This is a genomic window from Paraburkholderia sp. DHOC27 (genome assembly GCF_003429005.1).
In the GTDB taxonomy this organism is placed as follows: Bacteria; Pseudomonadota; Gammaproteobacteria; order Burkholderiales; family Burkholderiaceae; genus Paraburkholderia.
In genome coordinates this window covers 1-57,671 of record NZ_QVQV01000006.1, presented here as the reverse complement: position 1 = coordinate 57,671, position 57,671 = coordinate 1, and the positions used below count along the sequence as shown (strand labels likewise).

At 62.5% G+C, this 57,671-nt stretch carries 50 protein-coding genes and 1 tRNA gene (1 of these 51 running past the window's edge); 16 read left to right on the top strand and 35 right to left on the bottom strand.

Annotation, left to right across the window (positions count from 1 at the left end; genetic code table 11):
• The 4 genes from D0B32_RS18950 to D0B32_RS18935 all read right to left on the bottom strand — a co-directional run.
• Positions 1-3,004 carry the 5' portion of a ribonucleoside-diphosphate reductase subunit alpha gene (locus D0B32_RS18950; protein ID WP_117335832.1) on the bottom strand. 8 nt of this gene lie to the left of the window's left edge, so the window shows 3,004 of its 3,012 coding nt (coding positions 1-3,004); it begins with the start codon at positions 3,002-3,004; its stop codon lies off the left edge, out of view.
• Between the two features lie 542 nt (positions 3,005-3,546).
• A complete protein-coding gene (gene ampD / locus D0B32_RS18945) occupies positions 3,547-4,143 on the bottom strand; it encodes a 1,6-anhydro-N-acetylmuramyl-L-alanine amidase AmpD (protein ID WP_117335830.1) in 597 nt (198 codons plus the stop codon).
• Positions 4,140-4,469, bottom strand: coding sequence for a PP0621 family protein (locus D0B32_RS18940; RefSeq protein WP_117335828.1), 330 nt, complete (start codon positions 4,467-4,469; stop codon positions 4,140-4,142). Before D0B32_RS18940 ends, ampD begins: the two co-directional genes overlap by 4 nt.
• A gap of 6 nt (positions 4,470-4,475) precedes the next feature.
• Positions 4,476-5,393 (bottom strand): inner membrane protein YpjD, encoded by a 918-nt coding sequence (locus tag D0B32_RS18935; RefSeq protein ID WP_117335826.1) that lies wholly within the window; start codon positions 5,391-5,393, stop codon positions 4,476-4,478.
• Positions 5,394-5,473: 80 nt separating this feature from the next.
• Here D0B32_RS18935 and ffh point away from each other — a divergent pair, with 80 nt between their 5' ends.
• A complete protein-coding gene (ffh, locus tag D0B32_RS18930; protein ID WP_117335824.1) occupies positions 5,474-6,841 on the top strand; it encodes a signal recognition particle protein in 1,368 nt (455 codons plus the stop codon).
• On the opposite strand, the gene D0B32_RS32965 is transcribed toward ffh, so the two are convergent.
• On the bottom strand, positions 6,838-6,969 hold the full coding sequence (locus D0B32_RS32965) for a hypothetical protein (RefSeq protein ID WP_259295049.1): 132 nt from the start codon (positions 6,967-6,969) through the stop codon (positions 6,838-6,840). The two genes, ffh and D0B32_RS32965, sit on opposite strands and share 4 nt — an antisense overlap.
• A gap of 50 nt (positions 6,970-7,019) precedes the next feature.
• Here D0B32_RS32965 and D0B32_RS18925 point away from each other — a divergent pair, with 50 nt between their 5' ends.
• Positions 7,020-7,571 carry a hypoxanthine-guanine phosphoribosyltransferase gene (locus D0B32_RS18925; protein WP_117335822.1) on the top strand — a complete coding sequence of 184 codons (552 nt, stop codon included), beginning with the start codon at positions 7,020-7,022 and terminating at the stop codon, positions 7,569-7,571.
• A gap of 118 nt (positions 7,572-7,689) precedes the next feature.
• Here the strand turns inward: D0B32_RS18925 and D0B32_RS18920 are convergent, their stop codons facing one another.
• Both D0B32_RS18920 and D0B32_RS18915 read right to left on the bottom strand, forming a co-directional pair.
• Positions 7,690-8,289 carry a MarC family protein gene (locus D0B32_RS18920; protein ID WP_117335820.1) on the bottom strand — a complete coding sequence of 200 codons (600 nt, stop codon included), beginning with the start codon at positions 8,287-8,289 and terminating at the stop codon, positions 7,690-7,692.
• 12 nt (positions 8,290-8,301) lie between these two features.
• On the bottom strand, positions 8,302-10,038 hold the full coding sequence (locus tag D0B32_RS18915; protein WP_117335817.1) for a proline--tRNA ligase: 1,737 nt from the start codon (positions 10,036-10,038) through the stop codon (positions 8,302-8,304).
• A 281-nt stretch (positions 10,039-10,319) separates the two neighbouring features.
• Here D0B32_RS18915 and D0B32_RS18910 point away from each other — a divergent pair, with 281 nt between their 5' ends.
• On the top strand, positions 10,320-10,985 hold the full coding sequence (locus tag D0B32_RS18910) for an RNA pyrophosphohydrolase (RefSeq protein WP_117335815.1): 666 nt from the start codon (positions 10,320-10,322) through the stop codon (positions 10,983-10,985).
• Between the two features lie 87 nt (positions 10,986-11,072).
• Entirely contained in the window at positions 11,073-11,630 is a 558-nt protein-coding gene (locus D0B32_RS18905; RefSeq protein WP_117336292.1) for a CNP1-like family protein, read from the top strand.
• Between the two features lie 151 nt (positions 11,631-11,781).
• Here the strand turns inward: D0B32_RS18905 and proB are convergent, their stop codons facing one another.
• From proB to rplU, 4 genes are all read right to left on the bottom strand, one after another.
• The gene (proB, locus tag D0B32_RS18900; protein WP_117335813.1) at positions 11,782-12,900 is read right to left on the bottom strand and encodes a glutamate 5-kinase; all 1,119 of its coding nucleotides are present in this window, start codon (positions 12,898-12,900) and stop codon (positions 11,782-11,784) included.
• A gap of 74 nt (positions 12,901-12,974) precedes the next feature.
• A complete protein-coding gene (gene cgtA, locus D0B32_RS18895; RefSeq protein ID WP_117335811.1) occupies positions 12,975-14,099 on the bottom strand; it encodes an Obg family GTPase CgtA in 1,125 nt (374 codons plus the stop codon).
• A gap of 180 nt (positions 14,100-14,279) precedes the next feature.
• On the bottom strand, positions 14,280-14,543 hold the full coding sequence (gene rpmA, locus D0B32_RS18890; protein WP_117335809.1) for a 50S ribosomal protein L27: 264 nt from the start codon (positions 14,541-14,543) through the stop codon (positions 14,280-14,282).
• A 24-nt stretch (positions 14,544-14,567) separates the two neighbouring features.
• Entirely contained in the window at positions 14,568-14,879 is a 312-nt protein-coding gene (gene rplU / locus D0B32_RS18885) for a 50S ribosomal protein L21 (RefSeq protein ID WP_007180329.1), read from the bottom strand.
• Between the two features lie 215 nt (positions 14,880-15,094).
• Between rplU and D0B32_RS18880 the strand changes: the two genes are divergently transcribed.
• The 9 genes from D0B32_RS18880 (at position 15,095) to yacG (ending at position 23,454) form a co-directional block, all read left to right on the top strand.
• Positions 15,095-16,087 (top strand): polyprenyl synthetase family protein, encoded by a 993-nt coding sequence (locus D0B32_RS18880; RefSeq protein WP_117335807.1) that lies wholly within the window; start codon positions 15,095-15,097, stop codon positions 16,085-16,087.
• A 48-nt stretch (positions 16,088-16,135) separates the two neighbouring features.
• Positions 16,136-16,212: transfer RNA gene (locus D0B32_RS18875), tRNA-Pro, on the top strand.
• 191 nt (positions 16,213-16,403) lie between these two features.
• The gene (locus D0B32_RS18870; RefSeq protein WP_117335805.1) at positions 16,404-17,696 is read left to right on the top strand and encodes an HlyC/CorC family transporter; all 1,293 of its coding nucleotides are present in this window, start codon (positions 16,404-16,406) and stop codon (positions 17,694-17,696) included.
• Between the two features lie 234 nt (positions 17,697-17,930).
• Positions 17,931-19,334, top strand: a complete 1,404-nt coding sequence (locus tag D0B32_RS18865; protein WP_259295048.1) for a GspE/PulE family protein — start codon at positions 17,931-17,933, stop codon at positions 19,332-19,334.
• Entirely contained in the window at positions 19,331-20,557 is a 1,227-nt protein-coding gene (locus D0B32_RS18860; protein WP_117335803.1) for a type II secretion system F family protein, read from the top strand. The genes D0B32_RS18865 and D0B32_RS18860 overlap by 4 nt, the downstream gene beginning before the upstream one ends.
• A gap of 132 nt (positions 20,558-20,689) precedes the next feature.
• The gene (locus D0B32_RS18855) at positions 20,690-21,550 is read left to right on the top strand and encodes a prepilin peptidase (RefSeq protein ID WP_404935575.1); all 861 of its coding nucleotides are present in this window, start codon (positions 20,690-20,692) and stop codon (positions 21,548-21,550) included.
• Positions 21,551-21,553: 3 nt separating this feature from the next.
• Positions 21,554-22,162, top strand: coding sequence for a dephospho-CoA kinase (gene coaE, locus D0B32_RS18850; protein ID WP_117335801.1), 609 nt, complete (start codon positions 21,554-21,556; stop codon positions 22,160-22,162).
• A gap of 247 nt (positions 22,163-22,409) precedes the next feature.
• Positions 22,410-23,165 (top strand): cell division protein ZapD, encoded by a 756-nt coding sequence (zapD, locus tag D0B32_RS18845; protein ID WP_117335800.1) that lies wholly within the window; start codon positions 22,410-22,412, stop codon positions 23,163-23,165.
• A 91-nt stretch (positions 23,166-23,256) separates the two neighbouring features.
• Positions 23,257-23,454 (top strand): DNA gyrase inhibitor YacG, encoded by a 198-nt coding sequence (gene yacG, locus D0B32_RS18840; protein WP_117335799.1) that lies wholly within the window; start codon positions 23,257-23,259, stop codon positions 23,452-23,454.
• 190 nt (positions 23,455-23,644) lie between these two features.
• On the opposite strand, the gene D0B32_RS18835 is transcribed toward yacG, so the two are convergent.
• The 4 genes from D0B32_RS18835 to secA all read right to left on the bottom strand — a co-directional run bounded on the left by D0B32_RS18835 (position 23,645) and on the right by secA (position 29,208).
• A complete protein-coding gene (locus D0B32_RS18835; RefSeq protein WP_117335798.1) occupies positions 23,645-24,088 on the bottom strand; it encodes an NUDIX domain-containing protein in 444 nt (147 codons plus the stop codon).
• Positions 24,085-24,954, bottom strand: a complete 870-nt coding sequence (locus D0B32_RS18830) for an ATP-binding protein (protein WP_117335797.1) — start codon at positions 24,952-24,954, stop codon at positions 24,085-24,087. Before D0B32_RS18830 ends, D0B32_RS18835 begins: the two co-directional genes overlap by 4 nt.
• Positions 24,955-24,983: 29 nt before the next feature.
• Positions 24,984-26,225, bottom strand: a complete 1,242-nt coding sequence (gene argJ, locus D0B32_RS18825) for a bifunctional glutamate N-acetyltransferase/amino-acid acetyltransferase ArgJ (RefSeq protein ID WP_117335796.1) — start codon at positions 26,223-26,225, stop codon at positions 24,984-24,986.
• Between the two features lie 181 nt (positions 26,226-26,406).
• Entirely contained in the window at positions 26,407-29,208 is a 2,802-nt protein-coding gene (secA, locus tag D0B32_RS18820; RefSeq protein ID WP_117335795.1) for a preprotein translocase subunit SecA, read from the bottom strand.
• A gap of 278 nt (positions 29,209-29,486) precedes the next feature.
• Here secA and D0B32_RS18815 point away from each other — a divergent pair, with 278 nt between their 5' ends.
• The gene (locus D0B32_RS18815) at positions 29,487-29,984 is read left to right on the top strand and encodes a DUF721 domain-containing protein (RefSeq protein ID WP_117335794.1); all 498 of its coding nucleotides are present in this window, start codon (positions 29,487-29,489) and stop codon (positions 29,982-29,984) included.
• Positions 29,985-30,059: 75 nt separating this feature from the next.
• On the opposite strand, the gene lpxC is transcribed toward D0B32_RS18815, so the two are convergent.
• The 18 genes from lpxC to coq7 form a co-directional block, all read right to left on the bottom strand.
• Positions 30,060-30,977, bottom strand: coding sequence for a UDP-3-O-acyl-N-acetylglucosamine deacetylase (lpxC, locus tag D0B32_RS18810; protein WP_117336290.1), 918 nt, complete (start codon positions 30,975-30,977; stop codon positions 30,060-30,062).
• A 266-nt stretch (positions 30,978-31,243) separates the two neighbouring features.
• Complete coding sequence (locus tag D0B32_RS18805) at positions 31,244-31,747, bottom strand: peroxiredoxin (protein ID WP_117335792.1); 504 nt, start codon at positions 31,745-31,747, stop codon at positions 31,244-31,246.
• Positions 31,748-32,019: 272 nt separating this feature from the next.
• Positions 32,020-33,219 carry a cell division protein FtsZ gene (gene ftsZ / locus D0B32_RS18795; RefSeq protein WP_117335788.1) on the bottom strand — a complete coding sequence of 400 codons (1,200 nt, stop codon included), beginning with the start codon at positions 33,217-33,219 and terminating at the stop codon, positions 32,020-32,022.
• Between the two features lie 182 nt (positions 33,220-33,401).
• On the bottom strand, positions 33,402-34,634 hold the full coding sequence (gene ftsA, locus D0B32_RS18790; protein ID WP_012434417.1) for a cell division protein FtsA: 1,233 nt from the start codon (positions 34,632-34,634) through the stop codon (positions 33,402-33,404).
• A 27-nt stretch (positions 34,635-34,661) separates the two neighbouring features.
• On the bottom strand, positions 34,662-35,414 hold the full coding sequence (locus D0B32_RS18785) for a cell division protein FtsQ/DivIB (protein ID WP_117335786.1): 753 nt from the start codon (positions 35,412-35,414) through the stop codon (positions 34,662-34,664).
• Between the two features lie 10 nt (positions 35,415-35,424).
• Entirely contained in the window at positions 35,425-36,378 is a 954-nt protein-coding gene (locus D0B32_RS18780; protein WP_117335784.1) for a D-alanine--D-alanine ligase, read from the bottom strand.
• 1 nt (position 36,379) lies between these two features.
• Complete coding sequence (murC, locus tag D0B32_RS18775) at positions 36,380-37,783, bottom strand: UDP-N-acetylmuramate--L-alanine ligase (protein WP_117335782.1); 1,404 nt, start codon at positions 37,781-37,783, stop codon at positions 36,380-36,382.
• Entirely contained in the window at positions 37,780-38,928 is a 1,149-nt protein-coding gene (gene murG, locus D0B32_RS18770; RefSeq protein ID WP_117335780.1) for an undecaprenyldiphospho-muramoylpentapeptide beta-N-acetylglucosaminyltransferase, read from the bottom strand. Before murG ends, murC begins: the two co-directional genes overlap by 4 nt.
• Entirely contained in the window at positions 38,925-40,190 is a 1,266-nt protein-coding gene (ftsW, locus tag D0B32_RS18765) for a putative lipid II flippase FtsW (RefSeq protein WP_117335778.1), read from the bottom strand. The genes murG and ftsW overlap by 4 nt, the downstream gene beginning before the upstream one ends.
• The gene (gene murD / locus D0B32_RS18760) at positions 40,187-41,701 is read right to left on the bottom strand and encodes a UDP-N-acetylmuramoyl-L-alanine--D-glutamate ligase (protein WP_117335776.1); all 1,515 of its coding nucleotides are present in this window, start codon (positions 41,699-41,701) and stop codon (positions 40,187-40,189) included. Before murD ends, ftsW begins: the two co-directional genes overlap by 4 nt.
• Positions 41,702-41,725: 24 nt before the next feature.
• Positions 41,726-42,895, bottom strand: coding sequence for a phospho-N-acetylmuramoyl-pentapeptide-transferase (gene mraY / locus D0B32_RS18755; protein ID WP_117335774.1), 1,170 nt, complete (start codon positions 42,893-42,895; stop codon positions 41,726-41,728).
• A 17-nt stretch (positions 42,896-42,912) separates the two neighbouring features.
• Positions 42,913-44,334 carry a UDP-N-acetylmuramoyl-tripeptide--D-alanyl-D-alanine ligase gene (murF, locus tag D0B32_RS18750; protein ID WP_117335772.1) on the bottom strand — a complete coding sequence of 474 codons (1,422 nt, stop codon included), beginning with the start codon at positions 44,332-44,334 and terminating at the stop codon, positions 42,913-42,915.
• On the bottom strand, positions 44,331-45,890 hold the full coding sequence (locus tag D0B32_RS18745; protein WP_117335770.1) for a UDP-N-acetylmuramoyl-L-alanyl-D-glutamate--2,6-diaminopimelate ligase: 1,560 nt from the start codon (positions 45,888-45,890) through the stop codon (positions 44,331-44,333). The genes murF and D0B32_RS18745 overlap by 4 nt, the downstream gene beginning before the upstream one ends.
• Complete coding sequence (locus D0B32_RS18740; protein ID WP_117335768.1) at positions 45,887-47,755, bottom strand: penicillin-binding protein 2; 1,869 nt, start codon at positions 47,753-47,755, stop codon at positions 45,887-45,889. The genes D0B32_RS18745 and D0B32_RS18740 overlap by 4 nt, the downstream gene beginning before the upstream one ends.
• Positions 47,752-48,111 carry a cell division protein FtsL gene (gene ftsL, locus D0B32_RS18735; protein ID WP_117335766.1) on the bottom strand — a complete coding sequence of 120 codons (360 nt, stop codon included), beginning with the start codon at positions 48,109-48,111 and terminating at the stop codon, positions 47,752-47,754. Before ftsL ends, D0B32_RS18740 begins: the two co-directional genes overlap by 4 nt.
• Positions 48,108-49,061, bottom strand: coding sequence for a 16S rRNA (cytosine(1402)-N(4))-methyltransferase RsmH (rsmH, locus tag D0B32_RS18730; protein WP_117335764.1), 954 nt, complete (start codon positions 49,059-49,061; stop codon positions 48,108-48,110). Before rsmH ends, ftsL begins: the two co-directional genes overlap by 4 nt.
• A 16-nt stretch (positions 49,062-49,077) precedes the next feature.
• Positions 49,078-49,506 carry a division/cell wall cluster transcriptional repressor MraZ gene (gene mraZ / locus D0B32_RS18725; RefSeq protein ID WP_117335762.1) on the bottom strand — a complete coding sequence of 143 codons (429 nt, stop codon included), beginning with the start codon at positions 49,504-49,506 and terminating at the stop codon, positions 49,078-49,080.
• Positions 49,507-49,894: 388 nt separating this feature from the next.
• The gene (gene coq7 / locus D0B32_RS18720; RefSeq protein WP_117335760.1) at positions 49,895-50,524 is read right to left on the bottom strand and encodes a 2-polyprenyl-3-methyl-6-methoxy-1,4-benzoquinone monooxygenase; all 630 of its coding nucleotides are present in this window, start codon (positions 50,522-50,524) and stop codon (positions 49,895-49,897) included.
• Between the two features lie 301 nt (positions 50,525-50,825).
• Between coq7 and D0B32_RS18715 the strand changes: the two genes are divergently transcribed.
• The gene (locus tag D0B32_RS18715) at positions 50,826-51,992 is read left to right on the top strand and encodes a porin (protein WP_117335758.1); all 1,167 of its coding nucleotides are present in this window, start codon (positions 50,826-50,828) and stop codon (positions 51,990-51,992) included.
• Positions 51,993-52,128: 136 nt separating this feature from the next.
• Here the strand turns inward: D0B32_RS18715 and D0B32_RS18710 are convergent, their stop codons facing one another.
• Both D0B32_RS18710 and D0B32_RS18705 read right to left on the bottom strand, forming a co-directional pair.
• On the bottom strand, positions 52,129-53,802 hold the full coding sequence (locus D0B32_RS18710; protein WP_117335756.1) for a long-chain fatty acid--CoA ligase: 1,674 nt from the start codon (positions 53,800-53,802) through the stop codon (positions 52,129-52,131).
• Positions 53,803-54,041: 239 nt separating this feature from the next.
• Entirely contained in the window at positions 54,042-56,120 is a 2,079-nt protein-coding gene (locus D0B32_RS18705; RefSeq protein ID WP_117335754.1) for a molybdopterin-dependent oxidoreductase, read from the bottom strand.
• 174 nt (positions 56,121-56,294) lie between these two features.
• On the opposite strand from D0B32_RS18705, the gene D0B32_RS18700 reads away from it, so the two are divergent.
• Positions 56,295-57,491: a M20 aminoacylase family protein gene (locus D0B32_RS18700; RefSeq protein WP_117336289.1), complete on the top strand. Its 1,197-nt coding sequence runs from the start codon at positions 56,295-56,297 to the stop codon at positions 57,489-57,491.
• The last annotated feature ends 180 nt before the right edge of the window (positions 57,492-57,671 follow it).

Genomic DNA, 57,671 nt, shown 5'->3' with positions numbered 1-57,671 from the left:
AAGCCTCGCACTCGTCGAAGCCGGGATCGCCAGGACGCATCATGCATACCGGACCATCCGCTTCAGGCGCGGCTTCGACAGCCGCGACGGGCGCCGCTGCGGTTGCTGCTGCCGCCTGCAGACCACCCGACGCAGCACCGCCTGCCACGCCGAAGCCACCTGCTGCGCCACCACCGATGCCACCCGCGCCACCTTCGCCGCCACCCGAGCTCACCGCGTTCAGCGCGCCGTGCGCCACCGTCGACTTCTCGACGTGCGTCGCCGCCATCGTGCGGAGGTAGTAGGTCGTCTTCAGGCCGCGCAACCAGGCGAGCTTATAGACCTCGTCCAGCTTCTTGCCCGACGCGCCACCCATATAGATGTTCAGCGACTGCGCCTGGTCGATCCACTTCTGACGACGCGAGGCTGCTTCGACGAGCCACTTCGGATCGACTTCGAACGCCGTGGCGTAGATCGCGCGCAGGTCGGCCGGGATGCGGTCGATGCGCGAGAGCGTGCCGTCGAAGTACTTCAGGTCGGCGACCATCACTTCGTCCCACAGACCGCGTGCCTTCAGGTCGCGCACCAGGTAGTCGTTGACCACCGTGAATTCGCCCGACAGATTCGACTTCACATACAGGTTCTGAAAGGTCGGTTCGATGCAGGCCGACACGCCGATGATGTTGGAGATCGTCGCCGTCGGCGCGATCGCCACGCAGTTCGAGTTACGCATGCCGTGCGTTGCGATGCGGGAGCGCAGTTCGGTCCAGTCCATCGACTGGCTCGAATCCACTTCCACATAACCGCCGCGTGCGTCGGCCAGCAGCTTCAGCGTGTCTTGCGGGAGGATGCCGCGATCCCACAGCGAGCCACGGTAGCTCGAGTAACGGCCACGTTCCTGCGCCAGTTCGGTCGATGCGTAGTACGCGTAATAACAGACTGCTTCCATCGACGTATCAGCAAACTTGACCGCTTCTTCCGACGCGTACGGCGTGCGCAGCAGGTGCAGGCAGTCCTGGAAGCCCATGATGCCCAGACCCACCGGACGGTGCTTCAGGTTCGAGTTACGTGCCTTGGCAACCGCGTAGTAGTTGATGTCGATCACGTTGTCGAGCATGCGCATGGCCACGCTGACCGTGCGCTTGAGCTTGTCGTGGTCGAGCACGAGCGTGCCGTCGGCTTGCGTCTTCAGGTGCGCGACGAGGTTGACCGAACCCAGGTTGCACACCGCGATTTCCGCGTCGCTCGTGTTCAGCGTGATTTCCGTGCACAGGTTCGACGAGTGGACGACGCCCACGTGTTGCTGCGGCGAACGGATGTTGCACGGATCCTTGAACGTGATCCACGGGTGACCCGTTTCGAACAGCATGCCCAGCATCTTGCGCCACAGTTGTGCCGCCGGAACCTTCTTGAACAGCTTGATCTCGCCGCGAGCGACCTTGTCTTCGTAAGCTGTGTAAGCTGCTTCGAACTCGGCACCGAACTTGTCGTGCAGATCCGGGCAGGTGGACGGCGAGAACAGCGTCCAGTCGGCGCCTTCGTGCACGCGCTTCATGAACAGGTCGGGAATCCAGTTCGCCGTGTTCATGTCGTGCGTACGGCGACGGTCGTCACCGGTGTTCTTGCGCAGCTCGAGGAATTCCTCGATGTCCAGGTGCCACGATTCCAGGTACGCGCACACCGCGCCCTTGCGCTTGCCGCCCTGGTTCACGGCCACGGCCGTGTCGTTCACCACCTTCAGGAACGGCACGACGCCTTGCGACTTGCCATTGGTGCCCTTGATGTGCGAACCGAGCGCACGCACACGCGTCCAGTCGTTGCCGAGGCCGCCGGCGAACTTTGACAGCAGCGCGTTTTCCTTCAGCGCTTCGTAGATACCGTCGAGGTCGTCGTCGACCGTGGTCAGGTAGCACGAGGACAACTGCGAGCGACGCGTGCCGGAGTTGAACAGCGTAGGCGTGGACGACATGAAGTCGAAGCTCGACAGCACGTTGTAAAACTCGATGGCGCGCGCTTCACGATCGATCTCGTTGAGCGACAGACCCATCGCGACACGCATAAAGAATGCCTGCGGCATTTCGATCCGCACGCCGTCGTGATGCAGGAAGTAGCGGTCGTACAGCGTTTGCAGGCCGAGGTAGCCGAACTGCAGGTCGCGGTTGTTGTCGAGCGCGGCGCCGAGGCGCTTCAGGTCGAACTGCAGCAGCTTGTCGTCGAGCAGCTCGGCTTGCACGCCGCGCTTGATGAACGTCGGGAAGTATTCGGCGTAGCGTTCGCCCATCTCCGTCTGCGTGACTTCCTCTTCGAGGATCTCGCGGCGGATCGTATGCAGCAGGATGCGCGCGGTGACCTGGCTGTATGCCGGGTCCTTTTCGATCATCGTGCGGGCCGCGAGAATCGCCGAGTCGTAGACCTGGCTCATCGGCACGCCGTCGTACAGGTTCTTGACCGTTTCCGCGACGATCGGCTCGGCGCTCACCGCGTCGCCGAGATTCGCACAGGCGGATTCGATGATGCCGCGCAGCGCTGCCATGTCGAGCGGACGCGTCACGCCGCCGTCCGTCACATTCAGACCCGGCGTGGTGCCCGACACTTCCGCGTCATGGCCACGCTCCTGGGTGCGCTTCTCGCGGTACAGCACGTAGGCACGCGCGACGTTGTGCTCGCCGCCGCGCATCAGCGCGAGTTCGACCTGATCTTGAATGTCTTCAATATGGAACGTGCCGCCGTTGGGACGGCTGCGCACCAGCGCGCGCACCACGTTCTGCGTGAGTTGCTCGACCAGTTCGCGCACCCGGGCGGATGCTGCGCCTTGACCACCGTTGACGGCCAGGAATGCCTTCGTCACGGCGATAGCGATCTTCGACGGCTCGAACGACACCACGCTGCCGTTGCGACGGATCACCTTGTAATCGGCGTAGGTCGTCTGCGGCGCGAGTGCCTGCGCGGCCTGTGCCTGGCCGCCGAAGTTCTGGCCACTAGGTGCGCCCTCGTACCGGGTCGTCACGTTATCGGTGGTTTGCATGTGCAAAGCTCCTGGTCCTGGAAGTGTGCGAAGAGAAATCGCGGATTAATACGACCGCTGCGCCGCCCCGAGCGCAAGCGTTGGTGTGCAGGAAAGAGACCGGCGTTGCCGGTTGGCGGGATGCGATGACGACGAAGCCTGATTCGAATCGTTGACGGTCTTCATCGTGCGTGTCGCGATCACTGGCTAAGCCCCTTTCCTCGATGCGTTGCAGTTACGGCCGGCCACTGCTGCCAACCTCCCCGCTGAATTATTTTTGGTGGTCTGTAATGCTTGCGGCGCCAATGCTGGAAGCGTGGGCGCCGCAGACTTATGCACTGACTTATACACTTGGTTATTCACACAGTTATGCACAGACACCACAAGATGTAGTGCGTAACTGGATTCGTGGCACCAAGTATAGTGGAGTTTCGGGACGCGTCAAATCGATTTATTTCACGCTGAAGGGTTGACATCCGGGTGACGCAGCGCAAACGCAACTCCCCGGAGAGCAAGGCAGCGCCTTGTTCTCCTCGCAGCACGCGAATCGCCGGGAGGGGTCGTTACAGCGTTTTGGAAAACTTTAGATAGGGGAAGTACTGATCCGAAAGTGACGTATCGCGTTGCAGACGCTGCCACTCGAAATGAGGACCTGGATCGGTCTTGCGACCCGGCGCGATGTCCGAATGACCCGCGAGTGCTTCGATCGGATAGTGCGCCATGAGCGCGGTCACCAGCGCGCCGAGTGTGCGGTATTGCGCCGCTTCGAATGCGCTGACGTCACTGCCTTCCAGTTCAATGCCGATCGAGAAGTCATTGCAGCGCTCGCGGCCGAAAAAATTCGACACGCCCGCATGCCACGCGCGCTCGTCGCACGAGACGAATTGCTCGAGCGCGCCATCACGATGGATGACGAAGTGAGCGGACACCCGCACGCCCCGCAGATGCGTGTCGTAATAAGGATGGGTGTCGCAATCGAGCCGGTTCTGGAACAGCTCGGCAATAGCGCTACCGCCGAACTCGCCTGGCGGCAGGCTGATGTTGTGCACGACGATCAGCGTCGGCACCGCGCCTTGCGGGCGCGCTTCGAAGTTCGGCGACGGCAGCTTGCGCGCGCCCGTCACCCAGCCTTCAGCGTCGAGGGTGAAGCCTACGCTCATCGAGCGTCGCGGCCTGTCGGCGGCGCGGCGTGACGCTGTGCGTGAGCGGCGCAGCAGAACGGCTGGCCAGCCACCACCACCGAGTCGCTCGCGGGCGCATGTACGCCGCACGCGACGCAACGGATCATCGGCTCGGCGAGGCGTGGAGGCTGGGCAGCGCCACGTTGCGCACCCGCACCTTGACGTGCGCCCTGAGCGCCCTGGCCGGCCGCAGCACCACCCGAAGCACCCGTGCGATTCGATTGATTGGCGTCAGCACGACGCAAAGCCTTCACCAGCCATTGGCCGACGATAAACAGAAGAATCAGCAGAAAGATTTGTCGCATGAACGGTCACACCACAGGACGGTGCAGCAGCACCTCGAAAACGAAACGGCTGCCGACGTACGCGAGCAGCAGCGCCACAAACGACGCGAGCACCCAGCGCAACGCCGCGCGACCGCGCCAGCCTGACACCTTGCGGGCGGTCAGCAGCGCGCCGAACATCACCCACGAGAGAATTGCGAAGACAGTCTTGTGATCGAGTTGCAGCGCCCGATCTATGAGTTCGACGCTAAACAGGATGCCGGAAAGCAAGGTCAGCGTCAGCAGGACAAAACCCGCGCCGATCAAACGGAACAGCAGCTTCTCCAGCGTCAGCAGCGGCGGCAGCGTGTCGAGCCAGCTTGAGAGCCAGCCATTGCCGGCGGCCGCGCCCTGCCGTTGCAGCGCGCCGCCGCGCATGGCGTGCAGACGCCGCTCCACCAGCAGCATCAGCACCGCGTGCAGCGCCGCGATGGCGAACAGACCGTAGGCCACGTTGGCAATCAGAAAGTGCAGCTTGAACATGGGATCTGCCGAGTACGGCAGCACGCGCACGCCGCCAAACGCGAGCGGCAGCAGCGAGGCCGCACAGGCGAGCGGCAGGACCAGCAGTTGCAGACCGTCGAGCGGGAAGAAAAAGCTCTCTATCCAGTAGATGCCCGCGCCCAGCCAGAACATCGCTGAGAGCGCGAAGGCAAAACCGAACACCATCTCGTGCTGCGGAAAGATCGTGGTGTGCAGCAGCAGCCCGTGCGCCAGCAGCGCGATCAGCAGCACGACACGGCCGGGCGTGCTGGAGGTGGCAACCGCCGGCGCGCTGGGCGCGGCAGGCATGGGCGGCACGCTCTCGAGCACCGGGCGCAAGGCGGTGTTCCGGTGCGAGCGCCAGCCTGCGACGGCGAGACCGCCGTACAGGAGTGCAGTGAGGGCATACAGTACAATATCCATATTGGAAGTTTACACTAGGCCCCTGCTCCGCGACGTCTCCTGCTTCGCCGCTGCTTCGGCCGCCTTGTTCATCGCTCCCCATGCTCGACAATCTGACTCAACGGATGGCGCGCGTCGTCAAGACGCTGCGCGGCGAGGCCCGGCTCACCGAGGCCAACACCCAGGAGATGCTGCGCGAAGTGCGCCTCGCGCTCCTCGAGGCCGACGTGGCGCTGCCCGTCGTGCGCGAGTTCATCGCCAAAGTAAAGGAAAAGGCGCTCGGCGAAGAAGTCATCAGCAGCCTGTCGCCGGGTCAGGCGCTGGTCGGCGTGGTGCAGCGCGAGCTGACCGCGGTGATCGGCGGTGACTACGAAGGCAAGGCCGTCGAACTCAATCTCGCCGTCACGCCGCCTGCTGTCATCCTGATGGCCGGTTTGCAGGGCGCGGGTAAAACGACCACGGTCGGCAAGCTCGCCAAGCTGCTGCGCGAGAAGTACAAGAAGAAAGTGCTGACCGTTTCGTGCGACGTCTACCGTCCCGCTGCTATCGCGCAGCTGAAGACGGTGACCGAGCAGGTCGGCGCGGATTTCTTCCCGTCGGAACCCGATCAGAAGCCGGTGGACATCGCGCGGGCTGCGGTGGACTGGGCCAAGCGTCACTATCACGATGTGCTGCTGGTCGACACGGCCGGCCGGCTGGGTATCGACGAAGCGATGATGCAGGAAATCGCCGCGCTGCACAGCACGCTGAATCCGGCGGAAACGCTGTTCGTGGTCGACGCCATGCTCGGCCAGGACGCGGTCAATACAGCCAAGGCATTCAGCGACGCGCTGCCGCTCACCGGCGTCGTGCTCACCAAACTGGACGGCGACTCGCGCGGTGGTGCGGCGCTCTCGGTGCGTCACGTGACGGGTAAGCCGATCAAGTTCGTCGGCGTCGCCGAAAAGCTGGATGGCCTCGAGATTTTCTATCCGGATCGGATGGCCAACCGGATTCTCGGCATGGGCGACATTCTCGCCCTCGTTGAGGAAGCACAACGCGGCGTCGACGTGCAGGCCGCGCAAAAGCTCGCCGACAAGGTCAAGAAGGGTGGCGACTTCGACCTGAACGACTTCCGCGCGCAACTGACCCAGATGAAGAGCATGGGCGGGCTGTCGTCGCTGATGGACAAACTGCCCGCGCAGTTTCAGCAAGCCGCGGCAGGCGCCAACATGGGCATGGCCGAATCGCAGATGCGCCGCATGGAAGGCATCATCAATTCGATGACGCCCGCCGAGCGCGCCAAGCCCGAGTTGATCAAGGCTACTCGCAAGCGCCGCATCGCCGCGGGCGCGGGCGTGCAGGTGCAGGAAGTCAACCGCATGCTGAACCAGTACGAGCAGATGCGCACGATGATGAAGAAGCTCAAAGGCGGCAATCTGCAAAAGATGATGCGCGGCATGAAAGGCATGCTGCCGGGCATGCGCTAGGCGTTCACGGCGAGACGATCAGGCGACGGCTGCTCGGGAATGGGTTGCATGATCGCCATACCGAACGTCTCGCCTGATTGACGCCAGCGCACGCGCTCAGGGACGACCGGGTATATGCTGTAGCGCACGCCGTCGTTCTTTCTCACACTATGTATACAGACACCTCCCGCCAGACGCCATGAATCGCCAAGAAGCTCTCCATATTTTCGAACACTCCGAAGAGATCGTTTCGGCTGCTGACGTCAATGCGTCGATCAGCGGAATGGCCGCAGCCATTGCTGCCGAAATGAGCGAGGAGTTCCCGCTCGTGCTGTCGGTGATGGGCGGTGCGGCGGTATTCACCGGCATGCTGTTGCCGCACCTCGACTTCCCGCTCGAGTTCGACTACATCCACCTCACCCGCTATCGCAACAGCACCAAGGGCGGCAGCGAGATGCAATGGCGCGTGGCGCCGGCGGAGTCGGTGAAGGATCGGGTGGTGCTGGTGCTCGACGACATTCTCGATGAAGGCGAGACGATGGCCGCGATTCGCGACCGCATTCTCGCGATGGGCGCCAGGCGCTTTATGAGCGCGGTGCTGTGCGAGAAGATCATTCCGAAGGCCAAGCCGCTCCATCCGGATTTCTGCGGCTTCGAAGTGCCGGACCGTTATGTGTTCGGCTGCGGCATGGATGCGAAAGGATATTGGCGCAATCTGCCGACCATCCGTGCATTGACCGAGGGCGCCTGACGGCTTCGATCTTCGCGGCGCCCGACCGGCGTAAAAAAAGCGGCCCGCGGGCCGCTTTTTGTTTGCTGCTTGTCGTACGTGGGTTCGTCTCTGAGCCTGCCGGCGTAGACGCCTGCGTTCACAACTGATGCACGAACGAGCGGATTCCACCCAGCATCATCTCCACCGAAATCGCCACCAGCACGAGTCCCATCAGCCGTTCGAAGGCCATCATCACACGCTCGCCAAGCCACGCCTGGATGCGCTCCGCGAGCACCAGCGCGATGGCGCAGACGATCATCGTGACGGTCAACGCCGCGATCCATTCGAACATCTTGCCGGGCGCCTGCGAGGTCAGCAGCATCACCGTAGCCAGCGCCGACGGTCCGGCCAGGGCGGGAATGGCGAGCGGCACGATGAGCGGTTCGCCGCCGCGTGTGTCGCCGCCAAACGGGCCGTCCGGATGCGGAAAGACCATGCGGATCGCGATCAGGAACAGCACGATCCCGCCACCAATCCGCAACGACTGGTCGGTCAGGCTCATCATGCGCAGGAAGCGATCGCCGACGACCATGAAGATCAGCAGGATCACGAACGCGATCGCCACCTCACGCAGAATGACGACCGCGCGCCGCTTGGGCGCCACCCCGCGCAGGCAACTAATGAAAAGCGGGATGTTGCCTAGCGGGTCGGTGATCAGCAGCAGCAGGACGGTCGCAGACAGGAAGGTGTACTCCACCGCCTGCCCCGCTCAATGCGCCAGCGCAGCGCGAATCTTCTGCGTGACGGTTTGCGCAGCTTCTTCGACCGGCAGCAGCGTTGCTTCGGTATCGCGGCGACCTTGATACTCGATCTTGCCTTCCTTCAGGCCACGATCGCCGATCACCAGACGGTGCGGCACGCCAATCAATTCCCAGTCGGCGAACATCACGCCAGGGCGCTCGCCGCGATCATCCAGAATCACGTCGACGCCCGCTGCGACCAGTTCCGCGTACAGCTTGTCAGCCTGCTCACGCACGGCTTCGCTGCGGTCGTAACCCATCGGGCACAGCACCACTTCGAACGGCGCAATGGCTTCCGGCCAGATGATGCCCTTGTCGTCGAAGTTCTGTTCGATGGCTGCGCCGAGAATACGCGTGACGCCGATGCCGTAGCAACCCATTTCCATAGGCTGCGGCTTGCCGTTTTCATCCAGGCAAGTCGCGTTCATGGCTTGCGAGTACTTCTTGCCAAGCTGGAACACGTGGCCCACTTCGATGCCGCGGCAGATGTCGATCACGCCCTTGCCATCCGGCGAAGGATCGCCCTTCCTGACGTTGCGGATGTCGGCAATGACCGGCTCCGGCAGATCGCGGCCCCAGTTCACACCGGTGATGTGGTAGTCCACCTCGTTCGCGCCCACCACGAAGTCGCTCATGTTCGCGACCGTACGGTCCGCGATCACCTTGACGGGCTTCTTCGTGTTGAGCGGGCCGAGATAACCCGGCGGCGTGCCGAACGTCTCGATGATTTCCGCTTCCGTTGCCATGCGGAAATCGCCGAGTCCCGGCAGCTTGTTGGCCTTGATCTCGTTCAGATCGTGGTCGCCGCGCAGCATCAGCAGCCAGATGGTCGGCTCGGCGCCTTCGTTTTCCGTGGCCAGCACGATGGACTTGATGGTGCGTTCGAGCGGAATGCTCAGCAGTTCGGCCACGGCCTCGCACTTCGCCTTCCCCGGTGTGGCAGTCTTCTTCATCTCTTCAGCGGGGGCCGCGCGCTCGGCGTGCAGCGGCAGCGCTTCCGCCGCCTCGACGTTGGCCGCGAAGTCCGAGGTCGGGCAATAGGCGATCGCATCTTCGCCGGTGTCTGCGATCACGTGGAACTCGTGCGAACCGCTGCCGCCGATCGAACCGTTATCCGCCGCCACTGCGCGGAAGTCGAGACCGAGGCGCGTGAAGATGCGCACGTAGGCGTCATACATCTTGCGGTACGACTCCTTCAGGCCGTCCACGTCCTTGTCGAACGAGTACGCGTCTTTCATGATGAACTCGCGGCCGCGCATCACGCCGAAACGCGGACGGATCTCGTCGCGAAACTTCGTCTGGATCTGGTAGAAGTTCAGCGGCAACTGGCGGTAGCTCTTGATCTGGTTACGCGCGATGTCCGTGACCACTTCTTCGTGCGTCGGTCCGATCACAAAGTCGTTTTGCTTGCGGTCCTTGAAGCGCAGCAGTTCCGGACCGTACTTTTCCCAACGCCCCGACTCCTGCCACAACTCGGCCGGCTGCACCGCGGGCATCAGCAGTTCGATCGCACCGGCCCGGTTCATTTCCTCACGCACGATGGCTTCCACCTTACGGATGGAACGCAGGCCAACGGGCAGGTAGTTATAGATCCCGCCGGCCACGCGGCGGATCATGCCGGCGCGCACCATCAACTGGTGACTGACGATTTCGGCGTCGGCAGGAGCCTCTTTCAGGGTGCCAATAAAGAAACGAGTGGCTTTCATTCAGAATTTTTCCAAAAGCGGCGGCGCCGGAGCAACCGCCCGAAAGATGAAAACGGTGGGAAATTCGACAAAGGCGCGGCAAAGCTGCCGCAGCGACGCGGGAAACCTGGCCTCGACCCCGGCGCGCTCATCGCGGCAGATGCCACTGCGCCGGATGACGGACAGGCTAACCCATTCGCGCCCTTTTTGCGGCGAATCGTTCCATTCTGGTGCGATCCGGTGCGTCAGGCCCGTTATCTGTTTATAATCAAAGCAATTTTAAAGGATTCGAAGGTGGTTGTATGCTGGATCGTGAAGGCTTTCGCCCGAACGTCGGCATCATCCTCTTGAACGCGCACAACGAGGTGTTTTGGGGCAAACGGCTCCGTGAACATTCCTGGCAGTTTCCGCAAGGGGGCATCAAGTACGGTGAGACCCCCGTGCAAGCGATGTATCGGGAGTTACACGAAGAAACCGGCCTGCTTCCGGAGCATGTCAAGATCATCGGTCGCACGCGCGACTGGTTGCGCTATGAGGTGCCGGACAAGTTCATCAAGCGTGAAGTACGCGGTCATTACCGCGGCCAGAAACAGATCTGGTTCCTGCTTCGGATGGTTGGACGCGACTGCGATATTTGTCTGCGCGCGTGCGATCATCCTGAGTTCGATGCGTGGCGCTGGAACGAGTACTGGGTGCCGCTCGACTGTGTGATCGAGTTCAAGCGGGATGTGTATCAGTTGGCGCTGACGGAGTTGTCCCGTTTTCTGCGCCGAGCTGTGCCGCGTACGGATAAACCCGGCGGCCATCACGGGCCACGCTATCCGCGGATAGTGTCTACCGTGACGGAGATGCGGGAGGTGTCGGTGACGGGCTCGTCCGTCACAGTCGAGACGTCGGTTCGCACTACGGTCGAATCCGACTGCGAACCTGCCGACAGCCCCGTCACCCAACCGGGTCTGCGCGACTAAACCCCATGCGGCTTCCTGAGCCGTATTTGCCGGCGTGACATGGACACCTTGGTGCCCGTGTCACGCCGTTGTTTCGAGGAATTCATATTGAAAGCATTTGCTCTCGCCGTGGCATGCGTTGCCACGGGCGTCCTGCTGGCTGGCTGTTCGAGCGCCAGCAAACCCACCAACAAGGATGACAGCGCATTTACGTATCTGTTCGACCGCAAGTCCAACTGGGCCGAAAACAAGGTCGACACCCTGCCGCCGCTGCCGCAGCAAGCCAATCTGATCCCCTTCGATGTTTCCGGCAACACGCCGCTCACATTCGCGGTGGATTCGAACTCGCTCACCGTGGGCGACGATGGCGTGGTCCGCGTGACGGTGGTGGTGAAGAGCCCGAGCGGCGCTTCCAACGTGATCTACGAAGGAATTCGCTGCGATACGTATGAATGGCGGCAATACGCCGGCCTCAACGCCGACCACGATGGCTGGGACGACAGTGTGGCGACCCCGTTCGCCCGGATCGAAAACGGCACGCTGAATGCGTATCAGGCGTCGCTCTATCAGGACTACTTCTGCACGAGCCGGATGCCCACCGGCAGCGCCAAGGTGATCCTGCAGAACATGCGCTATAAGCGGACGGCGGCCTCGCAGATTCGTTGAGCTGCGCGGCGCGGTTCCCGGGCCGCATTTCGGCTGGTAGCCTGGGCCAAGGCCCGCCCAGAGTAAAAAAGCCGTTCCAGACGGGTGTCTGGGACGGCTTTTTAGTTTGCTGCGCGGCGCGCTGTGCTGTCTGGCGTTCAAGCGGCTCGTTTCACACCAAAACCAGATTGTCGCGGTGGATCAACTCAGGTTCGAGCATGTAGCCCAGCACCGTCTCGATCTCGCCACTCGGACGCCGCTGAATCAGTTTGGTTTCCGAACTGCTGTAGTTCGTCAGACCGCGGGCAATCTCCCGACCTTCCGCGCTCAGGCAGGCAATCACCTCGCCGCGCGCAAACGCGCCCTGAACGCCGACCACGCCAATTGGCAGCAAGCTCTTGCCGCCGCCGGTGAGCTTTTCGACCGCGCCGTCGTCGATCACGACATGCCCGCGAACCTGCAGGTGATCGGCCATCCACTGCTTGCGTGCAGCCATTCGCGCGGTGCGCGCGATCAACTGCGTGCCGATGGCCTCACCAGCCGCGAGCCGCACCAACACGTCGGCTTCCCGGCCGCTCGCAATCACGGTATTCGCGCCACTATGCGCTGCGCGTTTGGCGGCAAGAATCTTGGTCAGCATCCCGCCACGACCGAGGCTCGAACCCGCACCGCCCGCCATCGCTTCCAGATCCGGCGCCCCGGCATCGGCCTGCTGCACGAGCGTGGCTGCGGGATCTTTACGCGGATCGGCGGTGAAGAGACCTTTCTGATCGGTGAGGATGATCAGTGCGTCGCCCTCGATCAGATTTGCGACCAGGGCGCCGAGCGTGTCGTTGTCGCCGAACTTGATTTCGTCCGTGATGACCGTGTCGTTCTCGTTGATGATTGGCACGACGCCGAGACGCAGCAACGTCAGTAGCGTGGAACGGGCGTTCAGGTAGCGTTCGCGGTCTGCGAGGTCGGCGTGCGTGAGCAGAATCTGCGCGGTACGGATGGCGTGCTCAGCGAAGCGGCTCTCGTACACCTGGGCGAGCCCCATCTGCCCCACCGCAGCGGCCGCCTGCAACTCGTCGATTTCGCGCGGCCGTTTGGTCCAGCCGAGGCGCTGCATACCTTCCGCGATGGCCCCCGAACTCACCAGCACCACCTCTTTGCCCTGCGCGCGCAACGCTGCGATCTGCGAGGCCCAGCGGCCGATCGCGGCATGATCGAGGCCACGCCCGTCGTTGGTGACGAGGCTCGACCCGACTTTCACTACCAATCGCCTCGAATCTGCGATGACGGAACGCATTGTGCGCGGTCTCCAGGATTTGCGTGATGCCGGCTGGCAGCCTGGTGCGGACTGCCAGCGCCCAACTCTGCTTGTTACTCTTGCGGCTGAACCGGCTCGCCCGATTCACCCGACGCGGCGCCTGCCTGCTTCTCGCGGAAGCGGACATCTGCGGCGAGATCTTCCGCTTCAGCCTGGCGCTGTGCGTCCGAATGCGCGCTGATATGGTCATAGACCGCGTAGCAAAGCGCTTCGCAGCCTTGCCCCGTCAGCGCGGAAATCTCGAACACCGGGCCGTGCCAGTCGAACGCTTCAAGGAACGCCGCGACGCGCGACTCGCGCTCGTCCTCGGGCACCATATCGAGCTTGTTCAGCACCAGCCAGCGCGTCTTCTCGTAGAGCAGTTCGTCATACTTGCGCAGCTCGTTGACGATTGCCTTGGCCTCCGCGACCGGATCGACTGCTTCGTCGAACGGTGCGATATCCACGATATGCAGCAGCAAGCCCGTGCGCTGCAAATGGCGCAGGAATTGATGACCCAAACCCGCGCCTTCAGCCGCACCCTCGATCAGTCCCGGAATGTCCGCGATCACGAAGCTGCGGCTCGGGCCGACGCGCACCACGCCCAGATTCGGCGCGAGCGTGGTGAACGGGTAGTCTGCGATCTTCGGCTTCGCGTTCGACACCGACGCAATGAAGGTGGACTTGCCGGCATTCGGCATGCCGAGCAGACCGACGTCGGCCAGCACCTTCAACTCCAGCCGCACCATACGGCGCTCGCCCGGCTTGCCGTCGGTTTTTTGCCGCGGCGCACGGTTAGTACTGGACTTGAAATGCAGGTTGCCGAGACCGCCCGCGCCGCCTTCGGCGATCAGCACGCTCTGGTTATGCTCGGTCAGGTCGGCGATCAGTTCGCCGGTTTCCATGTCCGAGATGATCGTGCCGACGGGCATGCGCAGCGTAATGTCGTCGCCACCCTTGCCATAGCAATCCGACCCGCGACCGTTCTCACCGTTGCGCGCCTGATGCTTCTTCGCATAGCGGTAGTCGATCAAGGTGTTGATATTGCGGTCTGCGACTGCGTAGACGCTGCCGCCCCGCCCGCCATCGCCGCCATCCGGCCCACCGAACGGGACGAACTTCTCGCGGCGCATCGACGCGCTGCCATCCCCTCCGTCGCCGGCGATGACTTCGATCCTCGCTTCGTCAATGAACTTCATGCGTAACTCCGTCCCGTGTTTGTTGCTATTTTGCCGTGCCTGCGCTGCGTTGACCAATCAGCCGATCGGCTAACCCCGCGCGCTCACGACAATCCATTCGAATATGGACCTGCAATGAAAAAGGCCCCGCTAACTTCGCGGGGCCTTTGTTCCGGTCCTGAAGTCCGTGTCTTGTCAGACTCAGACAGCTGCCGGGACTACGACAACCGTGTGCTTCTTCGCGGCGCCTTTCGTCGTGAACTTGACGTGGCCGTCCGTCAGCGCGAACAAGGTGTGATCCTTGCCGATGCCGACGTTTTCGCCCGGATGCATACGCGTGCCGCGCTGACGCACGATGATGCCGCCAGCATTGATGGCTTGACCGCCGTAAACCTTCACGCCGAGACGCTTCGACTCGGAGTCGCGGCCGTTACGTGACGATCCGCCTGCCTTTTTGTGTGCCATTTGATAGCTCCTTGACCGTTGCGCTTACGCGTTGATCGCGTCGATGCGCAGTTCGGTGTAGTTCTGGCGGTGGCCGCCATGCTTCTGGTAGTGCTTCCGGCGACGCATCTTGAAGATAGTCACTTTTGCGTGACGACCTTGCGACACGACGGTAGCCTTGACGGAAGCCCCACTGACCAGCGGCGTACCGAACTTAATCGATTCGCCTTCGCCCACTGCGAGAACCTGGTCGAGCGTGATTTCAGCGTCAATGTCTGCCGGTATCTGTTCTACTTTAAGTTTTTCGCCGACGGCAACTTTATACTGCTTGCCACCGGTTTTTATGACCGCGTACATTGAGAACCTCACTCTGTGTTCATTTTTCCCACGCACCACGCGCGGAAACCCGTGATTATACATAGAGTTAGCTCTCCGGTCAAAACTCGTTGACAGCCGCCGCGATGCTACGCCTGGCCCCGTCAACCGAGCCGCCGTGTGTCGATCAAGCAGGCTGCGGCCCGGAACTACCGCGATTCGCCTTATAATTCGCGGCACTACCCAATTCAGCCATCATGTCGTCGACTGCCACCCCCTCCCCCAACGCCGCCAGCCTGCTCGCTCCCATCGCCGAAGACATGGAGCAGGTGAATCGCGTCATCCGGCACCGTTTGGCCTCGGATGTGATGCTGATCAACCAGATTTCCGAGTACATCATCAGTGCCGGCGGCAAACGGCTGCGCCCCGCGCTGCTCTTGCTGGTGGCGGGTGCGCTGGGCGAAACGACCGGGCACCGGCACGAACTGGCTGCGGTGGTCGAATTCATCCATACCGCCACCCTGCTGCACGACGACGTGGTGGACGAATCCGACCTGCGGCGCGGTCGCCAGACGGCCAATGCCCTGTTCGGCAACGCTGCCAGCGTGCTGGTGGGCGACTTCCTGTACTCGCGCTCATTCCAGATGATGGTGGGCGTCGGCAAGATGCGCGTGATGGAAATCCTGTCGGAAGCCACGAACATCATTTCCGAAGGCGAAGTCCTGCAGTTGCTCAACATGCACGACGCCGACGTGGACGAAGCCCGCTACATGCAGGTGATCCGCTACAAGACGGCCAAGCTGTTCGAGGCGGCGGCGCAGCTCGGCGCGGTGCTGGCCGGCGCTGACGCCCCGACGGAAGCGGCCGCAGCGGAGTTTGGCCGGCGCATTGGCACGGCCTTTCAGATCATGGACGACTGGCTCGACTACACGGGCACGGCGGAATCAATGGGCAAGAACGCCGGTGACGACCTGCGCGAAGGCAAGCCCACCTTGCCGCTCATCTATCTGATCGAACGTGGCACGCCGGAACAGTCGGCGCTCGCGCGCGAGGCGATCGAGCAGGGCGGCACGGATCGCTTCGAGACCATCTTCGAGGCGATTACGCGTTCCGGCGCGCTAGACCACACGCTGGAGTGCGCGAAGCAGGAAGCGCAAGCAGCAGCGGCAGCAATTTCTTCGTTTCCTGATTCCATTTACAAAGAAAGCCTGCTAGAATTATGTTCTTACTCGACGGCGAGGCAGTCTTAATTAAGACCTAAGCGCCAAATTAGTCTCAATCGAGTCTGCAGTACAAATCGGGGTGTAGCTTAGCCTGGTAGAGCGCTACGTTCGGGACGTAGAGGCCGGAGGTTCGAATCCTCTCACCCCGACCAGATTTTTCCTTGTTCAATCAAGGCCAGAACCGCCCACTTCGCTGGGCGGTTTTTTGTTTTTGGGCGCCATAATCCGCGCACTTCGGCCTGCCCAGAACCCCGGCGCGCCGCGAGCATGACCCGTCGCCAGGCGGCCGCGCTGTCCCCTCTGCTATATTCTTCCCATCCCGCCCCTTACCAGTTCGCGACACGTGGAACAACTACCCTTATGGGCGCAGATAGGCGCCGTCGTCCTGCTGCTTATCTGCTCCAGTTTCTTTTCTATCTCCGAAACCGCGATGATGGCGCTCAACCGTCACCGCCTGAAGCATCTCTCCAATCAAGGCGTTCTCGGCGCAAAGACAACCCAAGGCCTGCTCGCGCGCACCGACGAACTGCTGAGCGTGATCCTGATCGGCAACAACCTGTTCAACACGATCATCCCGGTGCTCACCACCTCGGTCGCGTTGCATACCTTTGGTCGCAACAACCTGGTGCTGTCCATCGCAACCGGCATCGTCGCGTTTCTGATCATCGTGTTCGCGGAGATCACGCCAAAAATCGTCGGCGCGACGTTCCCTGAGAAAATCGCGCTACCGGCAAGCCTGCTGATCGCTCCGCTGATGCGCGCCACCAGACCCATCGTCTGGTTCGTCAATCTGTTCGCCAACGGCATCCTGCGTGTTCTGCATATCAACACGAAGGGCGCGCATGACCAGCGTCTCTCCACTGAAGAACTGCGCACCATCGTGCTCGAATCCGGCAGCTTCATGCCGACCAAACACCGCAGCATCCTGCTCAACCTGTTCGATCTGGAAAACATCTCCGTCGACGACGTGATGATTCCCCGCCGTCGCATCGAGGCGCTTGATTTCGACGCGCCCTTCGAGCAAATCCTGCATCAGCTCGAAACCTGCTATCACAACAAGCTCATCGTCTATCAAGGCGACATTGACCGCGTGCTCGGTGTGCTCCACGTGCGCAAGACGCTCTCAGCGCTGCACAACCAGGAACTGGAACGCGAGACGCTGCGTGAACTGCTCGCCGAACCGTATTTCGTGCCGAGCGGCACGCCGGTGTTTCAGCAGTTGCAATACTTTCAGGAAAGCCGTCACAGGACAGCGCTGGTGGTGAACGAATACGGCGAGCTACAGGGACTCGTGACGCCGGAAGACATCATCGAAGAGTTGATCGGCGAATTCACCACGTCCATTCCACGCGGCGCAAATTCGCGCGGCGGCTGGAACGAGAACGGCGAATGCATCGTTGCGGGCAGCATGCCGCTGCGTGAGCTGAATCGCTGGCTGCAACTCACGCTTCCTACAGACGGGCCGAAAACGTTGAACGGTCTGATTCTGGAAATCCTCGAAGAGATTCCTGATGGCGACGTGTGCGTGCAGATTGCAGGCATCAGACTCGAGGTAATGCGCAGCGACGATCAGGCGGTACGTACCGTGAAAATTTTCAAGCCGGGGGCGAAAGGCGGCAAGAAGCAGCGCGCGTGAAGTAACGTGACCTGGCGCGGCCGCGCTGCACTTGCGAATGAACGGCTGAATGATTGATTGAGTGTTTCGTTCCCGGCACCTGAGAGCATCCGAGCCTGAGGTCGCCGCCGCGAGCACACGGCTTGCGATCGAACGTCTGTGACCCACCTGGCCATTCGGCCGAATGGCGGCAACGGGCAACCTGCCGGATGATGGAGTCGTCGTGTTCTTCAGGCGGCTCCAAGCCGGTTTCAGATGTCGTTTTCGCCCCGTTCCACCCCGCCAGCATTCATCTCTACGCCTGCGTCGCGCCTTCCTGTCCAGAGGGCGGCCGGTGCTTCCACGCACACTACGCGCTCCACGCTGAGCGAGAACGACTCCACGCCTGCAGACGCTGCGCCCGACCCGACAACCGCCCGTCCGTTCGGCGGCGCCGCGATCCGCGAGGACATATCCAATCGCGACCTTGCGCCCGCGCTCGCCGAGGCCGACAACACTCCCGCCGTCCGGCTGTTGAGCGAGACGCTGCGGGAAGCCACTCGCCGCAACGCCTCTGACCTGCACATCGAACCGGCGGAGCACGGCTGGCGCATGCGACTACGCATCGACGGTGTGCTGCATGCCATCGCGCCGCCGCCGGCTCATCTGCGCGATGCTTTCATCACCCGCGTGAAGGTGCTCGCGCGCATGGACATCGCCGAGCGGCGTGTGCCACAGGACGGCCGTCTGCGCATCTCGACCGCGCCGGGCAAGTTCGAAGACTACCGCGTGAACTCGCTGCCCACGCTGTTCGGCGAAAAGCTCGTCCTGCGGCGGCTGGATGCGTTGCCAACCACGCTGTCGCTCGACTCGCTCGGCCTCGATTCCACTCAGCGTAAAACGCTGGAGGCGGCTATCACCGCCCCGCACGGCCTGGTGCTGGTCACGGGTCCAACGGGCAGCGGCAAGACGTTGTCGCTGTACTGCTTCCTGCAAATGCTCAACGCCGAATCGCGCAACCTCTGTTCGGTCGAAGATCCGTCTGAGATCCAGCTCGCCGGCATCAATCAGGTCAGCGTGCGCGAAAAGGCTGGCCTGACGTTCGCTGTCGCGTTGCGCGCGTTCCTGCGTCAGGATCCAGACGTGATCATGGTTGGCGAGATTCGTGACGAAGAGACCGCTGACGTCGCGGTGAAAGCGGCGCAAACCGGTCACCTCGTGCTCTCCACGCTCCACACCAACGACGCGCCGGCTGCTATCGCGCGCCTCATCGACATCGGCATCGAGCCGTATAACCTTGCTGCCGCCTTGCGCATGGTGACGGCGCAACGGCTGGTGCGCCGTCTGTGTCTGGCGTGCCGAAAGCCTGTGTCGCAGTCCGCCGCGGCGCTGCGCGCGGCGGGTTTTACCAACCATCAACTGGATGACTGGCATCCCTACGAAGCGGTGGGGTGCAATGCGTGCCACGGCATCGGCTATCGTGGACGCATCGGCATTCACCAGGTCATGCCGGTGTCGGAGGCGATGCGCGAATTGATTGTCGCGAACGCGGGTACGCACGCCCTCACGCGACTCGCCGAGTCCGAACACGTGAGCACGTTGCGCGATGCAGCTCTCGCGCGTGTGCGCGACGGCACGACCAGTCTCACCGAAGCGCTGAGCGCGACCGAGGTCGCATGAACACCCGGCTCCCCGAAACCGCAGCGCATGACATGCGCTTTGCATGGCGTGGCGTCGATGCAGCGGGTACGCCGCGTCGCGGCACACTCATCGCAACCGATGCGGCCGCCGTGCAAGCCATGCTCAAACGCGACCACTTGTTCGTCGTCGAACTCACGGCACGTGGACCCGCGCCGCGGCCACAAGCACGGGCCGCCGAAGTCACGCGCTTCACCCGTCAGCTCGCCAGTCTGCTGCGCGCCGGGCTGCCGCTCGCACCCTCGCTGGAATTGCTGGCGCAAGCTTCAGCGCCACGCCAGCGTGGGATGTCGCGCATCGTCGGCACACTGGCGCGAGATATCACGAGTGGGTTGAGCTTTTCAGCGGCACTGGCGCGGCACCCGTCGCAGTTCAACGCGCTTTACTGTCAGTTGGTCGGGGTGGGCGAAGCGGCGGGTGCGCTGCCGGAGGTGCTGGCGCGCATTGCCGACGATCGCGAACGAGGCGCCGCCCAGCGCGCCAAGGTGAGAGCCGCACTCACCTATCCAGTCGCCATCCTGCTGCTCGCAGTCGCCATCACGGCGGCCCTGCTCATCTGGGTAGTGCCGACCTTCAAACAGATCTTCGACGGCTTCGGCGCGCGCCTGCCGGCGCCCACGCAACTGGTGCTGGCGTTGTCTGCGGGCGCGGCGCGCTGGAGCCTGCCGGCGCTCGCGGTTGCCACTGCGCTCGGCTTCGCCCTGTCCTATCTACTGCGACAGTCGGACGCGGCGCGGGTCACCGTTGCCCGCCTGTCGCTCAGGCTGCCTATAGCGGGATCGCTGCTGGCTACGCTCTGCGCGGCTCGCTGGAGTCGCGCGCTCGGCACCTTGTTGTCGGCAGGCACGCCGCTCGCGGACGCCTTCGACTCGTTGACCCACGCCACCGGCAATGCCTTCTTCGACCGCGCCACCGTCGACATCGCCGCCCGGCTGCGGCGTGGCGAACGACTTGCCGCGGCCATGCGCGCCGCACGCTGCTTTCCGCCTGAGGTCGTGCAACCGGTCGCGGTTGCAGAGGAGTCCGGTGCACTCGACAGCATGTTGATCGACGTCGCCTCGTTCAGCGATCGTCAGGTCGACGAAAAGATCGGCACGCTGGCAAGCCTGTGCGAGCCCCTGGTGATCATCGTGCTCGGCACGCTCGTCGGCGGACTGGTTATTGCGATGTATCTTCCCATTATTCAACTCGGCAACGTGGTGTAGCATCGCAGCCGAATCCAATCTTTTTCTATGCCGGCGATCCAAGCAACCGTGTCCGTCTCTCCTTTTTCCACACTGCCCGACCATTCGGGGGCCGGCTTTGGCGCATCGTTCGGTACGTCATTCGGTGCACCGATGATGAACTCGTTCGCCCTGTTGCCGGCTGGCGTCCAGGTCGCGTTCGCCATCGTCTTCGGCCTCGTGATTGGCAGCTTCCTCAGCGTGGTGGTGCATCGCCTGCCCATCATGCTCGAACGGGCCTGGCGGGAAGAAGTCAGCGAAGCCATCGAGCAACCGCTCGAAGACGACGGACTGCCGCCGCGCTACAACCTGTGGCTGCCGCGCAGCGCCTGCCCGCACTGCGGACACGTGCTGCGTGCATGGGAGAACCTTCCCGTGCTGAGTTATCTCATGCTGCGCGGCCGTTGCTCCGCATGCCACGCACGCGTGAGCGTGCGTTATCCGCTGCTCGAAATCGCGAGTGCAGCTTGCGCGGTCGGCACGCTACTACTGTTCGGCCCGAGCCTCACCGCGCTTGCCGCGTTCGGTCTATGTGCGGCTCTGCTGGCAATGAGCGCCATCGACATCGACACGCATCTGCTGCCCGACTCTCTCACTTTGCCGCTCTTGTGGGCGGGGCTGATCGTCAATTTCGGCGGCATGTTCACCAGCCTGCATAACGCGGTGGCGGGCGCGATCGCGGGCTACCTGGTCTTGTGGGTAGTCCATTGGATCTTCAAGCTGGTGCGCGGCGTCGAGGGCATGGGCTATGGAGACTTCAAGCTGCTCGCCGCGCTGGGCGCCTGGCTCGGCTGGGCTGCGTTGCCGCAGATCATTCTGATTGCGGCGGTGGCCGGCGCCGTGGTCGGCCTCGCCGCGACGTGGGTTGGCCGCATGCGTTTTGAAGAGCCGCTACCGTTTGGACCGTTCCTCGCGGCAGGCGGTGCGCTCACGCTGTTTCTCGGCACTCCGCTCTATCTCGCTCTGGGAGGCTGACGCATGTTTGCTGTGGGATTGACGGGCGGCATCGGCAGCGGCAAGTCGACCGTCGCAGACCTGTTTGCTGCTCGCGGCGTAACGATCGTCGACACGGACGTAATCGCGCATCGCATCACCGCGCCGCAGGGCGTCGCGATGCCGAAGATCGCCACGGAATTCGGCGCTGCGTTCGTTGCGCCCGATGGCTCACTCGATCGCGCCCGCATGCGTTCGCTCGTGTTCACCGACGAAGGCGCGCGCCGTCGTCTCGAAGCCATCACCCATCCGCTGATCCGCGCTGAGACCGAGCGCGCACGGCAGGACGCTACGGGGCCCTACGTAATGCTGGTGGTGCCGTTGCTGGTGGAATCGGGCACCTGGAAAACCCGCGTGGAACGCGTATTGACCGTGGATTGCAGCGTCGAAACGCAGATCGAGCGGGTCATGCGTCGCAACGGTTTCACGCGCGAGCAGGTGCTCGCCATCATGGCGCGCCAGGCCACCCGCGAAGCACGCCTCGCCGCTGCCGACAACGTGGTCGTCAACGAAGATGTGTCCGTCGAAGAGTTGAGCACGCGGGTCGAGGCGCTGCATCAGCTTTATCTGTCCGCGGCGGCGTCTGGCCATTGAAGCATGAGGGTCACGAGGGGCGCCCACCTCTGCCAGACTAGACCACAATGAAGCGCAGCAGGCCCAAGTGTCCATCGCACGTTACCCATCACGTCAAATCCAAAGCACGAGACCTGCACAAAGTCGCAGCAAAACACGTCAAAAAAGCCGCGAAAGAATGGAGAAAAAGTGTGTGATTGCTAGGGTAGTCGCACGGCATTAGAATGTTCTGCATTCCCGTCACCGACCACGCCCGAGGCGAGCCCGCTTGATCCTTTACGAGTATCCCTTCAACGAGCGAATCCGGACGCTATTGCGCCTCGAAGACCTGTTCGAGCGCTTCACGTTCTTTCTGACTCAGGAAGATGCCAGGGAACATCACGTCGCGCTGACTACCTTGTTCGAGATCTCGGAAGTTGCGGGCCGCGCGGATCTGAAATCCGATCTGATGAAGGAACTGGAACGTCAACGCCAGACCCTGGCGCCGTTCCGGGGCAATCCCGGCATTGAGCAGAACGCGCTCGAGGCCGTGCTGGGTGAGATCGAGCAAACCCTTGCGGGGCTCTCGCAGATGCAGGGCAAGACTGGCCAGCATCTTGCAGAGAATGAATGGCTGGCGAGCATTCGCAGCCGCGCCATCATTCCGGGCGGCACCTGCAAATTTGACCTGCCTTCTTACTACGCGTGGCAACAAACGCATCCTGACATGCGCCGTCAGGACATCGCGAAGTGGGTCACGCCGCTGCTGCCGTTGCGCGACGCCGCCACGATCGTCCTGCGCCTCGCGCGTGAATCCGGCCAGGCGTCGAAGGTCATGGCCATGCAGGGCAGTTATCAGCAAATGCTGTCGGGCCGCTCATATCAGCTGATGCAGGTGCGGGTGTCGCCGGAATTGCGCGTCATCCCCGAGGCGAGCGCGAACAAATACATGCTGTGGGTGCGCTTCACGGTTCAGGACGGCGACCTGCGCCCGCGCGCCGTGGACGTCGACGTGCCGTTCCACCTCACGCTCTGTAGCCTGTAGCAACCGGACGACGTGGGGCCATGCCTGTGAAACGGCGAAAATGCCTCTATATTAGAAACTCGTCCCGTTTTTCGATTGATTGCCTGCCCGAATGATCACTGTCGTTAAATGCCCAACGTGCGCGAAGGAAGTCCGCTGGACACCCGAAAGTCGCTTTCGCCCCTTCTGTTCCGATCGATGCAAGCAGATCGACCTCGGTGCATGGGCCGCTGAGAAGTACAAGATCGGCGGTACCGACGAGGAAGCGCCTTCCGACGATACGCCGAGCGGCGATTACAGCGCGCATTGAGCGCGGTTTGACAGGCGCGTGGTTGCGCCCGTCACGAGAGAGCGCAGCGCGCGCGATTCGACGCGTCTGCTGCGGCGGCTTGCGCGGAGCGCACCGCCGGGTTGTGCGTTGATTCCGCGCTGTACGTGCGTTAAAGAACCTCACCCGATCCCGCCCCCGGTTGCGCCAAGGCACGATTACTCCCCGTTGATCACTCCGCTGCGAGCCATTCCAGCACCGGAATCGTCGCCGGCAACAGAGGCGCTACCGTAGCCGGCAGCGACTGCCACACGAACGCCTGCCCCTCGCGACCATGCGGCTCGCCCGTCCACTGCGTCACCTTGCAGAAATAGAGCCGGACGTACGCGTGCGGGTAATCGTGCTCCAGCGTGTGCCAGCGGTGACTCGCGAGAACCTCGATACCGAGTTCTTCGTGCAGTTCACGAGCCAGCGCATGCTCCACCGTTTCACCCGCTTCCAGCTTGCCGCCCGGGAACTCCCAGTAGCCCTCGTAAGGCTTGCCGGCAGGACGCTGAGCCAGCAAGTAGCGGCCGTCCGGTTGCACCAGCACACCCACAGCCACTTCCGTGACCGGGCGGCCAGCCGCGTTGGCCGCGCCCGCAGCGTCCGTGGTCCTGTCAGCGTTCGTCGTCATGCGTGTGACTTCCGGCCGGACCAGTCACGCGCAAACTGCCACGCCACACGCCCGGAGCGCGAGCCGCGCTCCAGCGCCCAGACGAGCGCATCGCCCCGCGCCGATTCGATTTCTGCCGCGCCGACGCCGAAATGCTGCAACCAGTGACCGACAATCGCCAGGTAATCGTCCTGCTTGAACGGGTAGAAGCTGACCCACAAGCCGAAGCGTTCCGACAGAGAGATCTTTTCTTCCACCACTTCGCCGGGATGAATCTCGCCGTCTGACGTGTGCTTGTACGTCTCGTTGTCGCTCATGTACTCGGGCAGCAGATGGCGGCGGTTCGACGTCGCGTAGATCAGCACGTTGTCGGATTGCGCGGCCACGGAGCCGTCCAGCGCCACTTTGAGCGCTTTGTAACCGGACTCGCCCTCTTCGAACGAGAGGTCGTCGCAGAACACCACGAAGCGCTCCGGGCGCTGCGAGATCAGATCGACGATGTCGCCGAGATCGTGCAAGTCGTCCTTGTCCACTTCGATCAGGCGCAGGCCGTCCTTCGCGTACGCATTCAGACAAGCCTTGATCAGCGACGACTTGCCCGTGCCGCGGGCGCCTGTCAGCAGCACGTTGTTGGACGGCTGCTTGTTCACGAACTGACGCGTGTTCTGCTCGATCAGCCCTTTCTGGCGATCGATGTTCTGCAAGTCGTCCAGCGTGATGTCGGAGATGGCTTTTACCGGCTGCAGATAGCCGCGACCCTGACGCTTGCGCCAGCGGAAGGCGACCGCCGTGTCCCACTCCACGTCGGGCATGGCGGGCGGAAGCACGGCCTCCAGGCGGCCGAGCAAGGCTTCGGCGCGGGTCAGAAACTGTTCGAGTTTGTCCATGGTTACAAAGAAAGCGAAGCGGCTGCGGGTCAGGAACGGTAGTCGGCGTTGATGCTCACGTAGTCGTGCGACAGATCGCACGTCCAGATCGTGGCTTGCGCGTCGCCGCGTCCCAGTACGACACGAATCGCAATCTCGGCCTTCTTCATGACGCGCTGACCGTCTTCCTCACGGTAATCCGGATTGCGGCCGCCCGCTTTCGCGACCAGCACGTCGTCCAGATACAGGTCTATCTTGCCCACGTCGAGATCTGTCACGCCCGCGTAGCCGATTGCCGCGAGAATCCGGCCGAGGTTCGGGTCCGATGCGTAGAACGCCGTTTTGACGAGCGGCGAATGGCCAATCGCGTAGGCGATCTGGCGGCACTCCGCCACGTTCGCACCGCCTTCCACCTGCACGGTCATGAACTTGGTCGCGCCCTCGCCGTCGCGCACGATCAGTTGCGCCAGCGTCTGCGCCACTTCCGTCACTGCGTCGCGCAACGCCGCGTAAGTGGCGGAGTCCGTCGACGTGACTGCCGGCAGGCTCGACTTGCCCGTGGCAATGAGGATGAACGAATCGTTGGTCGAGGTATCGCCGTCGATCGTGATGCAGTTGAACGAACGATCCGCGACGTACTTGACCAGTTCGTCGAGCACGGGCTGCGCCACGCCGGCGTCGAACGCCAGGAAACCGAGCATGGTGGCCATGTTCGGCTTGATCATGCCAGCGCCTTTGCTGATGCCGGTCAGCGTCACCGTGTGGCCATCAATCGTCACCTGGCGGGACACGGCCTTCGGCAGCGTGTCCGTGGTCATGATGGCTTGCGCGGCGTCATACCAATGTGCCGGTTGACGATTGGCGAGCGCGGCGGGCAAGCCAGCCTTCAGGCGATCCACCGGCAGCGGTTCGAGAATCACGCCGGTCGAAAACGGCAGCACCTGCTGCGGCGAAATCTCCGCGAGACGCGCGAGTTCGTCACAGGTCTCGCGAGCCGCGGCCAAGCCCGGCTCGCCCGTTCCCGCGTTGGCGTTTCCCGTGTTCACCACCAGCGCGCGAATGCCCTTACCACCTGAACGCACCGCTTCGAGGTGCTCGCGGCACACCGTAACCGGCGCCGCGCAAAAGCGGTTCGAGGTGAACACGCCCGCTACCGTCGCGCCTTCGTCGACGGAGATAACCAGTACGTCCTTGCGGTTCGGTTTGCGAATGTTCGCTTCCGCCCAGCCCAACGTGACGCCGGGGACGGGATGAAGTTGGGCGGGATCGATCGAGGGGAAATTGACAGCCATGGTCGCGACCTGTCGAAGTTGAAAATGCCGGCATGAAGCCGGCATCGGACAATCAAAGAGGCAGTTCCGGCGCGTGCCGTACTACCGCGAAATCAACCAGCAAAATCAATACAGCGGGATCAACACAGCAGAAGCACCGCATGAAACAACACGGCGCGCCTGACGCGCGCCGCATTCACTATCACACGATCTTGCCGTGGCACTGCTTGTACTTCTTGCCGCTGCCGCAAGGACACGGGTCGTTGCGTCCGACCTTCGGCACGTTGTCGCCAAGCGGCTGCTCTGCGGGCGCATGCGTGCCGTGGCTCATCGCGTCGCCGATCATGGCGGCCGTGGCCGCCTCTGCGGCAACCGGCGCGGCCGCCTCAGCGAATTCAGCATGGCGGAACTCGACGTTCTCGAGATGGCTGCCCTGCTCTTCGTATTCGTCGGCCGCGATTTCCAGTTGCTCTGGCGACTGGATCTGCACGTTCATCACCACCCGCGTCACTTCGAGCTTTACTGCGTCCAGCATGGCCGCGAACAGTTCGAACGCTTCGCGCTTGTATTCCTGTTTCGGATTCTTCTGGGCGTAACCGCGCAGGTGAATGCCCTGGCGCAGGTGATCGAGGGCAGCCAGATGCTCGCGCCAGCTACGATCCAGCGTTTGCAGCATGATCGAGCGTTCGAACGAGCTGAACGAATCGCGGCCCACCTGCTCGACCTTCGCTTCGTACGTTTCGTCGGCGGCGGCGATCACTGCTTCCAGAATTTCGTCCACGCTGATCGACGACGACTCGTTGATCATCTCCTGGATGGCCAGATCGAGTTGCCACTCGTTGCGCAGCACTTCTTCCAGCTCAGGCACGCTCCACTGCTCTTCAATGCTGCCTGCCGGCACGAACTGATGCACGATGTCCGTGATCACGCCGTGACGCATGGCGCCGATGGTCTCGGTGATGTCGTGCGCTTCGAGCAATTCGTTGCGCTGCTGGTAGATGACCTTGCGCTGATCGTTCGAGACGTCGTCGTATTCGAGCAGCTGCTTACGAATGTCGAAGTTGCGTGCCTCGACCTTGCGTTGTGCCGATTCGATGGAGCGCGTGACGATGCCCGCTTCGATCGCCTCGCCTTCCGGCATCTTCAGGCGGTCCATGATGGCGCGCACGCGGTCGCCCGCAAAAATGCGCAGCAACGGGTCTTCCAGCGACAGATAGAAGCGCGACGAGCCCGGATCGCCCTGACGGCCGGCACGGCCGCGCAACTGATTGTCGATCCGGCGCGATTCGTGACGCTCGGTGCCGATGATGTGCAGACCGCCTGCGGCCTTCACCCGGTCGTGCAGCTCCTGCCATTCGTCGTGCAGCTTCTGGATGCGGCGCTGCTTCTCGTCCTCGGGGATAGCCGGATCGGCCTCGATGAACGCAGCCTGCTTCTCGGCGTTGCCGCCCAGCACGATGTCGGTACCGCGACCAGCCATATTGGTAGCGATCGTCACGCGTTGCGGGCGACCCGCTTCCGCCACGATTTCGGCTTCACGCGCGTGCTGCTTTGCGTTCAGCACTTCGTGTGGCAAACCCGCCTGCTTCAGAAGATGCGACAGCAGTTCCGAATTCTCGATCGACGTCGTACCCACCAGCACCGGCTGGCCACGCTCGTGACAATCGCGGATGTCGCGAATGACCGCGTCGTAACGCTCCTTCGCGGTCTTGTAGATCTGGTCCTGCTTGTCGATCCGCTTGGGCGGACGGTTCGTCGGGATCACGACCGTTTCCAGCCCGTAAATCTCGTTGAATTCGTACGCTTCGGTGTCCGCCGTGCCGGTCATGCCCGACAGCTTGGCGTACATACGGAAGTAGTTCTGGAACGTGATCGACGCGAGCGTCTGGTTCTCGCTCTGGATCTTGACGTGTTCCTTGGCCTCGACCGCCTGGTGCAGGCCATCGGACCAGCGGCGGCCCGACATGAGACGACCGGTGAATTCGTCGACGATCACGACTTCGCCGTTCTGCACCACGTAGTGCTGATCTTTATAGAACAGCGTGTGCGCGCGCAGTGCGGCGTACACGTGGTGCATCAGCGTGATGTTCTGCGGCGCGTACAGGCTTTCGCCCTCGCCAATCAGGCCCCACTCGGAGAGCAGACGCTCCGCCTTTTCGTGACCCGATTCCGTCAGGAATACCTGACGGCCCTTTTCGTCCAGCGTGTAATCGCCCGGCTTTTCGACGCCCGTGCCGTCGGCCTTCTCTTCGCCAATCTGGCGCTCGAGCAGCGGCGGCAGCGCGTTCATGCGCACATACAGCTCGGTGTGATCTTCGGCCTGACCGGAAATGATGAGCGGCGTACGCGCTTCGTCGATCAAGATCGAGTCCACTTCGTCGACCACCGCGAAATTCAGCGAGCGCTGCACGCGTGCATCGGTCTCGTAGACCATGTTGTCGCGCAGATAGTCGAAGCCGAACTCGTTATTCGTGCCGTAGGTGATGTCCGAAGCGTAGGCCTGCTGCTTCATGGCATGATCCATCTGCGACAGGTTGATGCCGACCGACAAACCCAGGAAGTTGTACAGACGCGCCATCCATTCGGCGTCGCGCTGGGCCAGATAGTCGTTCACCGTGACGACGTGCACGCCACGTCCCGACAGCGCATTCAGATACACCGGCAGCGTAGCGACCAGCGTTTTGCCTTCGCCGGTGCGCATTTCGGCGATCTTGCCGTAATGCAGCACCATGCCGCCAATCAGCTGCACGTCGAAGTGGCGCATCTTCAGGACGCGCTTGCTCGCCTCGCGGCAAACCGCAAAGGCCTCCGGCAACAGCTTGTCGAGCGACTCGCCGCTCCCGACGCGTTGGCGGAACTCACCCGTTTTGGCGCGCAACTGATCATCCGTCAATTGCTCGATCTGCGGCTCGAGCGCATTGATCGCCGTGACGGTCTTTTGATATTGCTTGACTAGCCGCTGGTTGCGGCTGCCAAAAATCTTTTGTAGAAAACCGGTGGTCATCGGATCGGTGTCTGCGTCGCGGCTTCGGCTGGTTCACAGCGTGTGGTGGTCCACATACTGGTCCGGGGTCGGAAGTGCCTCGGCGGCTTAGTCCAAGAGTGAATTCGAATCGGGCATTTTAGCACGCGCCCCAGCGCGCGCCTGTGTCACAGGCGCGACGTCGGGACGCCGTGCACTGCTTCCGGCAACCCCTTGAGGGAGCGGCCGGGAGCGGGTCCCGCACGGTACAATCCGGGCGTGAGTGCGCGCTGGACGCACCCACGCCGCTACTATCCTACATGAGCCGCTCACCGTCGTTTTCAAGGCCGCCGCCCAAGCAGTTCAACACGCGCCGCCCGCAGCCGCTTGCCGAGGTACTCAAGCGCACGGACGCGTTCGCGGCCCTGCGCGCGGGCGTCGAACAGATTGCCGCACTGGAGAGCGATCTGCGGCATCTCCTGCCCGACTATCTGGCATCGAGCGTCGAGCCCGGATTTATCAAAGATGGCGTTTTGGCACTATTTGCCGCGCATAACGCGCTGGCCGCGCGCCTGCGCCATCTCGAGCCGCGGCTGTTGTCGGATCTACAGCAACGGGGCTGGGCGGTGAATGCGCTAAGAATCCGCGTACGCCCGCAAGCGGTGAAAGAGCCGCCGCCGGTCAAGCAGGCGCGCATGACGCCGGCCGGCGCAGACGCGTTGCATGCCCTCAGTGAATCGCTGGCGCCCTCGCCCTTGCAGGCGGCGCTCGCCAAAATGGCCGCCCGGCATCTCAAGAATCGCGAGCCAAAAAAATAAGCAGCCCGAGGGCTGCTTATTTTTCGTCCATCTAACGTTCCAGATCAGGACGCGCTCAATGCGCGTCGCATTCGCTTAGGCAAATGCTGTCTGAGTATCGAAAGCGAAACCGCGCGGCGCTTTCTTGATGTCCTCGAAGGTCACGATCTCGTATGCGTCTTCGTGCTTCAGCAATTCGCGCAGCAAGGCGTTATTCAGACCGTGGCCCGACTTGTACGCCGTGTACGACGCCAGCAACGGATGGCCGACCACGTACAGATCGCCGATCGCGTCGAGCATCTTGTGCTTCACGAACTCATCGTCATAGCGCAGGCCGTCGTTGTTCAGAATGCGGTATTCGTCCAGCGCGATGGCGTTGTCGAGGCTCGCGCCACGAGCCAGACCCAGTTCACGCAACGTTTCCACTTCGTGTGCATAACCAAACGTCCGTGCCCTCGCGATGTCGCGCACGTACGACGTGTGGGCAAAGTCCACTTCCAGCGCCTGGCCGGTCTTGTCGACAGCCGGGTGACGGAAGTCGATGGTGAACTTCAGCTTGAAACCGAAAAACGGATCCAGACGGGCAAACTTGTCGCCGTCGATGATCTCGACCGGCTTCGTGACCTTGATGAACTTCTTCGCGGCGTTCTGCTCTTCGATGCCCACCGATTGAATCAGGAACACGAAGGTGGCCGCGCTGCCGTCCATGATCGGAATTTCTTCAGCGGTCACGTCGACGTAGAGGTTGTCGATGCCGAGCCCGGCGCAGGCGGACATCAAATGCTCGATAGTCGACACGCGCACGCCGTCCTTCTGCAGCACCGACGCGAGGCGTGTATCGCCAATGGACATGGTGTGTGCAGGGATATCCACCGGCGTGGCCAAATCCACGCGGGTGAACACGATGCCGGTGTCAGGACCAGCGGGACGGAGTGTCAACTCGACCTTGCGGCCCGAGTGCACGCCGATGCCAACTGTCTTGACGATCGATTTGATAGTGCGCTGCTTCAACATGGTGATCTTCTGTTCGATTGAAAATCCCAATCGGGACTTTTTATTCCATAGCTCGAAGTATACTCCAATACCCTAAGGAGCGTCGTTGCCGGGAACGTATCAATCTGTTTCGCTACATTACCTGATGGCGAAAGCGTGACGGGCCGATGCCCGGAACGGAGGCGTTTCCGGTCATCAGCCCGCGTTACGGCTTGTCACATGCGTGCCATCCTGCCGTTGCCCCGAAACAACGAGGGGCTCGGAAACGGCCTGATTGCACCCACGAACTAGCTCAACGTGGCGAGGATACTCCCTGCATCGCTGACCTCGAACTTGCCGGGTGCCTCGACGTTCAGCGTCTTGACCACGCCGTCGTCGACCACCATGGCGTAGCGTTGGGAACGGATTCCCATGCCGCGCGCCGACAGGTCCTGCTCCAGACCGAGCGCCCGCGTGAAAGCCGCACTACCGTCCGCCATCATGCGCACCTTGCCCGAGGTGTGCTGATCGCGTCCCCACGCGCCCATCACAAACGCGTCGTTGACGGACACGCACCAGATTTCGTCGATGCCGGCAGCCAATAGCTGCTCAGCGTGCTCGACATAACCCGGCACATGTTTGGCCGAACAGGTCGGGGTAAAGGCGCCTGGCAATCCGAAGATCACCACGCGTTTGCCCGCGGTCTGTTCTCGCACGTCGAAGCTGTTCGGCCCGATCGTGCAGCCCGCACGCTCGTCTTCAATCAATTCGAAGACGATTGCGTCGGGTAGCTTTTCACCTACCTTGATCATGCTCAGTCCTTCGCGTCGATGCGGAGCATGCCCGCACGCCGTCGTGTCGCAGTGAATCGTGCAGTCCGCGCACCTGCTGCATCTGCCTCGATGCCCGCGCTTCCTGCCGCCGACAGCCACCCCTTCCGCTTCGCGAATCCGAAGAGGGCACCTGTCCTTGCCGCGTATCCGTACTCATACGCGGCCTGCTTTGTCGTTCCACCCGCCACGCTCGTGCATTTCCCTGCTGACACGTTACCTGCAACGTGCCGCAGTGAAAGGCTGCCCGCGGATCAGTCCGCCTGCTTGCGCAGGAATGCCGGAATATCGTACGTGTCGACGCCCTTTTCCTGCAGCGCCTGCACGTGCGATGCCGCCGTGTCACGCGAGGTGCGCCACACTGCCGGCGTATCCAGCGAGCCGTAGTCTGCTGCACTCGTGTGATGCTGTTGCGGAGCGTACGCGTGCTGGTGACCGCCGATCGGCTGGTTGTCCGTGCCCGTGCGCAGCAGCGTCATCGGAGCCGATTGCTGCTTCTTCGCCGCACGGCCCAGACCCGTTGCCACCACCGTCACGCGCAACGCGTCGCCCATTGCATCATCGTATACCGCGCCGAAGATGACCGTTGCGTCTTCTGCTGCATAGCTCTTGATGGTGTTCATCACTTCGCGCGTTTCCGACAGACGCAGCGAACGGCTCGACGTGATATTCACCAGCACGCCACGCGCACCCGACAGATCCACCCCTTCCAGCAGCGGGCTGGCCACAGCCTGCTCAGCGGCCAGACGCGCGCGATCGACACCAGCTACCGTCGCCGTGCCCATCATCGCCTTGCCCTGCTCGCCCATCACCGTTTTCACGTCTTCGAAGTCGACGTTCACCAGACCGTCGACGTTGATGATTTCCGCGATCCCTGCGACTGCGTTATTCAGAACATCGTCTGCGCACTGGAAGCATTTATCCATCTCGGCGTCATCGCCCATCACCTCGAACAGCTTGTCGTTCAGAACGACGATCAGCGAGTCGACGTGATCCTCCAGTTGCTGCGAACCTGCTTCTGCCACGCGCATGCGCTTGCCGCCTTCGAATTCGAACGGCTTGCTGACCACGCCAACAGTCAAGATACCCATTTCCTTGGCGATCTGTGCGACCACCGGTGCTGCGCCCGTACCCGTGCCACCACCCATGCCGGCCGTGATGAACACCATGTGCGCGCCGCGCAGTGCGTCGGCGATGCGTTCACGTGCTTCTTCTGCTGCGGCGCGGCCCATTTCCGGCTTGGCACCTGCGCCCAGACCGGTGTTGCCGAGCTGGATCACCGCGGTCGCGCGCGAACGCGACAGAGCCTGTGCGTCCGTGTTCATCACGATGAAGTCGACGCCTTGCACGCCCTTGTTGATCATGTGCTGAACGGCATTGCCGCCAGCGCCACCGACTCCGACCACCTTGATGATGGTGCCGTTGGTTTCGGTTTCCAGCATCTGGAATTCCATTATTGCCTCCGTCAAGATAAAAAATTGATGCCACTCGGCCGTTATTCGGCAGGAGATCGGGCAACCCCCTGTCGCGCGCCAGCCGCCGGCACCAGCGCGAATTGCGTAACCCTGTTGCGTAACCGTGCTGCTTGAACCTGCCGCTGAATCTGCGGAACTGCGAATGCTTTAAAACGAATGCTTTAGAAGTTGCCGAGGAACCAGTCCTTCATCCGCGTGAACACCTGGCCCATCGATCCCGACTGCACCGCCACCTTGCGGCCCCGCATGCGTTGCGAACGGCCTTCGACGAGCAGACCCATCGCCGTCGAATAGCGCGGATTGCGCACCACGTCCGCCAGACCGCCGGCATATTCCGGCACGCCGATCCGCACCGGCTTCAGGAAGATGTCTTCACCGAGTTCGACCATGCCGAGCATCATCGAAGCACCGCCCGTCAGCACGACGCCCGAGCTGAGCAACTCTTCGTAACCCGACTCGCGCACCACCTGCTGCACCAGCGAAAACAGTTCTTCGACGCGCGGCTCGACCACCGCCGCCAGCGCCTGGCGCGACAGCGTGCGCGGACCGCGCTCGCCGAGCCCCGGCACTTCGATCATTTCGTCCGGATCGGCCAGCGCCTGCTTGGCGATGCCGTAATCCACCTTGATGTCTTCCGCGTCCGGCGTCGGCGTGCGCAGCGCCATCGCGATGTCGCTCGTGATCTGGTCGCCGGCAATCGGAATCACCGCGGTATGACGGATCGCGCCTTCGCTGAAAATCGCGATGTCCGTCGTGCCGCCGCCGATATCCACCAGCACCACGCCCAACTCTTTTTCGTCTTCCGTCAGCACCGCCAGCGACGACGCCAGCGGCTGCAGGATCAGATCGTTCACTTCGAGGCCGCAGCGGCGCACGCACTTGACGATGTTCTGCGCCGCGCTCACCGCACCGGTGACGATATGCACCTTCACTTCGAGGCGAATGCCGCTCATGCCGATCGGCTCGCGCACGTCTTCCTGCCCGTCGATGATGAATTCCTGCGTCAGGATATGCAGCACCTGCTGATCGGTCGGAATGTTGATGGCTTTCGCCGTCTCGATCACGCGCGCCACATCGGCCTGCGTCACTTCCTTTTCCTTGATCGCCACCATGCCGCTCGAATTGAACGAACGGATATGGCTACCGGCGATCCCGGTGAATACGTTGGTGATCTTGCAGTCGGCCATCAGCTCCGCTTCTTCGAGCGCGCGCTGGATGGACTGCACGGTGGCCTCGATGTTCACCACCACGCCTTTCTTGAGCCCCTTCGATTCGCTCTGGCCGAGGCCGATCACCTCGTAGTGACCTTCGCCTTTCAGCTCGGCGACGATGGCCACGACCTTCGACGTCCCAATGTCGAGGGCGACCAGCAGATCTTTGTAGTCTTTACTCATAGCGTGCTCATTGCGTGTGATGTTCCGTTACTTCTTGCCTTTGTCGGGCTCGCTGATAAAGCGCATGCCTGCTGCGCGAATCGCAAAACCGTTCGGATAGCGCAAGTCCGCATACTCGATATCCTTCCCCCAGCGTTGCGTCACTGCGGCCCACGCCGATGTCAGGCGCCGGCTACGATCGAGCAGCGTTTGCTGATTGCGCTCGCGTCCCAGTTCCACTTGCATTCCGTTCGACAGCTTCACCGTCCATGCATAACGCGGCGAGAGCGTCACTTCTTCCGGCTTCGCGCCCAGCGGCGCAAACCACTTCGAAAAGTCGCGATACCGTGCGACCACTTCCTGCGCCGTGCCGTCCGGTCCATCGAAAGCCGGCAAGTGCGCCTCGAGTTCGCCCTGATTCGCCGTGAACAGTTCGCCGTCCACGCTCACCAGTTGATCGCTACCCCACGTCCCCAGCGGTTTGTACTCTTCGAGCGTGACAGCCAGCGCATTGGGCCACACACGCCGCACGCTGGCGTGACGCACCCACGGCATCTGCTCGAAGGCCTGGCGCGCCGAATCCAGGTCCACGGTAAAAAAATTGCCCTTCAACCTGCCTACGACACCCGCGCGCACCGTCGGCGAATTGATGTGATCGATGTCGCCATCAATGCTGATTTCGCGCAGCGCGAAATTCGGCCGCTGGATCAGCCAGAGTCCGCCAGCCGCCAGCAGCACGAGCACCAGCAACACGTGCAACGCGTTGGTGGCGAAATTGAGCTGGCGAACGTTGTTCCACATAGCGATTAAATCAATCCTTCAGCGTAAGCGCCAGGACACTTACAACCAGATCGCTGTAACTGATACCAACCGCGCGCGCCGCTTTCGGCGGCAGCGAATGATCAGTCATCCCAGGCGCCGTATTCACCTCCAGGAAGTACGGGTTGCCCTCACCATCCAGCATGAAATCGGCACGGCCCCAATCGGTGCAGCCAAGCACATCGAACGCGCGGCGAGCCAGCGTCTTCAGACGCGCTTCTTCGGCGGGCGCGAGGCCGCACGGAATCAGATACTGCGTGTCGTCGGCCACGTACTTCGCGTGATAGTCGTAGAACTCGCCGGCCGGCACGATGCGGATCACCGGCAGATCCAGCGCGCCCGCGATACACGCGGTGTACTCGCCGCCACCTTCGATGCTCTTTTCCACCACCACGATCGTGTCGAACTTCGCCGCTTCTTCCAGCGCGCCCGGCAACGCTTCGGCGCTCTTCACCTTGATTACCGCGACGCTCGAGCCCTCGCTCGCCGGCTTCACGAAGAGCGGCAAGCCCAGCTTGGCGACGATGTCGGCGGCGCGCGCGGCGTAGTCGTCACCGCGCAGCACCGCTTCGAACGGCGGCGTCGGCACACCGAGTTGCTGCCACACGAGCTTGGTGCGGAACTTGTCCAGACCGAGCGCCGAACCGAGCACGCCGCTACCCGTGTAGCGGATGCCGTAAAAATCGAGCGCGCCCTGAATCTGGCCGTTCTCGCCGTAGCCGCCATGCAGCGCGTTGAAGGCGCGCACGAAGCCTTCTTCTTTCAACGCCGCGAGTTCGCGCTCGGCGGGGTCGAAGGGATGAGCGTCGACGCCCGCGTCGCGCAGGCCCTGCACCACGAGACGGCCCGAGTTGAGCGACACTTCGCGCTCGGCGGAATTGCCGCCGAGTAGCACTGCCACCTTGCCGAATTGCTTTGCGAGTTCCGCTGAATTGATACCGCTCATGTCACACCTTCGTTTCCTGAGCCAGGCGTCCCGGCACACCGCCGATCGAACCCGCACCCATCGTGATCACCACATCGCCGTCGCGCACCACTGCAGCGAGCGCATCCGGCACTTCATCCACCGTTTCCACAAATACCGGTTCGGTCTTGCCTGCCACGCGAATCGCGCGTGCCAGCGCCCGGCCGTCGGCCGCGACGATCGGCGCTTCGCCGGCCGCATACACTTCGGTCAGCACGAGTGCATCTACCGTTGACAGTACCTTCACAAAATCTTCGAAACAGTCGCGCGTGCGCGTGAAACGATGCGGCTGGAACGCGAGCACCAGACGCCGGTCCGGGAAAGCACCGCGTGCGGCCGCAACCGTCGCGGCCATTTCCACCGGGTGATGCCCGTAATCGTCGACCAGCGTGTACGTCCCCGCCGATTTGTCCCCGGCAGCGACGCTCACTTCGCCGTAGCGCTGGAAACGCCGACCCACTCCGTTAAATTCAGAGAGTGCCCGCTGGATATCGGCATCTTTCACCTCAAGTTCAGTCGCAATTGCAATTGCGGCCAACGCGTTCTGCACATTGTGTGTGCCAGGGAGGTTCAAAACGATGTCGAGCGGCGCTGCGTCTTCGCGCATGGCGGTGAAATGCATGCGGCCGTCGTGCGCCTCGACGTTCACCGCGCGCACCTGCGCATCGGGCGCGAGACCGTAGCGAATGATCGGCTTCGAGACAAACGGCAGGATCTCCTTCACGTTCGGATCGTCCACGCACAACACCGCAATGCCGTAGAACGGCAGACGGTGCGTGAACTCGATGAACGCCTGCTTCAGACGCGCGAAATCGTGGCCGTAGGTGTCCATGTGATCGGCGTCGATGTTCGTGATGACTTCGATCACCGGAAACAGGTTCAGGAACGACGCATCCGACTCATCCGCTTCCGCGACGATAAAGTCGCCCGTACCGAGACGCGCATTCGCGCCTGCGCTGATCAAGCGGCCGCCAATCACGAAAGTCGGATCGAGGCCGCCCGCTGCCAGCACGCTCGCCACCAGCGAGGTGGTGGTGGTCTTGCCATGCGTGCCGGCAATCGCGATGCCCTGCTTCAGGCGCATCAGCTCGGCGAGCATCACTGCGCGCGGCACGATGGGAATGCGGCGATGACGCGCGGCCAACACTTCCGGGTTGTCGCTACGCACGGCGGTCGACACGACCACGGCATTCGCGCCTTCGATATTTTCCGCCGCGTGGCCGATCGCGATGCGCGCGCCGAGCGCGGCGAGGCGATCTGTCACCGCGTTTTTCGACAGGTCCGAACCGCTCACCTGGTAGCCGAGATTCACCAGCACTTCAGCGATGCCGCTCATGCCGGCGCCGCCGATGCCGACGAAGTGAATATGTTTGACGATGTGTTTCATTGTTGCTTTCCTTCAATGCTCGGGCTCGGGACCACGCCAGCGACGCTCGCGCAAATTTGCGCGACCTGTTCGGTGGCATCCGGTTTCGCGAGCGAGCGCGAACGCTCTGCCATCTCCGCCAGCGACTCACGGGTCTGGCTACGCAACCAGGCAGCGAGGCCATCCGCCGACAGATCGCGTTGCTGCACGACCAGCGCCGCGCCGTGATCGGCGAGAAACGCTGCGTTCGTAGTCTGGTGATCGTCGACCGCATGCGGGAACGGCACGAAAAACGCCGCCACGCCCACCGCGGCGATCTCCGCCACTGTCATCGCACCCGAACGACAGATCACCAGATCCGCATTCGCATAGGCGCTTGTCATGTCGTCGATGAACGGCACGAGTTGCACATTCGCCGCGTCACCCTCGCGCTGCCCAGCAGCCGCGTTTAGCAAACCGGCCTCTGCGTAATTCGCCCGCAACGCCTCGATATGCTTCGCGCCTGCCTGATGCACGATGCGCGGCCGCTCCTGCGGCTGCAGCAACGCCAACGCGCGCGGCACGACTTCGTTTAGCGCTGCGGCGCCCAGACTGCCACCCACCACCAGCACACTCAGCGGTCCGCTGCGTTGTGCGTAGCGTGCTTTGGGTGGCAATGCGCGCGCAAGTTCCTCACGAATCGGATTACCGGTCCATTCGCCATGCGGCAGCGCGTTCGGAAATGCGACCAGCACACGCCGTGCGACCTTCGCGAGCACCTTGTTCGCGAGTCCGGCAATCGAATTCTGTTCGTGCAGCACCAGCGGCCGGCCGCTCAGTGCGGTCATCAAGCCCGCCGGAAACGTGATGTAGCCGCCCATGCCGAGCACTACATCGGGCTTCACGCGGCGCAGCGCGCTCAGGCTTTGCGTGCACGCGCGCAGCAGATTCACCGGCAGCATCAGCTTGGTCTTCAGACCTTTGCCGCGTACGCCGCCAAATCGCACGTATTCCATCGGGATGCCGTGCTTCGGCACCAGCGTGGCTTCCATGCCTGCCGGGTTGCCCAGCCATACGACTTTCCAGCCCCACGCCTGCATCAGATGCGCGACCGCGAGGCCCGGGAACACGTGTCCCCCGGTGCCGCCGGCCATCACCATCAGCGTGCGTTGCTGCGTCGGGGTCATACCTTCCCTCCGCGCATCAACACCCGGTTTTCGTAGTCCACGCGCATCAACACGGCAATCGCAATGCAGTTGAGCAAAATGCCCGAGCCGCCGTAGCTGACGAGCGGCAAGGTCAGGCCCTTGGTGGGCAGCAAGCCGAGGTTCACGCCCATGTTGATGAAGGTCTGCGCGCCGAACCACAGGCCAATGCCTTTGGCGACCAGCCCTGCAAACGTGCGATCCAGTGCCAGCGCCTGACGGCCGATTTCGAACGAACGGCGCACGATCCAGTAGAACATCAGGATCACCACCAGCACGCCGACAAACCCCAGTTCCTCGCCGATCACCGCGAGGATGAAGTCGGTGTGCGCTTCCGGCAGATAGTTGAGCTTTTCGACGCTGCCACCGAGCCCGACGCCGAACCACTCGCCGCGGCCGAACGCGATCAGCGAGTGCGTCAATTGATAGGCCTTGCCTTGCGCGTAGCGGTCGTCCCACGGATCGAGGTAAGCGAAGATCCGCTCACGACGCCACGGTGACGCCCACACCAGCAGACTGAAGGTGCCCACCGCCGTTGCGACCAGGCCGCCGAACAGCTTGCCGTTCACGCCGCCGAGAAACAGCACGCCCATCGCGATCGCCGCGATCACCATGAACGCGCCCATGTCCGGTTCGAGCAGCAGCAGTGCGCCCACGAGACCCACGGCGACTGCCATCGGCAGGAAGCCCTTGGCGAAGCTGTGCATGTACTCCTGCTTGCGCACCGTGTAGTTCGCCGCGTAGATCGTCACGGCGAGCTTCATGATTTCCGACGGCTGCATGTTCGTGATGCCGAGCGGAATCCAGCGGCGCGCGCCGTTCACGCCCTTGCCGATGTGCGGAATCAGCACGATCACGAGACCGAGCAGCGCCACCAGGAAAAGCTTCGGCGCGTATTTGTCCCACGTCGACACGGGAATCCGGAAAGCGATCACGCCGATGACCGAACCCATGATCACGAAGATGATCTGCCGTACGAGGAACGCCCAGTCGCGATACGACGAGTATTTCGGCGAATCGGGCATGGCGATCGAAGCCGAGTACACCATCACGATGCCGAGCCCGAGCAGCGCGATCACCACCCACAGCAGCGAGTGATCGTAGTCGAGCATGCGCGAGCGCAACGGACGCACGCCGTTGACCGCGCTCGCCAGTCCGCTTGCCGAGCGGCCCGCGCTCGCCTCGCCGCCAACCGAGCCGCGCTGTTTCGCTAGACCTGTTCCGAATCGTTCCGACCAGCTCATATCATCGTCCCCCGTTCGGCCGCGATATCTTCGACCGTGCTGCGGAATACCGCTGCACGGTGTGCGTAACTCTTGAACATGTCGAAGCTGGCGCATGCCGGCGACAGCAGCACGGCGTCACCCGGTTCGGCGAGCGCCGCGGCCGCACGCGTGGCTTCTTCGAGCGTGGCATGATCGGTCATGGGAATGCCGGTGTCGGCCAGCGCCGCGCGAATCAGCGGCGCGTCGCGGCCAATCAGCATCACTGCGCGGCACCAGCGCGTGACCGGCGCGGCGAGCGGATCGAACTCCTGACCCTTGCCGTCGCCACCGGCGATCAGCACGACGCGTTGCGCAAGACCATCGAGCGCGGCAACCGTCGCGCCGACATTGGTGCCCTTGCTGTCGTCGACGTAGTCGATGCCTTCGATGGACGCGATCAGCTCCACGCGATGCGGCTCGCCGCGGTATTCGCGCAGGCCATGCAGGAGCGGTGCGCCCGGCAGATCGACAGCGCGAGCCAGGGCATACGCGGCCAGCGCGTTTGCGGCGTTATGCAGGCCGCGAATGCGCAGCGCGTCGGCGGGCATCAGGCGTTTGAGCGCGAGATTCAGCGGCGCGACCACATCGCTCTTGCGGCGACGCGTGGGTGCGGGCTCGTCGCTGGCGTCGCGGTCCTGTCCTTCCACCAGCCAGATCATGCCGTTGTCGCGCAGCAGGCCGTAATCGCCCGGGCGACCCGGCTCCGTGACGCCGAACGTGATAACCGGCGGGGCGGTGTCCTGTTTCGGTGCGAGCGCCATGACGCGTGCGTCGTCGCGGTTGAGCACGCGCACGGTCTGCGCGCCGAAGATGCGGCCCTTGGCGGCGGCGTAGGCGTCGAGGCCGCCGTGCCAGTCCAGATGATCTTGCGTGATGTTGAGCACCACCGCCGCATCGGGCGCGAAGGTATGCGCTGTTTCAAGCTGGAAGCTCGACAGTTCGAGCACCCAGATGTCCGGCAGCGCGGTCGCGTCGATCGCTTCGGTGAGTTTGTCGAGCGCAGCCGGGCTGATGTTGCCCGCCACCGCGACCTTCTTGCCGGCGCGTTCGCACAGCAGGCCGGTGAGGCTCGTCGTCGTGGTCTTGCCGTTGGTGCCGGTGATGGCGATGACCTTCGGCGCGTAGCCGCTCTCGCCCAGCGTTTTCAGCGCCTGGGCGAAGAACTCGAGTTCACCCCACACCGGGATGTCTTTTTCGCGCGCTTCGTTGATCAACGGCAGCAGATCGGCAGCCAGCGGCGAGAGCCCGGGGCTGATCGCCACCAGTTCGACGCCTTCGAGCAAGGCCGTCGAAAACGGACCGCCCACGAAGTCGGCGTCGATGCCATGCGCTTGAAGTCCGGACAGATTCGGCGGCACTTCGCGCGTGTCCGCCACGCGCAACCGACACCCGTGCCGCGCGCACCAGCGCGCCATGGCGAGACCCGATTCACCGAGCCCCAGCACGAGCACCATCGGCTTTTGCCGATCCCGAAACTTCTCGCCAAACATCGCCTGCTTCCCTTTATTTGCTGCTTAACGCAACTTGAGCGTGGACAAACCGAACAGACACAGCATCAACGTGATGATCCAGAAGCGCACCACCACCTGCGTTTCTTTCCAGCCCGACAATTCGAAATGGTGATGCAGCGGCGCCATCTTGAAGAGCCGCCGGCCTTCGCCGAAGCGACGCTTCGTGAACTTGAACCACGTTACCTGCAGCATCACGGAGAGCGTTTCCGCGACGAAGATGCCACCCATGATGAAGAGCACGATTTCCTGGCGCACGATCACTGCGACCGTGCCCAACGCGCCGCCCAGCGCCAGCGCGCCGACGTCGCCCATGAACATCTGTGCGGGGTGCGTGTTGAACCAGAGGAACGCGAGCCCGGCGCCACCCATGGCGGAACAGAAAATCAGCAATTCACCCGCACCGGCGATATGCGGGAACAGCAGGTATTTCGAGTAGATCGAGCTGCCCATCACGTAGGCGAACACGCCCAGCGACGAACCGACCAGCACCACCGGCATGATCACGAGGCCATCGAGCCCGTCGGTCAGGTTCACTGCGTTGCTCGCGCCGACGATCACCAGATACGTCAGCACAATGAAACCCCACACGCCAAGCGGATAGCTGATCGACTTGACGAACGGCAGCATCAGGTCGGCATGCGGCGGCAGTCCCATGGAAAGGCCGCTGCGCACCCACGCCATGAACAGGTCAAAGACGCGCACGTTGCTCGCTTCAGATACGCTGAAGGCGAGATACACCGCAGCGAACAGACCGATCACCGATTGCCAGAAATACTTCTCCCGCGACGACATACCGCGCGGGTCCTTGTAGACCACCTTGCGGTAATCGTCGACCCAGCCGATCACGCCGAAGCCGAACGTGACGAGCATCACGATCCAGATGAAGCGGTTGGTCAGATCGGCCCACAGCAGTGTCGACACTGCGATGCCGAGCAGAATCAGCACGCCGCCCATCGTCGGCGTGCCCGATTTGACCAGATGCGTTTGCGGACCGTCTTTACGGACGGCCTGGCCCACCTTCATGGCGGTCAGCTTGCGGATCACGGCCGGCCCGCAGACGAGCCCGATCAACAGTGCGGTGATGGTTGCCGCCACCGCACGAAAAGTCAGATAACTGAACACGCGCAAGAAGCTTGCGTCATTCTGCAGCCATTGCGCCAGCGCCAGTAGCATGCTTCGGTCCTTCTATTTCAATGTGCACCGGGCGCTGTGCCCGATGCGGGTTGTGGACTCGTTACGGCGTCCACCACGCGTTCCATTTTCATGAAACGCGAGCCTTTCACGAGAAGCGTTGCCGCAGCGCCCTTGCCGGACAATTCCGGGGCCTGCTGCAATTGCGCGACGAGCGTCTCGACCGATTCGACGTGATGCGCGCCAGCGCCGTAAGCGGTGCAGGCGTCGCGCGATGCGTCGCCCAGTGCGTAGAGCGCGTCGATGCCGCGCTCTTTCGCGTAAGCACCGATTTCGCGGTGAAATTCAGGACCGTTGTCGCCGACTTCGCCCATGTCGCCCATCACCAGCACGCGCGGTGCGGCACGCGACGCGAGCACGTCGATGGCGGCGCGCATCGAATCCGGATTGGCGTTGTAGGTGTCGTCGATCACGGTGGCGCCAGCCAGCGTGCCGAGCACGGCGCGCTTCACCTGCAAGCGGCCCTTTACTGCACCAAACGCTTCAAGCCCACGTTTGATGGCTTCCAGCGAGACACCCGCCGCAAGCGCAGCGGCCGTGGCCGCCAGCGCGTTGTGCGCGTTGTGGTCGCCCAGCACTTGCAGCACGACGTCGACGTGCCCTTCCGGCGTGTCGATGGCGAGCAGATTGCCGCTGAACGTGCCGGTGACGGCGGCTTCAGTCACGCGATCCGCCGAGTTCAGCGCGAAGTCCATGATGCGATTGCCGGTGGCCGCGACGCGCCAGATGCTGGCGTAGGCGTCGTTGGCCGGAAACACGGCCACGCCTTCGGGCGACAGCGCGTGGATCACGCTGGCATGTTCGAGCGCGACCGCTTCGACAGTGGCCATGAATTCCTGGTGCTCGCGCTGCGCGTTGTTCACCACGGCCACGGTCGGCTCGGCGATCTTGCCGAGCAATGCGGTTTCGCCCGGGTGATTCATGCCGAGTTCGACTACCGCCAATTGATGCGCGCTGCTCAAACGGAACAGCGTCAACGGCACGCCAATGTCGTTGTTGAAGTTGCCAGCCGTCGCGAGCCGCGCGGATTCGCCGACCGCTGCGGCGAAAATCGACGCGATCATTTCCTTGACCGTGGTCTTGCCGTTGCTGCCCGTCACTGCGACGAGCGGCATCGTAAAGCGGCGCCGCCAGCCGCGCGCGAGGTCACCCAGCGCCACACGCGTGTCGGTCACTTTCAGCGCAGGTAGCGTCCAGCCGTCGGGCACACGCGCGAGCAAGGCCGCCGCGATCTGGCGTTGAGCTACATCGGGCAGGAAGTCGTGCGCGTCGAAACGGTCGCCCTTGAGTGCCACGAACAGATCGCCCGGACCGGCCGTGCGGCTATCCGTCGAGACCCGTTCGAAGGTGACGGTATCGTCGCCCACCACGGTGGCGCCCGGAATCAGCGCGGCGGCTTCGCGCAGCGAAAACATCTTCATTCGCCACCTCCGCGAGCTTGCGTGGCACGCGCAGCCAATGCGAGACGGGCGTGATCCTGATCGGAGAAAGCGCGCTTCTTACCCATGATTTCCTGTGTTGCTTCGTGTCCCTTGCCGGCCAGCACGATCACGTCTTCGCGCGCGGCGCCGCGAACGGCTTGCAGAATGGCACTGGCACGGTCTTCAATGCGGCGCGCCTTGGCGGCGTTTTGCATACCGGCCGTGATCTGGTCGAGGATCGACTGTGGATCTTCGCTGCGCGGGTTATCGCTCGTCACCACGACGCCGTCCGCGAGCCGCTCTGCAATCGCGCCCATCAACGGACGCTTGGTCGCATCGCGGTCGCCGCCGCAGCCGAACATGCAGATCAGTTCGCCGCCGCGTGCGGTCGCCATCGGACGCAGTGCTTCGAGCGTCTTTTCCAGCGCATCCGGCGTGTGGGCGTAATCGATCACCACCAGCGGTTCATCGTTCTGCAAGCGGCCGCCGAGACGTTGCATGCGGCCATTGACCGGTTCGAGCTTAGCGAGTTCGGCAAGCGCGGCGTCGAACGGGACATCCGCAGCGAGCAACGCGCCCAATACGCCGAGCAGATTGCTCACGTTGAACGCGCCGAGGGTTTGCACTTCGACGTCTGCGTCGCCCCAGTCCGAGGTGTGCAGATGGAAGGCTGTGCCCGTCGCCGTAGCGCGCACGTTCGATGCGAGCAGCAGTGCGTCGGCTTGCGGCGCGGCCGAACCCGGCGCGGTGGCGCGAACGTCGAGACCGTAGGCGATGGTGCGGGCATGGCCACGCGTGCTCGCAATCAGACGGCGACCAGCTTCGTCATCACGATTGATCACCGCGCAACGCAATTCCGGCCACGCAAAGAGACGTGCCTTGGCCGCCTCGTATGCCGCGAAGGTGCCGTGGTAATCGAGGTGATCCTGCGTGAGGTTCGTGAACACGGCGATATCGAAGCGCGTGCCATTCACGCGCCCCTGATGCAGTGCATGCGACGACACTTCCATCGCCACCGCCTGCGCGCCGTCACTGCGCAATTGCGCGAGACTGCGCTGCAATTGCGGCGCGTCGGGCGTCGTGAAGCCGGTGTGAACCAGGTGACCCGGCATGCCGCTGCCCAGCGTGCCGATCAGCGCGCACGGCGTGCCCAGCGCACCGAGCGCGGCGGAGATCCATTGCGTGCACGAGGTCTTGCCGTTGGTGCCCGTTACACCGATGACGCGCATCGCGTCGCTCGGATGACCGTACCAGCCGCTCGCAATCGCACCCGCGAGTTCGTTCAGCGCGGGGACGGCACGCGTCTGCTTTGGATCGGGCGATCCCGCGAAGTCTTCCGGCTGGAACAGCACGGCGGCGGCACCACGCTCGATGGCGTTGTCGATGAACGGACGATTGTCGGCGCCGTCGACTGCATACGCGAGAAACGCATCGCCCGCTGCGATGCCGCGCGTGTCGGCGTGCAAATGAGCGCCTGGCTGCACGAGCGTGTGCAGCCAGGAGAGGGCGTCGGCGATCTGCCGCTGCGCGGGATGCTTGTCGCGAAGCACAGTCATCGCACCACCCCCGGGTGGCTCTTCGCGTTGGCCGAGATATCCATCTTCCGCGCGCCGCCCGTCGTGGCCAGCTTCTTCGCCGCCGCGGGCGGCAGAGTGGGCGCGGCGGGCGCGACCGGCGCCGAGTCGTCGGAAACGACCATCTGCTTGACCGGCATGTCCGGTGGGATGTTGAGCGAGCGCAGCGTGTCACCGGCAATGGCGGAGAACACCGGGCCCGACACCTGACCGCCGAAGTGGCTGCCGGCCGTCGGCTCGTCGACCGATACGGCGACCACGATGCGCGGATTCGGCATAGGCGCCATACCGACGAACGACGCGCGGTACTTCGATTTGTCGTAACCGTGCGCGCCGTGCTTGTACGCCGTGCCGCTCTTGCCGCCGACGCGGTAACCCGGCACCGCGGCATCCGGCGACGTACCGCCCGGCGCAACCACGGTTTCGAGCATCGCGCGCACTTCGCGGGCGGTGACCGGCGAGAAAATCTGCGGACCGGTGGCGGGTTGATCGCCCGGCGAACGGAAGATCGACACCGGCATGATCTGGCCGTCATGCGCAATCGAGGTATAGGCGCGCGCCAACTGAAACAGTGATGCCGACAAACCGTAGCCGTACGACATGGTGGCCTGTTCGATGCGGCGCCAGCCCTTCCACGGACGCAGATGCCCCGGCGTCGCACCTGGGAAGCCGATCTTCGGCGCCTGGCCAAGACCGATGCTGGTATACATATTCCACATCTCTTCGGGCTTGAGCGTCATGGCGATCTTGGTCGCACCGATGTTGCTCGACTTCTGGATCACACCGCCGACCGTCAGCACGCCGAAGGCGCTGTCGTCGGTAATCGTCGCGCCGTCGAGATTGAAATGGCCCGGCCCCGTATCTACCAGTGTAGTCGGCGATACGCGATGCAGATCGAGCGCCAGCGAAACCGTGAACGGCTTCATGATCGAGCCCGGTTCGAACTCGTCGGTCAGCGCGCGATTGCGCAACTGGTCGCCGGTCAAATGCGTGCGGTCGTTCGGATTGAAGGTCGGATAGTTGACGAGCGCCAGCACTTCGCCGGTGCGCACGTCGATCACCATGGCCGCCCCAGCCTTGGCCTTGAACTTCTCCACCGCGGCCTTCAGGTTGGTGTAGGCGATGTACTGGATCTTGCTGTCGATGGACAGATCCACGTCCTGACCGTTGTGCGGCACGACCTGTTCGTCGACGTCCTCGATGATGTGGCCCATCCGGTCCTTGATGACGCGGCGGATGCCAGGCATGCCTTCGAGCTGCTTCTGGTCGCCGAGTTCGACGCCTTCCTGGCCTTCATCCTCGACGTTGGTGAAGCCGATCAGGTGGGCCGCAATTTCGCCTTCCGGATAAAAGCGCTTGTATTCTTCGCGTTGGTAAACGCCGGGGATATCGAGCGCCGTGACTTGCGCCGCTACGTCGACCGGCACCTGGCGCTTCACGTAGACGAAGCTCTTGTCTTCCGAGAGTTTGGCGCGCAGTTCCGTGCTGCTCATGCCGAGCAGTTTGCCGAGCGCGGCCAGCTTGTCGGCGCCGAGGTCGTCGGGAACCGCTTCGGGAATCGCCCAGATGGCCCGTACCGGCAAGCTCGTGGCCAGCACGAGACCATTGCGGTCGAGAATCTTGCCGCGCGTGGCCGGCAACTCCAGCGTGCGCTGGTAGCGGCTCTCACCCTGCTTCTGATAGAACGCGTTGCCCGGACCCTGAATCCAGAAGGCGCGGCCGGCAAGCGCGACAAACGCCATGAACAGCATGAACACGACGAGCTTCGAGCGCCACATGGGCAGGCGCACGGAGAGAATCGGGTTCGACGCGAACGGTACGCTCTTGCGGCTCGATGACTTTTTCATCGCGTACTCCCACGGCGGGTCGTGGTGGCCGGCGCGGAAGCCGTGACGGGTGCGGACGTCGGAACCGGCGCGTCCTCAGCCGTAGCGGAGCCAGGCGCGAGCGTCAGATATTGCGTGCGGCCGGTGGTGACACCCTGCATTTTCAGCGAGTCAGTGGCCACCTCTTCGATGCGTGAGGTCTTCGACAGCGCGCTCTGCTGATATTGAAGCTGTGAATAATCCTGCTGCAACTGACGCTCCTGCGATTGCGCGCGCTGCAACTGGATAAAGATCTGACGCTGCTGATTCGTCGCGTTCACGACAGACAATGCACAACCCATGACGACAATCAGCAGGAAGATGTTGAGACGGTTCATGGCGCAATCCGCTCCGCCACACGCATCACGGCAGAACGGGCGCGGGGATTCGCGGCGACCTCAGCGTCGCTCGCGAATACGCGGCCGATAATCTTGAGCGGGGGGCTCGGCAGATCGACGGCGCGAATCGGCAGGCGGCGATCCACCGCAGGCGTACTTGCGTTCGCCTGCATGAATCGTTTGACGATCCGGTCCTCGAGCGAATGAAAGCTGATGACCACCAGCCGCCCCCCTTGCTCCAGCAGCGCTAGCGCTGCTTCTAAAACGACTTGCAGCTCCGCAAGCTCTTGATTGATGTGAATCCGTATAGCCTGAAAGGTGCGGGTTGCCGGATCCTTGCCCTTCTCACGGGTCTTGACGACGTTAGCCACGATTTGGGCAAGCTCGCCCGTGCTGACGAGAGGCCCAAGACGGTCGGACTCTGCCCGGCGAGCAACAAGCGCCTTTGCAATCTGAAAAGCAAACCGTTCTTCCCCATAATCTCGTATCACCTCCGTCAGTTCCTGCACCGTGGCCCGCGCCAGCCAGTCCGCTGCGGATTCGCCGCGCGTCGGGTCCATCCGCATGTCGAGTGGGCCGTCGGCGCGAAAACTGAAACCCCGCTCCGGATCGTCGACTTGCGGCGACGACACGCCCAGATCCAGCAACACTCCCGACACCCGCCCTACCCCGCGCGTCGCAATCGCGTCGCGCAGTGAAGCAAAACTCTCATGCACGATCTGGAAGCGCGGATCGGCAATCTGCTGCGCGGTGGCAATGGCGAGCGGGTCTTTGTCGAACGCAATCAGACGCCCCGCCTCAGCCAGCTTGCTCAACACCGCACGGCTGTGACCGCCGCGCCCGAACGTGCCATCTACATAGACGCCATCCGGCCGCGTGATCAGTGCCTCCACCGCCTCATCCAGCAGCACCGTGCGATGCTGCAATTCGTTTCCCATCGCAGGTGCCATATATGTAAAGCCGCGATCAGAACGTGAAGTCTTTCAGGGCGTCGGGCATGCCCTCGGCCATTGCCGCCTGTTCCTTCGCGGCGTACGTCTGCGTATTCCACAACTCGAAGTGACGACCCATGCCGAGCAAGGTCACGTCCTTCTCCAACCCGCCGGCCGCGCGCAGTTCCGGTGACACCAGCACGCGCCCTGCGCCGTCCATATCGACATCCATTGCATTGCCGAGAAAAATGCGTTTCCACCAGGTCGCGTTCATGGGCAGCTTGTCGACTTTGATGCGGAAGGTTTCCCATTCCGGGCGCGGAAAAAGCAACAGGCAGCCGTCCGGGTGCTTGGTAATCGTCACCCGGCCTTCTGCCTGTTCTTGCAGCGCGTCCCGATAGCGAGCCGGGACGGACATCCGCCCCTTCGCATCGAGTGCCAGCGCTGACGCCCCTTGGAACACTTCGCTCTCCCCTGTCGCAGCGCTCAGCGCTGTCTGCCCGGTTTCGAAAATCTACCCGAATACCGCTGTGAAATCACACAAAAACACACTTTCTCACACTGTCTCCCACTTTAGAGGAACCCCCAGGAGGGGTCAAGGGAGAAGCGTGGTTTTTTAACGAAATTTGTTTGTTAGAACAAGGACTTAGCGCGACTCCTTCAAGCCGGGCCTAAAATGGAAAACCGTTATAAATGAATGCACTAGTGCAACTTGTGAAGGTGATACGTGAAATGTCGGGGCGAAAGGCGTGGAATCTAAGCGATCTGCGGCGGGGGATCAGACGAATAAATGGCGGGAGTCAGGCGATTAAAGCGGACGGCGCGCGTTGCGCCGCCCACTTGAGCAGGATTTAAACGTAATACGCTGTACGGGTCATGATTTTAGACGCCGCACGCATCAATGCACGTGCAGGAAACGGCAACTCGACGCCGCCGGCGTCCATTGCAGCCTTGCCGTGTGCGGCCTCGTCAGCGCGCATCTGCTCGACGATGGCGCGCGATTCGAGATCAGCCTCAGGTAGCTTCTCCAGATGGCCATCCAGATGCTGCTCGACCTGCCGCTCTGTCTCGGCCATGAAGCCAAGGCTTACGCGGTCACCGAAACGGCCCGCGACCAGACCCACTGCCAACGCGCCGGCGTACCACAGCGGATTCAAGAGGCTGGGGCGTGACTCGAGCGCCTCGAGTCGCCTCGAGGTCCAGGCCAGATGATCTTCCTCTTCGCGCGCGGCGTGCTCGAACTTTTCTTTGAGCGCAGGAGAGCGGGTCGCGAACTTTTGCGCCTGATACAGCGCCTGGGCGCACACCTCGCCGACGTGGTTGACACGCATCAGGCCAGCCGCATGCTCGCGCTCCTGGGCGGACAGTTCCGGCAACTCCGTCGAGGCCGGCGGCACCGGCACCGGACGACTCATGCGCGACACGCCCGTCATTGAGCGTAAACCCCGATCCAGCTCAGTAATCATCTCATCCAGCAGCATCCAGACCTCCCAGTTCGACACCACAGGCCCACTTGCGAAAGTCCCCGCGCAGCATACGTTTGCGGGAACAAATCCGCCGCCCGGGATAGGACGTGGGGGCCTGATTTCATGGCTAATTTTCGATTTTAGACCATGTTGTGAAAACGAAACAGGAGCCTCTGGAGCCGCCTGCTTTCCCTTTGTGCAGCAAATTCCGTTTGCTACATTACGTGCAACTTCTCGCGAAGTTAAATAACAAGGCTACAGACGTTCTAAAAAAATTGCCTTGAACAAAAAGATCGGCAGTACCTGGATATATTCGATGAAAAAGTCGCTTCTCGCGCTAGCGGCGTTGGGCGCGTGCGCCGGTGCCGCCCACGCACAGAGCAGCGTGACGCTGTACGGCATCGTGGATGAGGGCGTGAACGTCAACACCAATGCAGGCGGTCATCACCTGTACAGCCTCTCCAGCGGTGTGCTGCAGGGCAGCCGTTGGGGACTGCGCGGCAATGAAGATCTCGGCGGCGGCCTGAGCGCGATTTTCGTGCTGGAAAACGGCTTCGACGCCACCAATGGGAAGGCGGGTCAAGGCGGCTTGCTGTTCGGCCGCCAGGCGTATGTGGGTCTGTCGTCGGACCGCTTTGGTTCGCTCACGCTGGGGCGTCAGTACGATTCCGCGGTCGATTATGTCGGCCCGCTGGAAGTCGGTGATCAATGGGGCGGCTATATCACCGCTCACCCGGGCGACCTCGATAACCTCAATAACGATTACCGCGTCAATAACGCCATCAAGTACACCAGCGCGAATTATGCCGGCCTGACCTTCGGCGGTTTGTACAGCCTGGGCGGGGTGGCCGGTGAAACCGGACGGAACCAGATCTGGTCGTTGGGTGCGGGCTATAGCAACGGACCGTTGGTGCTCGGCGCGGCTTACCTCAACGTGCGCAATCCGGCCATCAGCTACTTCGGCAACAACACGACGACCGCCACGCCGTCCGTCGCGACCTCGCCGGTGATTGCCGGCTACACGAACGCCAATACCTATCAGGTGGTGGCTGCGGGGGGCGCGTACACCTTCGGCGCCGCAACCTTCGGCGGCACGTATTCGAATATCAGGTTCATGAATCTGGGTGCGTCGGCTGCTTCACCGTTCGCGGGGCAGACAGCGACGTTCAACAACGGCGAAGTCAACGTCAAGTATCAGTTGACCGCGGCGTTGCTGGTTGGTGCGGCGTACGACTACACGCAGGGCAGCAGGATCAACGACAACTCACGGGCGCAGTACCACCAGGGCTCGCTGGGAGTCGATTACTTCCTGTCGAAGCGCACTGACATCTACATTGTCGGCGTGTATCAGCACGCGTTGGGCGACACGCTGTCCACCACCGGCACGACGGTCGTCCCGGCTGTGGCCTCCATCAGCAATATCACGCCGTCAGCGAACCAGAATCAGGTGACGGCGCGCGTCGGCATTCGGGCCAAGTTCTAATAAGTCGTAATAACTGCGGTATATCTCAGGGCGCCTTCGGGCGCCCTTTTTCTCGTTACCGCAGCGCGCATTCAGACCTGCAAGATAAAACGCCGGCGGGGAGCCGGCGCTTGCACTACGGTTGCTGAATCACGCGTTATGCGCGGCCGTCGCGCAGCTCACGTCGCAGAATCTTGCCAACGTTGCTCTTCGGCAATTCCGCGCGAAACTCGATGAGCTTCGGCCGTTTGTAGCCGGTGAGCTGCTCCTTGCAGTACGCGAAGATGTCCGCATCGGTCAGCGCCTGATCCTTCTTCACCACGTACAGCTTCACGGCTTCGCCCGAATGTTGATCGGGCACGCCAACCGCCGCCACTTCGAAAACGCCCGGCAGCTTCGCGACCACGTCCTCCACCTCGTTCGGATAGACGTTGAAGCCGGACACCAGGATCATGTCCTTCTTGCGGTCCACGATCTTGATGTAACCCGCTTCGCTGACCAGACCCACGTCGCCCGATTTGAAGAAACCGTCCGGCGTCATGACCTTGGCGGTCTCGTCCGGCCGGTTCCAGTAGCCCGCCATCACCTGAGGGCCACGAATGCAGATCTCGCCCGGTTGTCCCAAGGGCACTTCGTTGCCTTCGTCGTCGCGAATGGAGATTTCCGTGGACGGCAGCGGCAAGCCGATCGTGCCGCTATACGACGTCACAGTGGACGGGTTGCAGGTCACGCACGGTGACGTCTCGGACATGCCATAGCCTTCGATGATCGGGGCATGCGTCTTCTCGTACCAGCGCTTGGCGACGACCTCCTGTACCGCCATGCCACCGCCGTTCGCCGCAAGCAGGTTCGAAAAGTCGAGCTTGCCGAAGTCGGGGTGATTGAGCATGGCGTTGTAGAGCGTGTTCACCGCGGGGAACGTGGTGATCTTGTAGCCTTGCAGCTCCTTGATCATGCCGCTGATATCGCGCGGGTTTGGAATCAGCACGCCGAGGCCGCCGGTACGGATGGTCAGGAGTCCGCACACCGTCAGCGCGAAGATGTGATACAGCGGCAGCGCCACGACCGTGATGAACTGGTCGATGTCCGGACGCGTCACCCGCGCCGGTTCGAGCCAGATCTGCGACTGCAGTACATTCGCGATCAGGTTCCGATGCAGCAGCGTCGCCCCTTTCGCCACGCCCGTAGTCCCGCCCGTGTATTGCAGAAAGGCGATGTCATCCGGCTGCTGCTTGACCGGCGTGAACTCGCGGCGCGCGCCATCGGCAAGCGCAGCGTTGAATTTGACGTGACCGGGCAACTTCCAGGCGGGCACCATCTTCTTCACGCGCCGTACGACGAGGTTGACGACGAGCCCCTTCGTTCCCATCAGGTCACCCATCGCTGCCACGACGACATGTTTGACCGCCGTGTTGCGAATCACCGCTTGCAACGTCACCGCAAAGTTTTCGAGCAGGATGATGGCTTCGGCGCCGCTGTCCTTGAGTTGATGTTCGAGCTCGCGCGGGGTGTAGAGCGGATTGACGTTCACGACCACATAGCCGGCGCGCAGAATCGCCGCGATCGCCACCGGATATTGCAGGACGTTGGGCATCATGATCGCGACGCGCGCCCCACGGGCGAGACCCTTCGACTGGAGCCAGGCCGCGAGTTTGCGCGACATCGTATCCACTTCGCCGTAGGTAATTTCCTTGCCCATACAGACGAACGCGGGCCGCTCGCGGTACTCGCGGAAGCTCTCGTCGAACAGATCGGAAACAGATGAATACAGGCCTGGATCGATTTCAGCTGGAACGCCGGGTGGATATGATTTCAGCCAGATTTTTTCCATGCGGCGTCTCCTCCTTTATTTTCGAATGGTCGTGCGAAAACGCATCGTAGCACGCACCCCCTCCCGTTATTCGTGAAATATGCCTGGGTTAGACACTGCCCTCGAACCCTGCTGACACAGGTTAACTCGCGTCGACTTTTGTCTTATGCGCATTGACTTAAACGCGACGTTGAAGCCGCTTTTGGAACGATTTTGGGCGCGGTTTCAACGTCGGTTTGCTTGTGCGATTCAAACAAAGATTAGACGCGCTCGACTTCCACCAGGCAATCGTAGAACGTGGCCGAGCCGCCTAGATCCGTGAGCGCCTGGCTCGTCACCTGATTGGCATTGCGACCATCGGGTGCGAGTTTCTTCCACCAGATAGACAGGCCCACCACCAGGCCCTCACGTGCCTTGTCGGTCACGCGGGCACGCGCCTGCATCGATCCCCGGTCATTGAAGATGCGCACCAGATCGCCGTTAGCCACCTGGCGGCGTAGCGCGTCGGATGGGTGGATGTCGAGATGCGGCTCGCCTTCAGTTGAACGGAGGCTTTCGACGTTGACGAAGGTGCTGTTCAAAAAGTTGCGGGCGGGAGGCGAGATCATGGCCAGTGGATAGCGCGCTGCCAGTTCGGGCGCGCCATCTTCCGATTCGTAAGGCGGCAAGTAATCCGGTAGCGGATCGAGCCCCTCGTGGGCGAGCCGCTCGCTATAGAACTCGCATTTGCCCGAAGGGGTGCGGAAACCGCCTTCCGCAAACGGCGCGTCCGGCACATTCAGCTTTGCCCAACCGGCTTGCTTGAGCGTCTCCCAGGTGACGCCCTCGAGGGCCCGGTCGCTCCACTCCAGCGCAGTCGACGCCACCGTTTCGTCGCTTTCGAACAAGGCCGGTTCCTGCAACCCCATGCTGCGTGCAATGCCGCGGAAAATGTCGGTGTTGGGCCGCGCTTCGCCAACGGGCGCAATGGCCGGCAGGTTGACCATCACATGCGTGTGGCCGTAGGACTTATGCAGATCCAGGTGTTCCAGTTGAGTGGTGGCGGGCAACAGGAGATCGGCGTAGTCGGCCGTGTCGGTCTGAAAATGCTCCAGAACGATCGTGAACAGGTCTTCACGCGCAAATCCCGCTGCGACACGCTCGGAGTCTGGCGCGACTGCGACGGGATTCGAGTTGTAGACGACCAGCGCCTCGATTTTCGGACCGAACTCCGCGTCGCCCAGATGGAGCAACGCATCACCGATCGCATTCATGTTGATCACTCGTGACTGCCTGGTCGGCCAGCCGGGCATCAAATCAGGACGTTGCAGCTTGTGCGAATTGGTGGGCGTCCATCCAGACGAGGACAACAGCACGCCACCGGATCGCTCGCGCCATGCGCCGGTCAACGACGGCAGACAGGCAATCGCGCGGGTTGCATTACCGCCGCCGCGCACTCGTTGCATGCCGTAGTTCATCCGGATTGCTGCTTTCTTTGTGCTGCCATAACGGCGCGCGAGGTCGACGATGACCTGTTCCTCGATGCCGCAGATCTGCGCGACGCGGGCGGGCGTGTAGGTCAACGCGCGCGCTTTCAGCGCGTCGAAGCCGAGCGTATGGGCGGCAATGTAGGCGTGATCGAGCAAATCCTCGGTAATCAAAACGTGCATCATGCCGAGCGCGAGGGCGCCGTCGGTGCCGGGCTTCAACGCAATATGTTGATGGCATTTTTCCGCCGTCAACGAACGGTACGGATCAATTGCGATCAGGTGCGCGCCGCGACGCTTGGCTTCCTGCGCGCGGGTCCAGAAATGCAGATTGGACGCGATCGGATTCGAGCCCCAAATGAGGATTAGTTCGCTTTCAGCGTAGAACTCCGTCAGCATGCCGAGGCTTGCGCCATACGTGTACTTGAGGCCCGCAGCGCCGGCGGCGGCGCAGATCGTGCGATCGAGTTGCGACGCGCCGAGCTTGTGGAAAAAGCGCTGTGCGATGCTGTCGCCCTGCACCAGTCCCATGGTGCCGGCATAGCTATACGGGACGATTGCTTCCGGTGCTCGTGCAGCGATTTCCGACAGACGCCCGGCAGCAATGCTGAGCGCCTCATCCCAACTGATCGGCTCGAAGCGTCCTTCGCCTTTTGCGCCGACGCGCCGCATGGGTGTGGTCAGACGACGCGGGTGATGAACCCGTTCGGCATAGCGGCTCACCTTCGTGCACAGCGCGCCTTGCGTGGGCGGATGATCCGGGTCCGCCGTGACTTTGATCGCGCGACCGTCCTCGATGCTCACCCGCATGGCGCAGGTATCTGGGCAGTCGTGCGGACAGACGGCGCGAGCAAATTCAGCGGGTACATTCATTGAGACGATCCATCAAAAAGAGACAATTTCGACGCGAACCGTAATTTTATTATGTCCGATAGGTGCTGCGCGGGTGGCGCCGCCAAAAATGCCCGCGGGCGTAGAATTGGTCATCAGCATGCCGGGACCAGAGACACCCCGAGCACCTCAATGCACAGCGACGCAACCCGCACCATGAAACTAATCCCTGAAATCCAGGCCGCGCGCGGCGAAATCCAGACCCTCCGACGAACCATCCACGCTCACCCGGAACTTCGCTACGAGGAAACTCAGACCGCTGAACTCGTTGCTAAAAACCTGACCGAATGGGGGATCGAAGTACATCGGGGGCTCGGCAAGACAGGCGTCGTCGGCGTCTTGAAGCGCGGCAACGGGCTACGTTCAATCGGCCTGCGAGCGGATATGGATGCGCTGCCGGTTCACGAACTCAACGACTTCGAACATCGTTCGCGGCATGAAGGAAAGATGCACGCCTGTGGACATGACGGCCATACCGCGATGTTGTTGGGCGCGGCCCGGCATCTCGCCAAACATGGCGAGTTCGACGGCACAATCGTGTTCATTTTTCAGCCGGCTGAAGAAGGCGGCGCCGGCGCGCAGGCGATGATCGACGACGGTTTGTTCACCCGGTTTCCGGTTGACGCCGTGTTCGGCATTCACAACTGGCCGGGCATGGCGGAGGGCCACTTCGGTGTGACTGAAGGCCCGATCATGGCGTCTAGCAATGAATTTCGCATCGAAATCAAGGGCGTAGGGTCGCACGCGGCATTGCCGCACAACGGGCGCGACCCGATTTTCACCGCCATACAGATTGCGAACGGTCTACAGGGAATCATCACGCGCAACAAAAAGCCGCTCGATACCGCCGTGCTTTCGATTACGCAGATCCACGCCGGCTCAGCGGTCAACGTGGTGCCGGACGAGGCGTTTATAGGCGGGACCGTGCGGACTTTTACGACGGAGACGCTCGATTTGATCGAGACGCGCTTGCGGGCAATTGCGGAACACACCGCAGCCGCTTACGACTGCTCGGTGAATGTCATGTTTCGTCGCAATTACCCACCGACGATCAATAGCAGTGAAGAGGCTCGCTTTGCGGCTTCGGTGATGAAAGAAGTGGTGGGCGCCGACAGAGTGGACGATGCGGTCGAACCTACGATGGGCGCCGAAGATTTTTCGTTCATGCTGCTGGCGAAGCCGGGATGCTACGCGTTTCTTGGAAACGGCACGGGTGGTCATCGTGATGCAGGGCACGGTGCTGGACCATGTATGTTGCATAACGCGAGCTATGACTTCAACGACGAGCTACTACCGATTGGATCAACGTATTGGGTTCGGCTCGCGGAGAAGTTTCTTGCGCAGGAGGGATGAGGTTGTGTTTTGGGTCTTTGGATGACGGCGGATCTGTCGCCCGACGCTGGCCTTTTGCCGTCTTTCTTGAGCCCTTTTCCGGGCCCGTAAACGCAGAAACCCCACCTGTTGGGGTGGGGTTTCTGTTTGCTGCTGGGGAGCCTGACGATTACCTACTTTCACACGGGTAATCCGCACTAT

Coding starts and splice junctions, on each gene's coding strand:
- D0B32_RS18740 (WP_117335768.1), bottom strand. CDS start 47,755: ATGAAAAAGTCATCGAGCCGCAAGAGCGTACCGTTCGCGTCGAACCCG.
- D0B32_RS18860 (WP_117335803.1), top strand. CDS start 19,331: ATGAACACCCGGCTCCCCGAAACCGCAGCGCATGACATGCGCTTTGCA.
- ftsW (WP_117335778.1), bottom strand. CDS start 40,190: ATGAGCTGGTCGGAACGATTCGGAACAGGTCTAGCGAAACAGCGCGGC.
- D0B32_RS18940 (WP_117335828.1), bottom strand. CDS start 4,469: ATGCGACAAATCTTTCTGCTGATTCTTCTGTTTATCGTCGGCCAATGG.
- D0B32_RS18705 (WP_117335754.1), bottom strand. CDS start 56,120: ATGAATGTACCCGCTGAATTTGCTCGCGCCGTCTGTCCGCACGACTGC.
- D0B32_RS18835 (WP_117335798.1), bottom strand. CDS start 24,088: ATGACGACGAACGCTGACAGGACCACGGACGCTGCGGGCGCGGCCAAC.
- D0B32_RS18910 (WP_117335815.1), top strand. CDS start 10,320: ATGCTGGATCGTGAAGGCTTTCGCCCGAACGTCGGCATCATCCTCTTG.
- D0B32_RS18815 (WP_117335794.1), top strand. CDS start 29,487: ATGAGCCGCTCACCGTCGTTTTCAAGGCCGCCGCCCAAGCAGTTCAAC.
- D0B32_RS18710 (WP_117335756.1), bottom strand. CDS start 53,802: ATGGAAAAAATCTGGCTGAAATCATATCCACCCGGCGTTCCAGCTGAA.
- D0B32_RS18830 (WP_117335797.1), bottom strand. CDS start 24,954: ATGGACAAACTCGAACAGTTTCTGACCCGCGCCGAAGCCTTGCTCGGC.
- proB (WP_117335813.1), bottom strand. CDS start 12,900: ATGCGTTCCGTCATCGCAGATTCGAGGCGATTGGTAGTGAAAGTCGGG.
- D0B32_RS18935 (WP_117335826.1), bottom strand. CDS start 5,393: ATGGATATTGTACTGTATGCCCTCACTGCACTCCTGTACGGCGGTCTC.
- D0B32_RS18915 (WP_117335817.1), bottom strand. CDS start 10,038: ATGAAAGCCACTCGTTTCTTTATTGGCACCCTGAAAGAGGCTCCTGCC.
- D0B32_RS18925 (WP_117335822.1), top strand. CDS start 7,020: ATGAATCGCCAAGAAGCTCTCCATATTTTCGAACACTCCGAAGAGATC.
- murC (WP_117335782.1), bottom strand. CDS start 37,783: ATGAAACACATCGTCAAACATATTCACTTCGTCGGCATCGGCGGCGCC.
- murD (WP_117335776.1), bottom strand. CDS start 41,701: ATGTTTGGCGAGAAGTTTCGGGATCGGCAAAAGCCGATGGTGCTCGTG.
- D0B32_RS18805 (WP_117335792.1), bottom strand. CDS start 31,747: ATGATCAAGGTAGGTGAAAAGCTACCCGACGCAATCGTCTTCGAATTG.
- D0B32_RS18700 (WP_117336289.1), top strand. CDS start 56,295: ATGAAACTAATCCCTGAAATCCAGGCCGCGCGCGGCGAAATCCAGACC.
- D0B32_RS18865 (WP_259295048.1), top strand. CDS start 17,931: ATGTCGTTTTCGCCCCGTTCCACCCCGCCAGCATTCATCTCTACGCCT.
- rplU (WP_007180329.1), bottom strand. CDS start 14,879: ATGTACGCGGTCATAAAAACCGGTGGCAAGCAGTATAAAGTTGCCGTC.
- ampD (WP_117335830.1), bottom strand. CDS start 4,143: ATGAGCGTAGGCTTCACCCTCGACGCTGAAGGCTGGGTGACGGGCGCG.
- rsmH (WP_117335764.1), bottom strand. CDS start 49,061: ATGGCACCTGCGATGGGAAACGAATTGCAGCATCGCACGGTGCTGCTG.
- D0B32_RS18855 (WP_404935575.1), top strand. CDS start 20,690: ATGATGAACTCGTTCGCCCTGTTGCCGGCTGGCGTCCAGGTCGCGTTC.
- argJ (WP_117335796.1), bottom strand. CDS start 26,225: ATGGCTGTCAATTTCCCCTCGATCGATCCCGCCCAACTTCATCCCGTC.
- cgtA (WP_117335811.1), bottom strand. CDS start 14,099: ATGAAGTTCATTGACGAAGCGAGGATCGAAGTCATCGCCGGCGACGGA.
- murG (WP_117335780.1), bottom strand. CDS start 38,928: ATGACCCCGACGCAGCAACGCACGCTGATGGTGATGGCCGGCGGCACC.
- mraY (WP_117335774.1), bottom strand. CDS start 42,895: ATGCTACTGGCGCTGGCGCAATGGCTGCAGAATGACGCAAGCTTCTTG.
- D0B32_RS18880 (WP_117335807.1), top strand. CDS start 15,095: ATGTCGTCGACTGCCACCCCCTCCCCCAACGCCGCCAGCCTGCTCGCT.
- ftsZ (WP_117335788.1), bottom strand. CDS start 33,219: ATGGAATTCCAGATGCTGGAAACCGAAACCAACGGCACCATCATCAAG.
- ftsA (WP_012434417.1), bottom strand. CDS start 34,634: ATGAGTAAAGACTACAAAGATCTGCTGGTCGCCCTCGACATTGGGACG.
- murF (WP_117335772.1), bottom strand. CDS start 44,334: ATGAAGATGTTTTCGCTGCGCGAAGCCGCCGCGCTGATTCCGGGCGCC.
- ffh (WP_117335824.1), top strand. CDS start 5,474: ATGCTCGACAATCTGACTCAACGGATGGCGCGCGTCGTCAAGACGCTG.
- D0B32_RS18785 (WP_117335786.1), bottom strand. CDS start 35,414: ATGTGGAACAACGTTCGCCAGCTCAATTTCGCCACCAACGCGTTGCAC.
- coq7 (WP_117335760.1), bottom strand. CDS start 50,524: ATGCTGCTGGATGAGATGATTACTGAGCTGGATCGGGGTTTACGCTCA.
- D0B32_RS18715 (WP_117335758.1), top strand. CDS start 50,826: ATGAAAAAGTCGCTTCTCGCGCTAGCGGCGTTGGGCGCGTGCGCCGGT.
- ftsL (WP_117335766.1), bottom strand. CDS start 48,111: ATGAACCGTCTCAACATCTTCCTGCTGATTGTCGTCATGGGTTGTGCA.
- secA (WP_117335795.1), bottom strand. CDS start 29,208: ATGACCACCGGTTTTCTACAAAAGATTTTTGGCAGCCGCAACCAGCGG.
- lpxC (WP_117336290.1), bottom strand. CDS start 30,977: ATGTTGAAGCAGCGCACTATCAAATCGATCGTCAAGACAGTTGGCATC.
- D0B32_RS18780 (WP_117335784.1), bottom strand. CDS start 36,378: ATGAGCGGTATCAATTCAGCGGAACTCGCAAAGCAATTCGGCAAGGTG.
- D0B32_RS18745 (WP_117335770.1), bottom strand. CDS start 45,890: ATGACTGTGCTTCGCGACAAGCATCCCGCGCAGCGGCAGATCGCCGAC.
- coaE (WP_117335801.1), top strand. CDS start 21,554: ATGTTTGCTGTGGGATTGACGGGCGGCATCGGCAGCGGCAAGTCGACC.
- yacG (WP_117335799.1), top strand. CDS start 23,257: ATGATCACTGTCGTTAAATGCCCAACGTGCGCGAAGGAAGTCCGCTGG.
- rpmA (WP_117335809.1), bottom strand. CDS start 14,543: ATGGCACACAAAAAGGCAGGCGGATCGTCACGTAACGGCCGCGACTCC.